Annotated in this window: 51 protein-coding genes and 3 other annotated features (1 of these 54 only partly in view); of the genes, 4 read left to right on the forward strand and 47 right to left on the reverse strand. The window is 35.9% G+C overall.

Annotation, left to right across the window (positions count from 1 at the left end):
- Positions 1-57 precede the first annotated feature (57 nt).
- The 39 genes from HCJ45_RS02125 to HCJ45_RS02315 form a co-directional block, all read right to left on the reverse strand.
- Positions 58-876 (reverse strand): MIP/aquaporin family protein, encoded by an 819-nt coding sequence (locus HCJ45_RS02125; RefSeq protein ID WP_185347442.1) that lies wholly within the window; start codon positions 874-876, stop codon positions 58-60.
- A gap of 364 nt (positions 877-1,240) precedes the next feature.
- On the reverse strand, positions 1,241-1,531 hold the full coding sequence (rpmA, locus tag HCJ45_RS02130) for a 50S ribosomal protein L27 (RefSeq protein WP_003726866.1): 291 nt from the start codon (positions 1,529-1,531) through the stop codon (positions 1,241-1,243).
- Between the two features lie 13 nt (positions 1,532-1,544).
- The gene (locus HCJ45_RS02135; protein WP_185347438.1) at positions 1,545-1,862 is read right to left on the reverse strand and encodes a ribosomal-processing cysteine protease Prp; all 318 of its coding nucleotides are present in this window, start codon (positions 1,860-1,862) and stop codon (positions 1,545-1,547) included.
- 18 nt (positions 1,863-1,880) lie between these two features.
- Positions 1,881-2,189, reverse strand: a complete 309-nt coding sequence (gene rplU, locus HCJ45_RS02140; RefSeq protein ID WP_003726868.1) for a 50S ribosomal protein L21 — start codon at positions 2,187-2,189, stop codon at positions 1,881-1,883.
- Between the two features lie 12 nt (positions 2,190-2,201).
- Positions 2,202-2,280: a sequence feature (ribosomal protein L21 leader region), on the reverse strand.
- Positions 2,281-2,345: 65 nt separating this feature from the next.
- Positions 2,346-3,704: a ribonuclease E/G gene (locus tag HCJ45_RS02145; RefSeq protein WP_187123887.1), complete on the reverse strand. Its 1,359-nt coding sequence runs from the start codon at positions 3,702-3,704 to the stop codon at positions 2,346-2,348.
- A 53-nt stretch (positions 3,705-3,757) separates the two neighbouring features.
- Positions 3,758-4,558, reverse strand: coding sequence for a septum site-determining protein MinD (gene minD / locus HCJ45_RS02150; RefSeq protein ID WP_187123888.1), 801 nt, complete (start codon positions 4,556-4,558; stop codon positions 3,758-3,760).
- Between the two features lie 2 nt (positions 4,559-4,560).
- Positions 4,561-5,238 (reverse strand): septum site-determining protein MinC, encoded by a 678-nt coding sequence (gene minC, locus HCJ45_RS02155; RefSeq protein WP_185347430.1) that lies wholly within the window; start codon positions 5,236-5,238, stop codon positions 4,561-4,563.
- 177 nt (positions 5,239-5,415) lie between these two features.
- On the reverse strand, positions 5,416-5,937 hold the full coding sequence (mreD, locus tag HCJ45_RS02160) for a rod shape-determining protein MreD (protein ID WP_185347428.1): 522 nt from the start codon (positions 5,935-5,937) through the stop codon (positions 5,416-5,418).
- Positions 5,938-5,940: 3 nt separating this feature from the next.
- Positions 5,941-6,828 carry a rod shape-determining protein MreC gene (mreC, locus tag HCJ45_RS02165; protein ID WP_185347426.1) on the reverse strand — a complete coding sequence of 296 codons (888 nt, stop codon included), beginning with the start codon at positions 6,826-6,828 and terminating at the stop codon, positions 5,941-5,943.
- A gap of 85 nt (positions 6,829-6,913) precedes the next feature.
- Positions 6,914-7,927, reverse strand: a complete 1,014-nt coding sequence (locus tag HCJ45_RS02170; protein ID WP_185347424.1) for a rod shape-determining protein — start codon at positions 7,925-7,927, stop codon at positions 6,914-6,916.
- Positions 7,928-8,348: 421 nt separating this feature from the next.
- Positions 8,349-9,023: a RadC family protein gene (radC, locus tag HCJ45_RS02175; protein ID WP_187123889.1), complete on the reverse strand. Its 675-nt coding sequence runs from the start codon at positions 9,021-9,023 to the stop codon at positions 8,349-8,351.
- 12 nt (positions 9,024-9,035) lie between these two features.
- Complete coding sequence (locus HCJ45_RS02180; RefSeq protein ID WP_187123890.1) at positions 9,036-9,746, reverse strand: prepilin peptidase; 711 nt, start codon at positions 9,744-9,746, stop codon at positions 9,036-9,038.
- A 216-nt stretch (positions 9,747-9,962) separates the two neighbouring features.
- Positions 9,963-11,249, reverse strand: a complete 1,287-nt coding sequence (locus tag HCJ45_RS02185) for a bifunctional folylpolyglutamate synthase/dihydrofolate synthase (protein ID WP_187123891.1) — start codon at positions 11,247-11,249, stop codon at positions 9,963-9,965.
- Between the two features lie 63 nt (positions 11,250-11,312).
- A complete protein-coding gene (locus HCJ45_RS02190; protein ID WP_187123892.1) occupies positions 11,313-13,961 on the reverse strand; it encodes a valine--tRNA ligase in 2,649 nt (882 codons plus the stop codon).
- A gap of 48 nt (positions 13,962-14,009) precedes the next feature.
- Positions 14,010-14,234: a binding site (T-box leader), on the reverse strand.
- A gap of 43 nt (positions 14,235-14,277) precedes the next feature.
- A complete protein-coding gene (hemL, locus tag HCJ45_RS02195) occupies positions 14,278-15,570 on the reverse strand; it encodes a glutamate-1-semialdehyde 2,1-aminomutase (RefSeq protein WP_187123893.1) in 1,293 nt (430 codons plus the stop codon).
- Between the two features lie 12 nt (positions 15,571-15,582).
- The gene (gene hemB, locus HCJ45_RS02200; RefSeq protein ID WP_187123894.1) at positions 15,583-16,557 is read right to left on the reverse strand and encodes a porphobilinogen synthase; all 975 of its coding nucleotides are present in this window, start codon (positions 16,555-16,557) and stop codon (positions 15,583-15,585) included.
- Positions 16,554-17,276, reverse strand: a complete 723-nt coding sequence (locus HCJ45_RS02205; protein ID WP_187123895.1) for a uroporphyrinogen-III synthase — start codon at positions 17,274-17,276, stop codon at positions 16,554-16,556. The genes hemB and HCJ45_RS02205 overlap by 4 nt, the downstream gene beginning before the upstream one ends.
- The gene (gene hemC / locus HCJ45_RS02210; RefSeq protein WP_187123896.1) at positions 17,273-18,202 is read right to left on the reverse strand and encodes a hydroxymethylbilane synthase; all 930 of its coding nucleotides are present in this window, start codon (positions 18,200-18,202) and stop codon (positions 17,273-17,275) included. Before hemC ends, HCJ45_RS02205 begins: the two co-directional genes overlap by 4 nt.
- Positions 18,199-19,509, reverse strand: coding sequence for a glutamyl-tRNA reductase (gene hemA / locus HCJ45_RS02215; RefSeq protein WP_187123897.1), 1,311 nt, complete (start codon positions 19,507-19,509; stop codon positions 18,199-18,201). The genes hemC and hemA overlap by 4 nt, the downstream gene beginning before the upstream one ends.
- A gap of 127 nt (positions 19,510-19,636) precedes the next feature.
- A complete protein-coding gene (yihA, locus tag HCJ45_RS02220) occupies positions 19,637-20,221 on the reverse strand; it encodes a ribosome biogenesis GTP-binding protein YihA/YsxC (RefSeq protein WP_003719852.1) in 585 nt (194 codons plus the stop codon).
- Positions 20,222-20,326: 105 nt separating this feature from the next.
- Positions 20,327-22,249 carry a threonine--tRNA ligase gene (gene thrS, locus HCJ45_RS02225; protein ID WP_187123898.1) on the reverse strand — a complete coding sequence of 641 codons (1,923 nt, stop codon included), beginning with the start codon at positions 22,247-22,249 and terminating at the stop codon, positions 20,327-20,329.
- A gap of 68 nt (positions 22,250-22,317) precedes the next feature.
- Positions 22,318-22,548, reverse strand: a binding site (T-box leader).
- Positions 22,549-22,599: 51 nt separating this feature from the next.
- Positions 22,600-23,523 (reverse strand): primosomal protein DnaI, encoded by a 924-nt coding sequence (dnaI, locus tag HCJ45_RS02230; protein ID WP_185347393.1) that lies wholly within the window; start codon positions 23,521-23,523, stop codon positions 22,600-22,602.
- 9 nt (positions 23,524-23,532) lie between these two features.
- Positions 23,533-24,909 carry a replication initiation and membrane attachment family protein gene (locus HCJ45_RS02235; RefSeq protein ID WP_187123899.1) on the reverse strand — a complete coding sequence of 459 codons (1,377 nt, stop codon included), beginning with the start codon at positions 24,907-24,909 and terminating at the stop codon, positions 23,533-23,535.
- A gap of 7 nt (positions 24,910-24,916) precedes the next feature.
- Positions 24,917-25,381 carry a transcriptional regulator NrdR gene (gene nrdR, locus HCJ45_RS02240; RefSeq protein WP_003719855.1) on the reverse strand — a complete coding sequence of 155 codons (465 nt, stop codon included), beginning with the start codon at positions 25,379-25,381 and terminating at the stop codon, positions 24,917-24,919.
- Positions 25,382-25,459: 78 nt separating this feature from the next.
- A complete protein-coding gene (gene coaE, locus HCJ45_RS02245; protein WP_185347389.1) occupies positions 25,460-26,062 on the reverse strand; it encodes a dephospho-CoA kinase in 603 nt (200 codons plus the stop codon).
- 15 nt (positions 26,063-26,077) lie between these two features.
- Positions 26,078-26,899 carry a DNA-formamidopyrimidine glycosylase gene (gene mutM, locus HCJ45_RS02250; protein WP_187123900.1) on the reverse strand — a complete coding sequence of 274 codons (822 nt, stop codon included), beginning with the start codon at positions 26,897-26,899 and terminating at the stop codon, positions 26,078-26,080.
- Positions 26,900-26,922: 23 nt separating this feature from the next.
- A complete protein-coding gene (polA, locus tag HCJ45_RS02255; RefSeq protein ID WP_187123901.1) occupies positions 26,923-29,550 on the reverse strand; it encodes a DNA polymerase I in 2,628 nt (875 codons plus the stop codon).
- Between the two features lie 165 nt (positions 29,551-29,715).
- A complete protein-coding gene (gene icd, locus HCJ45_RS02260) occupies positions 29,716-30,978 on the reverse strand; it encodes an NADP-dependent isocitrate dehydrogenase (RefSeq protein ID WP_187123902.1) in 1,263 nt (420 codons plus the stop codon).
- Between the two features lie 19 nt (positions 30,979-30,997).
- Complete coding sequence (citZ, locus tag HCJ45_RS02265) at positions 30,998-32,119, reverse strand: citrate synthase (RefSeq protein ID WP_185347381.1); 1,122 nt, start codon at positions 32,117-32,119, stop codon at positions 30,998-31,000.
- 36 nt (positions 32,120-32,155) lie between these two features.
- A complete protein-coding gene (locus HCJ45_RS02270; protein ID WP_185347379.1) occupies positions 32,156-32,617 on the reverse strand; it encodes a DUF441 domain-containing protein in 462 nt (153 codons plus the stop codon).
- A 156-nt stretch (positions 32,618-32,773) separates the two neighbouring features.
- Positions 32,774-33,151 carry an FxsA family protein gene (locus tag HCJ45_RS02275; protein WP_185347377.1) on the reverse strand — a complete coding sequence of 126 codons (378 nt, stop codon included), beginning with the start codon at positions 33,149-33,151 and terminating at the stop codon, positions 32,774-32,776.
- A gap of 119 nt (positions 33,152-33,270) precedes the next feature.
- Positions 33,271-35,028 carry a pyruvate kinase gene (pyk, locus tag HCJ45_RS02280; RefSeq protein ID WP_185398005.1) on the reverse strand — a complete coding sequence of 586 codons (1,758 nt, stop codon included), beginning with the start codon at positions 35,026-35,028 and terminating at the stop codon, positions 33,271-33,273.
- 272 nt (positions 35,029-35,300) lie between these two features.
- Entirely contained in the window at positions 35,301-36,260 is a 960-nt protein-coding gene (pfkA, locus tag HCJ45_RS02285; protein ID WP_185347373.1) for a 6-phosphofructokinase, read from the reverse strand.
- A 285-nt stretch (positions 36,261-36,545) separates the two neighbouring features.
- Positions 36,546-37,502 carry an acetyl-CoA carboxylase carboxyltransferase subunit alpha gene (locus HCJ45_RS02290; RefSeq protein WP_187123903.1) on the reverse strand — a complete coding sequence of 319 codons (957 nt, stop codon included), beginning with the start codon at positions 37,500-37,502 and terminating at the stop codon, positions 36,546-36,548.
- Complete coding sequence (accD, locus tag HCJ45_RS02295) at positions 37,492-38,376, reverse strand: acetyl-CoA carboxylase, carboxyltransferase subunit beta (protein ID WP_187123904.1); 885 nt, start codon at positions 38,374-38,376, stop codon at positions 37,492-37,494. The genes HCJ45_RS02290 and accD overlap by 11 nt, the downstream gene beginning before the upstream one ends.
- Positions 38,377-38,592: 216 nt before the next feature.
- Positions 38,593-41,919, reverse strand: coding sequence for a DNA polymerase III subunit alpha (dnaE, locus tag HCJ45_RS02300; RefSeq protein ID WP_187123905.1), 3,327 nt, complete (start codon positions 41,917-41,919; stop codon positions 38,593-38,595).
- Positions 41,920-42,039: 120 nt separating this feature from the next.
- A complete protein-coding gene (locus HCJ45_RS02305; RefSeq protein WP_187123906.1) occupies positions 42,040-42,975 on the reverse strand; it encodes a DHH family phosphoesterase in 936 nt (311 codons plus the stop codon).
- 20 nt (positions 42,976-42,995) lie between these two features.
- The gene (ytoI, locus tag HCJ45_RS02310; protein WP_187123907.1) at positions 42,996-44,309 is read right to left on the reverse strand and encodes a CBS-HotDog domain-containing transcription factor YtoI; all 1,314 of its coding nucleotides are present in this window, start codon (positions 44,307-44,309) and stop codon (positions 42,996-42,998) included.
- A 24-nt stretch (positions 44,310-44,333) separates the two neighbouring features.
- On the reverse strand, positions 44,334-45,020 hold the full coding sequence (locus HCJ45_RS02315) for a metal-dependent hydrolase (RefSeq protein ID WP_185347356.1): 687 nt from the start codon (positions 45,018-45,020) through the stop codon (positions 44,334-44,336).
- Positions 45,021-45,183: 163 nt separating this feature from the next.
- On the opposite strand from HCJ45_RS02315, the gene HCJ45_RS02320 reads away from it, so the two are divergent.
- On the forward strand, positions 45,184-46,281 hold the full coding sequence (locus tag HCJ45_RS02320) for a M24 family metallopeptidase (RefSeq protein ID WP_187123908.1): 1,098 nt from the start codon (positions 45,184-45,186) through the stop codon (positions 46,279-46,281).
- Positions 46,282-46,454: 173 nt separating this feature from the next.
- Here HCJ45_RS02320 and ald read toward each other — a convergent pair whose 3' ends face one another.
- A complete protein-coding gene (ald, locus tag HCJ45_RS02325) occupies positions 46,455-47,567 on the reverse strand; it encodes an alanine dehydrogenase (RefSeq protein ID WP_187123909.1) in 1,113 nt (370 codons plus the stop codon).
- A gap of 233 nt (positions 47,568-47,800) precedes the next feature.
- Here ald and HCJ45_RS02330 point away from each other — a divergent pair, with 233 nt between their 5' ends.
- The gene (locus HCJ45_RS02330; RefSeq protein ID WP_185347350.1) at positions 47,801-48,265 is read left to right on the forward strand and encodes a universal stress protein; all 465 of its coding nucleotides are present in this window, start codon (positions 47,801-47,803) and stop codon (positions 48,263-48,265) included.
- Between the two features lie 273 nt (positions 48,266-48,538).
- On the forward strand, positions 48,539-50,251 hold the full coding sequence (locus tag HCJ45_RS02335; protein WP_187123910.1) for a carboxylesterase family protein: 1,713 nt from the start codon (positions 48,539-48,541) through the stop codon (positions 50,249-50,251).
- 74 nt (positions 50,252-50,325) lie between these two features.
- Here the strand turns inward: HCJ45_RS02335 and HCJ45_RS02340 are convergent, their stop codons facing one another.
- The 5 genes from HCJ45_RS02340 to sppA all read right to left on the reverse strand — a co-directional run bounded on the left by HCJ45_RS02340 (position 50,326) and on the right by sppA (position 54,857).
- Entirely contained in the window at positions 50,326-51,519 is a 1,194-nt protein-coding gene (locus HCJ45_RS02340) for an acetate kinase (protein ID WP_187123911.1), read from the reverse strand.
- Between the two features lies 1 nt (position 51,520).
- A complete protein-coding gene (locus HCJ45_RS02345) occupies positions 51,521-52,540 on the reverse strand; it encodes a class I SAM-dependent methyltransferase (RefSeq protein ID WP_187123912.1) in 1,020 nt (339 codons plus the stop codon).
- Positions 52,541-52,729: 189 nt separating this feature from the next.
- A complete protein-coding gene (gene tpx / locus HCJ45_RS02350) occupies positions 52,730-53,227 on the reverse strand; it encodes a thiol peroxidase (RefSeq protein ID WP_185347343.1) in 498 nt (165 codons plus the stop codon).
- A 60-nt stretch (positions 53,228-53,287) separates the two neighbouring features.
- Complete coding sequence (locus tag HCJ45_RS02355) at positions 53,288-53,824, reverse strand: RDD family protein (RefSeq protein WP_185380645.1); 537 nt, start codon at positions 53,822-53,824, stop codon at positions 53,288-53,290.
- Positions 53,825-53,843: 19 nt separating this feature from the next.
- Positions 53,844-54,857 (reverse strand): signal peptide peptidase SppA, encoded by a 1,014-nt coding sequence (sppA, locus tag HCJ45_RS02360; RefSeq protein ID WP_187123913.1) that lies wholly within the window; start codon positions 54,855-54,857, stop codon positions 53,844-53,846.
- A 180-nt stretch (positions 54,858-55,037) separates the two neighbouring features.
- Between sppA and HCJ45_RS02365 the strand changes: the two genes are divergently transcribed.
- On the forward strand, positions 55,038-55,841 hold the full coding sequence (locus HCJ45_RS02365; RefSeq protein ID WP_008947953.1) for an NAD kinase: 804 nt from the start codon (positions 55,038-55,040) through the stop codon (positions 55,839-55,841).
- A gap of 36 nt (positions 55,842-55,877) precedes the next feature.
- On the opposite strand, the gene argF is transcribed toward HCJ45_RS02365, so the two are convergent.
- Positions 55,878-56,828, reverse strand: coding sequence for an ornithine carbamoyltransferase (gene argF / locus HCJ45_RS02370; protein ID WP_187123914.1), 951 nt, complete (start codon positions 56,826-56,828; stop codon positions 55,878-55,880).
- A protein-coding gene (gene argD, locus HCJ45_RS02375) for an acetylornithine transaminase (RefSeq protein WP_187123915.1) crosses the window boundary here: on the reverse strand, positions 56,825-57,671 show its 3' portion. 314 nt of this gene lie beyond the right edge of the window; only the last 847 of its 1,161 coding nucleotides appear in the window; the start codon falls outside the window, past its right edge; it ends in the stop codon at positions 56,825-56,827. The genes argF and argD overlap by 4 nt, the downstream gene beginning before the upstream one ends.

Genomic DNA, 57,671 nt, shown 5'->3' on the forward strand with positions numbered 1-57,671 from the left:
TAGTTTTAAGTACACGAAAGCCATGAGACTCTCGTTTTTAGCTAGTAAAATGCTAGCTTATGCTAAATCTTTTTTCTTGTCGAGTTGTGCGGTTAGAATAAGGATTAAAATAAATAATACAGCGAACACCCAAAGCCACATGCCATATTCACCATTAACAATTGCATTATAACCTAAAGCACCTAACGCGCCTCCCATGATTGGTCCTAGAACTGGAACCCATGAGTATTCCCAATCAGATCCACCTTTACCTGAAATCGGCCAAACGAAATGCGCAATTCTTGGTCCAAGGTCACGTGCAGGATTGATGGCATAACCTGTTGTTCCACCTAAAGACATACCAATGGCAATAATTAAAGCACCAACAACAAGTGGATTTAAACCATCTGAGAAAGTATTTGCTCCAAGGGAAAGTAAACCAAAAACTAATACAAAAGTACCTAATGCTTCACCAAAAAAATTAGAAGTAAAATGGCGAATTGCTGGTGCTGTTGCAAATACTCCTAGTTTAGTAGGTTTGTCTTCTGTTTGTTTCCAGTGAGGATAGTAATGTAACCAAACCAGTGTTGCACCAATAAATGCCCCAATAAACTGAGCAATAATGTAAGGCAAGACATAATCCCAAGGGAATTCACCTGCTAATGCCATCCCAACTGTAACAGCTGGGTTAAGATGCCCCATACTCATATATCCTGAAACATAAACACCCATTGTAACACCTAGCCCCCAAGCAAAAGTAACAACGACCCAGCCAGCGTTCTCTGCTTTGGATTTTCTCAGCGATACGCCTGCTACAACACCTGCACCTAAGATAATTAGGATTGCTGTACCAATTAATTCCCCTAAAAATTGTGTTGCCAAACTTGTGTCAATCATCTTTTCCAACTCCTTCTTCTTGCTTATTTGTAGCACCGGAATTTCCTTTTACTAGTCCCCTTACATTCCGATTATCAATTAACTTCAACAAAAAATGACAATCAAAACTTAGGCAAACTAGTGCCTTGCATCGTTTCGATTGTCATCTCTTCTCCTGACATGTTAATTAACTTGAGTCTATTTAACCATATCAAGAAAACGCTGTCAATCAAACGACTTGTCCCATTTTTCACAATGTATGTATCTTTATCTGCCTCTTTACATTTACCCCAATTCAACAGGTTTATAACCCAATTATTAGAAAAAATTTCACAAAGAAAAGCCTACAAAAAAACCGCCACAAAGTGACGGTTTTTAATTCATATTATGCTTCTTGTACTTCAGGATAAACGCTCACTTTTTTCTTGTCGCGTCCCATACGTTCAAAACGTACAACGCCATCAGTTTTAGCGAATAAAGTATCATCGCCTCCACGTCCTACGTTAGTTCCTGGATAGATTTTAGTACCACGTTGACGGTAAAGGATAGATCCACCAGTAACAAATTGTCCGTCCGCACGTTTTGCACCTAATCGTTTTGATTCAGAGTCACGTCCGTTAGAAGTCGAACCGCCACCCTTTTTGTGCGCAAAATGTTGAATATCAAATTTTAACATGAAATTCCACCTCCTATTTGGAGTTAATTTTTATATGATCAGGATAGCTGTACGCTAATGACCTTAGTTGATTTTCCATCCCTGTAAGCAAGATTTGGACCACTTCATCGCTCACATAATCAGCAGGTACAGAATAGTAAAGGTAACCCTCTGACTCTTCTAACACAGGTTCAAAGTCCCGTACTTCCGAAATAGCATTCACCATTCCAAAAGCAATTGACGAAGCTCCTGCACAAACCAAATCACTACCATGTTCGGCAAAATCGGCATGTCCACTCATTGTAAAAGAAATTATTTGGTTTTTTTCTCGCAAAACATCGACTTGAATCATTTGTTTCGTCCTTTCAAATTAAGCATTGATAGCATCAATAGTTAATTTTGTGTAAGGTTGACGATGACCTTGTTTTTTGTGGTAGTTCTTTTTCGGTTTATATTTATAAACTGTCAATTTCTTCGCACGGCCTTGTTTTTCAACTTTAGCTGTTACAGTTGCTCCTTCCACGAATGGAACGCCAACTTTAGCGGAATCTCCGCCTACGAATAGAACTTTATCAAAAGTAACAACATCACCAACTTCACCTGCTAATTTCTCAACATAGATTTCTTGGCCTGCTTCTACTTTGATTTGTTTCCCACCTGTTTCAATAATTGCGTACATACTTGCACCTCCTCATATACTAAGACTCGCCATCACAGGGGATTTACACATGGTAAATACTTAACCCAGCTCTGTGCGGTTGTAGCTTGGTGCGCTACAAACATAACAGTAAAATGATAGCATAAAGAAGTCACTACTGTCAATTAAATATTCATTTTACTTCTCTACTCTTAGAATTTGATAAAATGGTATCCGCTCATCTGCTATTTCCCAGTTAACTGGCGCCTCATTTAAAGTATTTAAATCAAGGAAAGTATCTAACACATCTTCCGTTGTAATGACTTGTACAGTTTCCGGGTCACTTTGCATAATTCCTGTGAGTTCCCGCTCTAATTGATAAGCAAGGGTTTCTTTGGAAGCGACATGTCCTGTTCCATAACAAACTGGGCAAGGAACTGTTGTCGCCTCTAAAAAGGACTGTTGTTTCTTTCGTCTCGTAAGCTGAAGAAGCCCTGACTGCGAAAGTGCTGCCATTTGAGTTGTAGTATACTCTTCTCGTGATTGTTGTTCTATTACTTCATATAGCTCTGTATAGCCCATTTCAGACATGCCACCGATAAAGTCAACTAGAATCATTCCACTCATATTACGAAGACGAATCTGCCTAAATATTTCTGGAACAGCTTTTTGGTTAATAAGCTCCACCGTCTTTTCTTTTTCAGTAGTCCCTTTATAGCGACCAGAATTCACATCAATAACCCACATTGCTTCTGTTTTTTCAATAAATAAAGAAGAGCCATTGGAAAGATGAACAACCGGGCGGCTTAGACGATCCATTTGTTTTTTGATACCTAGGTCAGCAAATAAATCAGTACTTTTCGTTAGGTTCACTTGGTCTGGCCAGTTCGACTCAAGCACTTTTGAAAAAGCAAAATCATCTGTAGTAATTTCTTCCGGTTGATAGCGTTGAATAAATTGTTTGGCACTCGCAAAAATCCCATATGCCGCAGATAAAAGCATACCGGGTTTTTTTCGTTTTTTACTATTTTGTAGCAGTTGATTATATTGTTCCCTCGCTTCATTTAAAGCGTTCTCTAACTGTTGTTTAGTAGCTTTTTCAGCGTTTGAGCGAATAATAACAGCTTCATTTTCTTCTAACAGTGATTCCATTGTTTCTTTCAAAATCTCTTTTTCTACAATCCTTTTGGAAATGGAAACATATTCTTTTCCGTATAAATAAACTAGTAAATCTCCTGGAAAAGTTAGCTCAGCTGTTAAAAGTGGTAGCTTAGTTGCACTGCCTTCGCGAATAATTTGAACTGGTAATTTGGCACCTTGCGTTTTTTCATAAATTTCTGGAATATCTTTTAAGTGGATAAAACCTTTATTTTTATTTCCTAAATCAACAAAGGCGGCATTTATTTTTCGGTCAATTTTTTGAATAAAACCATAAAAAATATCACCTACTTGAATCTTTTCAGAAGGTCTAACAATTTCCATATCTATCAATTTTTCGTTTTCAAGAACCGCAACACGCTTTTCTGCATATGCTGCACTAACTACTACTTGTTTCATCCAATCACCTTTTTATAAAAACCCTTCATCTCAAAAGATAAAGGGTTTAATTTTTATTTACCGCCAAATAATTGCTTTAAACGAGCAAAAAATCCAGGTTTTTTCGCTTCAATGGACATTAATGGAATAGATTCACCAAGAATACGACGAGCAATATTTCGGTAACCTTGTGAAGCTCGATTATTAGGTAACATAGCAACTGGATCACCACTATTAGATGAACGAATAACCTCATCATCATCAATTATAATGCCTAACAATTCAATAGATAAATGAGTGGTAATTTCATCAATATCCATGACATCCCCATTCATCATCATTTGTGTACGAATACGATTAATAATGAGTTTTGGTGATTCAATATCCTCTTTTTCCAGCAAGCCAATAATTCTATCTGCATCACGTACAGCAGAAATTTCTGGGGTCGTAACAACAATAGCTTTATCAGCTCCAGCAACCGCATTTTTATATCCAGTTTCAATTCCTGCTGGGCAATCAATTAGAATAAAATCATATTCTGGACGTAACTGGTTAATTAAATCTACCATCTGTTCTGCCGAAACCGCATTTTTATCTGTAGTTTGTGCTGCAGGAAGTAAGAATAATAAATCATCAAACCGCTTATCTTTTATCATTGCTTGATGAATTTTACAACGCCCTTCAACTACATCTACTAAATCATATATAATTCGATTTTCAAGACCTAAAACAACATCTAAATTGCGCAGGCCGATATCCATATCAATCAAACACACTTTCTTCCCTTGAAGAGCAAGTGCCGTTCCTAAGTTAGCAGTTGAAGTCGTTTTTCCTACTCCACCTTTCCCAGAAGTAATGACTATAGCTTCTCCCATGTTTAACGCCCTCCTTGAAAATTAGAAATTTCAGGTCTAATTTTTCTTATCTTATGTATCTCATCAATGACAATTTCTCCAGAATTATCTACAAATGCTGAAAATAAATCTGTATCTTGAACTTCTTTATATTCTTCATTATCAAATCCATATACTTTATCAGCAATTCTAACTTGTGATGGATAAAGAAATTTTCCAGCTACAATCGCATTTTTATCTCCTTCAAAGCCAGCATGAATAATTCCTTTAATATTACCCAAAACAAAAACATTACCATTTGAACGAACTTGTCCACCAGGATTAATATCACCAATTAGCAGGAAATCACCAGGTACTTGAATAACTTGACCAGAGCGAATAATAGTTGCCATCGAGAAGATTTGGTCGCGCTCTTTCCATTTTTTGGCATCATCCTTAGACATTACATTACTATAAAATGCACTAATTTTCATTTGACTATTATTATGAATGATAGTTGATATTTCCATTTCTTCATCCTCTGTGAACAGACGGTTACCAATTTGTACTTGTACCTCTAACTTTTCACCAGAGTATGGGTTTTGCTTTTTATCAGCTAGTAATTGCGATAATTCTTGTTGTAACTCAAGAAAACTCGCTTTATCACTAAGGAAAATACTAATGCCATCTTTTGTGCCTTTAATTTGTACGTTCTTCTTCATATACTACTTCACCCCGCAACATTTATACTCTAGTCTTTAGTATACACTAACTCAAATTAAATGATAATAAAAAAAGACTTTTTCTGAAAAAAACAGCTTGAATCGCAAACCATGAAAAGAGCTTTCACAGTGATACTTTTTCAAGTAATAGCGGATTCAAACTGCTAATATAGTAAATCATTGCTCCGATTTAACCAGTCGACTTAAGAAAAGACGGAATGGATAAAAAACGATTAAAAAGAAGGCCAAATTAAATAAAATCGTTGTCCATAAACGCTGATCAATAAAAATCGGAATACTCATTGTTGTTGAACCAATTAAATAATAAAACGCATAAACCAGACTTTCGGTAAGAATAACATTAAAAATAGCTATTAAACCAACGAGGAAAACATTATTTTGCAATACTTTCATAAATTTATCCGTGATATACACGGTAAAAGGAAAAATAGCAAAATAAATCCCCATAATGCCAGTGTAATATATATCAAATAATATCCCCAAAATAAATGCATATACTAAAGTAGTATTACGTTTATAAAAGCAAGTCATTATCGTTAACATAACAAGTAAGAAATGCGGGATAAAAAGATGTTTATCTGTAAAAAGGCTGTTAGCAAATTGAAGACTTAAGACGCCCTCTAGTATAAAGGCGCCAACCAGAATTGCAGGGAGAGCAATATATTTCTTTAAATTCATATATTACTCTCCTCCAGTCGTGTCGGAGCTAGTTGAGTCGTCCACTGAAGTCCCTGTCTCTGCTGAGCGTTTCAAAACAGTAACATGATTTAAATCATAAATATCGGCACCTGGATTAATGTAAGCCGTTTGCGATAATCCCATTTTATCGGTTTCCACTTTGTCGATTGTACCAATAAAAATACCAGCTGGGAATTTCCCACCAAGTCCAGAAGTAACTACCTTCTGTCCTTTTTTAAATTTCATATCATATGGTAATTGTTTTAATTCAAGCAACTTAGAATCACTATCATAACCATTGATAATTCCATAAGCGTTTTCCGACCCCTGTACTTTAGCAGAAACACGATTTTTCACATCTGATGAAGTTAATAACTCAACGGTAGCTGATTTAGCACCAGTAGTCGTAACTTTACCAATAAGTCCTTTTGGTGTTATTACTGCCATATCTGGTTTCACTCCATCACTAGAACCTTTATCAATTTCTACTTGATCATTCCAATTGGTTGGGTTTCTAGAAATAACCGAAGCGCTAACTGGATCATAATCACGAATGCTTTCAGTAATATCAAGATTTTCTTTTAAGTCTTTATTCTCTTCTTTTAAGTCTGCAACTTCACTTTCAAGTTGTGCCAATTCTTCTAAACGTTCTTTCAGATGTTGATTTTCAGTGTAAGTATTTTTCAAGTCTGCAACTCCACCAAATACACCTGAGACAAATGAAGTAGGCTTAGCTACCATATTTTCACCAAATCCAACAACATCTTTCACAAATTGTTCCGGCCACGAAGCATTCTCACGATCACGTAAAGAAAAACCAACTAGCGCAACGAGAACAATAATAGATATTAACAAGATAATCAAACGTTTATTCAGAAAAAATTGTGGCATAACGACACCTCATCTCGTTAGTACTCTTTTTTCATTTTTTGGAAACTAATTCATCTTGTTAAATGACTTAAATGAGTGTGTCCATTTAGTTCATTTTTTTTCGTTTATACATATCCATATTTTCCAAAGCTTTACCAGTACCAATTGCAACACAATCCAGTGGTTCTTCTGCAATAATAACAGGCATTTTTGTTTCTTCAGAAATAACAGTATCTAAGTTACGTAACAATGCACCACCACCAGTAAGGACAATTCCTTTATCCATAATATCTGCAGAAAGCTCAGGTGGTGTATTTTCAAGTGTCCCTTTAACAGCATCAATAATTGCTGCAACAGTATCTGCTAAAGCTTCACTGATTTCTTCCGGAGTAACTTCAATTGTTTTTGGTAATCCTGTTACTAAATCACGACCACGAATGCTAAATGGCGATAAATCTAACCCTTTTGGACTAGCAGAACCGATTTCCATTTTAATAGCTTCCGCAGTACGATCACCAATTAAAAGATTATATTTTTTACGAATATAGTTAATAATAACTTCATCTAAATCGTCTCCAGCAGTTCGTACAGAGCGACTAGTTACAATTCCACCTAATGAAATTACTGCAACTTCTGTAGTTCCACCACCGATATCAACGACCATACTTCCTGTTGGCTCTCCTACTGGAAGACCAGCACCAATAGCTGCGGCAAAAGGCTCTTCAATTGTAAATGCATCTTTAGCTCCTGCTTGACGAGTGGCATCAATTACTGCACGCTTTTCAACACCAGTAATTCCAGATGGTACACATATCATAACACGTGGTTTACTAGCATTAACGCTTTTACCAGCTTTTTGTATGTAATACTTCATCATTGCCGCCGTTGTATCATAATCAGCAATAACTCCATCTTTCATAGGTCGAATTGCAACAATATTCCCCGGAGTTCTCCCAATCATATTCTTTGCATCACTACCAACTGCAACAATTTCTTGTGTATCTTTTTTCATAGCAACAACAGAAGGCTCACGAAGGACAATACCCTTTCCCTTCATATAGACAAGTGTGTTCGCAGTTCCTAAGTCAATTCCAATATCTTTATTACCAAATCCAAACATCTGTATTCTCCTTTTCCTTCGTAATATTCTACAGGATACATTAAGTTTCCTTATTCATCCATTAAATTAATGTTACCTTATCCCTTTGTGTCAATGTTTCTATCTAACACATAAACAACCATCTTATTATAACATAACTAAGACTATCAGACATTAATTTTTCATTAGAAGGAAAAAATTTTAACTTTTCTTTAAAAATCATGTAATAGTTCTGTATTTTATTGCTATAACGTGTGAAATGAAACAATATTTGTCAATACAAAGATATATTGAAACATAAACTTACTCGCTATAACTTAAAAGACATAACTATTATATAGGACAGCTTTCCGACAAATAAGCTATTCCAATAACTTCTAACTAATAACTTAATCATAGACTAAAAAAATATCTGTGAATATTTTGTGACTAGTTGTATTTTTTAGAAATAGCCTTTCTCCTTTAAACTTATATATTTATTTTTCCCAATAATAATATGGTCTAGTAGTGTGATTCCGATAATATTACCAGCTTCTACCAGTCTTTTAGTTACAAGTAAATCTTCACTTGACGGAGTTGGATCACCTGAAGGATGGTTATGAAAACACATAATAGATGCAGCAGATTTTCTTAGTGCCAATCTAAACACTTCTCTAGGGTGAACAATAGAAGCATTCAGTCCACCAACGAAAATTGTTTGTCTAAATAGCACCTGATTTTTAGTATTTAGAAACATACAGTGAAAATGTTCTTGGAAAAGAAATGCTAACTCAGGCATAACTAATTTTGCGGCATCATCTGGACATCTTATTATAATTTCTTCACGCTCGGTTACAAGACTAATCCGCTTGCCTAATTCCACTGCGGCCATAATTTTAGAAGCTTTCGCAATCCCAATTCCATTGGTTAGTTGAAATTCTTCCAACGAAGCATATTGCATTTCAGCTACATGTTTGAATTTCATTAAAATCCGATTAGCTATTGTTAACACCGACTCCGTTTTCGTACCTGTTTCAATGATAATAGCAACTAATTCTGAAGTAGATAACGCCTCTATTCCATAATTTTGCAACTTTTCTCGTGGTCTCTCGTTTCCTAAAAGTTCGCTGGTTAACATTAAATCCCCTCCTTATTTCATCAATATACTAACTATGATAAAAGATATAAATATATATGGAACGAACGGAACTTGTTTATTTTTCTTGATTTTCTTAAGAGCAACTGCAATTAATAAAATAATTGTTCCAGCTAAAATAGCCAAAAAGAATATATAGTAACCCATTTTAAAACCTAAAAATGAACTTAAAATAATAAATAATTTAATATCCCCTAATCCAATCCCTTTTCGAAAAACGAAGAAGAATAGTAAATAAAAAATAGTACTCATTAAAATAGAACGAGTTAAGACAAATAGTGGCTGCTGAAATAAAAAATATATAAACAATATAATTACACTAAACAAAATGATTATAGCGTTAGGAACATACATGTACAAAATATCTGTTATAAAGAAAAAGGCTAAAAAGTAGTAGCAAATTCCACAAATAAAAAAATAATAAGAAAAGGAGAATTCATGATATAGAACCAGTATATAAATTGGTGTAAGTACTTCCAACAAAAAATAGCTGAAAGGAATTGCGGTTTTACAGCAACTGGATACCCCTTTCAAAAACAAAAATGAATAAATTGGTATTATTTGATGAAATGGTAAGTTTTTTTTGCAATTATTACATTCAGAAAAGCGAAATAAAAAAGGTCTATTAATTGGTATACATTCCGCTGCAACTTGGATAAAAGAAATAAAAATAGCGCTATAAACAATAAGCAAGAAATAAATCATCTGCCACCTCCTAGTTGATAAGAAAAGAGTAACAGGAATGAAATATTTTTGCACATATGGAAAATGATATTTTTAAGCATTTAAAAAAAAGAAAACACCCATTTTCAATTAAAGAAAATGGATGTTTTCACCGGTTTTGAATCTATGAAAATACTTTTTTAGCTATTTGCACATTTTATTTTTCCAAAGTATACTCGTTTTATTCTAAAGCACATCTTATAGATTATTTAGTAAATATTTTCGTACTTCCGCTATAAAATAAAGCGACCCAGTAATAAAAAATTTAGTATCAGTGTTGGAATTAATTATTGATGTTAACTCCTGTTGCCAGTTGCTATTCACAGAAACATTCTCTTCTTTTCCAATCTGCGTAACTTGTTCTTTTGTCATTGCTCTAGGATAAGAAAAAGTTGTTAACAATATCTCGCAATCAGGTATGTTTTTTAAAGAATGGATCATTTCTTGATAATTTTTGTCTGCCAATATACTAACAATTACTTTCTTATGCCCAGAAAAATTTTTTATGGACCGAATAAGTGTCATCATACCTTCTGGATTGTGCGCTCCATCAAGCATAACGAATGGTTCGAATGAAATTTGCTCCATCCTCCCTGGCCAAAAAGCATTTCTTAAACCACGTTTCACTGCTTTTTCATCAATAGAAAACTCTGCAAATGTATTTAAATATTGAATTACTTTGACTGCTAATGCAGCATTATCAAATTGATGAAGTCCTTGAAGACCTATAGTAAGATTCTCCATTTTATCACCATGCAATGTTTTATATACAGCTGTTCCTTCTTTTTGTTTCATAAAGAAATCTTTATTTAATTGTGCTACGCTAGCTTTATTTTTCAAAGCAATTTCTTCTATTGTTTTTTGAGCTTCAAACTGACTAGCTCCAGATACAACTGGAATACCTGGTTTTATTATACCTGCTTTTTCACTAGCAATTTGACCTATACTATCACCAAGAAATTCCATATGATCCATTCCAATAGTTGTAATTACAGAAACTAATGGATTCAGAATGTTAGTTGAGTCTAATCTACCACCAAGGCCAACTTCAATGATTCCAATATCAATCTTTTCATACTCTGCAAAACATAAAAACATCATGGATGTAATTATCTCAAATTCTGAAGGGGGACCATAAGTTGTTTTTTCTAATTCTTCAGCGATTGGTTTAATTCTATTTGCTAAATCTACAATCATGTCATCACTAATTGGAACACCATTTATACTAATTCTTTCATTAAAAACTTCTATATAAGGTGATGTAAATGTTCCTGTTTTATATCCCGCTTCTTCTAAACAATTTCTAATGAAAGTCAGTGTTGAACCTTTTCCATTTGTACCTGCTATATGTATCCATTTGTTGGCTTTTTCAGGATGGTTTAATTTTTCCATTATATAATCCATTCGTGAAAGACCCGGTTTAATGCCTAAACGAAGCGTACCATGAATCCATTCTAATGCTTCTTCATATGTCTTTAATATCATTTTAGTTAACCACCTTAAAAAAAGACCTTACCATACGGTTTTATGATAAGGTCCCTTCAATTATTATACTTCTTTTAGAGTTTCAATTCGTTCAAGTACAGATGCTTTTTTCTCAAGATAGTCTTTTTCCTTCATACGTTCTTCAGCAACTACGCTTTCAGGAGCTTTACTAATAAATCGCTCATTATTAAGTTTTCCTTGTACTCGTTTCACTTCTTTGTCCCATTTTTCCAGTTCTTTTTGAAGTCGAGCAATTTCTACTTCTAGATCAATTAATGCCTCAAGCGGAATAAATATTTCTGCTCCTGAAACGACTGCTGTCATCGCAGTTTTCGAAGGTGTAATATCAAACGAAATCGTCACTTGTTCTGGATTACAAAAACGTTCAATATATGAAATATTTTGTTCAAGAATTTCTTTATACATGTCGTTTTTAGGTTTCATTTCTAACACAATTTTCTTACTAAGTGGTGTATTCACTTCTGCACGAATATTTCGCACTGCACGAATCACTTCAACAAGCATTTGCATAGATGTAGACGCTTTTGAATCTATCTGACTCTCATTTACTTTTGGCCATGCAGAAATAGTGATGGACTCCCCTTCATGTGGTAAGTTTTGCCAGATTTCTTCCGTTACAAATGGCATGAATGGGTGTAATAGTTGCATTGTTACATTTAAAGAATAGGCTAGCACAGAACGAGTGGTTTGTTTAGCAACTTCATCTTCACCGTATAAAGAAATTTTAGCAATTTCGATATACCAATCACAAAAGTCATCCCAAATGAAGTTATACAATGTTCTACCTACTTCACCAAATTCATATTTTTCACCTAAAGCAGTAACAGACTGGATAGTTTCATTAAGTCTTGTCAAAATCCATTTGTCACTAACCTCTGTAACGTTAGTTAAATCAATCTCGCTATATTTCATATCATTTAGGTTCATTAATACAAAACGAGATGCATTCCAAATTTTGTTAATGAAGTTCCAAGTGGATTCTACCTTTTCAAAACTGAATTTCAAATCTTGCCCTGGAGAAGAACCTGTTGCAAGTGTATATCTTAGTGAATCTGCACCATATTTATCAATAACTTCAATTGGATCTACTCCGTTGCCAAGTGATTTAGACATTTTCCGTCCTTCTGAATCACGTACTAGCCCATGGATTAATGTATCTTGGAATGGTCTCTCTCCGGTGAATTCAACTGATTGGAAAATCATTCTAGAAACCCAGAAAAAGATGATATCATAACCTGTTACTAATGTATTTGTTGGGAAAAAGTGTTTATAATCTGGATTTTCTGTATCAGGCCAGCCCATAGTAGAAAATGGCCATAACGCTGAGCTAAACCAAGTATCTAACACATCTTCATCTTGTTCCCATTCTGAAATATTTTCTGGTGCTTTTTCACCAACATATATTTCACCTGTTTCTTTATGATACCACGCTGGAATTCTATGTCCCCACCACAATTGACGTGAAATGCACCAATCATGAATGTTATCCATCCAAGTTTCATAGGTTTTTTCAAATCTTGCAGGCACAAAATTCACCTTATCTTCTGTTTTTTGGAGTGCAAGAGCTTCAGAAGCAAGTGGCTCCATTTTAACAAACCATTGTAAGGATAAATAAGGTTCTACAACTGCACCTGTTCTTTCAGAATGACCAACAGAATGAAGATGAGGCTCTTGCTTAATGAACAATCCTAAATCTTTAAAATCTTGGATAATTGCTTTTCGAGCTACAAATCTGTCTAATCCATCATATTTCCCAGCATTTTCGTTCATTGTTCCATCTTCATGCATTACTATGATACGTGGCAAATCGTGTCGGTTTCCAACTTCAAAATCATTTGGATCATGAGCGGGTGTAATTTTAACAGCACCAGAACCAAATTCTCTTTCAACATATTCATCAGCTACTATTGGAATTTCTCTATTCATAACAGGTAGCATGATTGTTTTACCAATTAAATGTTGGTATCTCTCATCTCTTGGATGTACAGCAACTGCAGTATCACCAGGAATAGTTTCTGGTCGTGTTGTAGCAACTTCTAAATAACCTGAACCATCTGTAAGTGGATATTTCAAATGATAAAAACTTCCTTCAATATCTTTATGAATAACTTCGATGTCAGAAAGTGCAGTTTTTGCTTCTGGATCCCAATTTATAATATATTGTCCACGGTAAATAAGACCTTTATTATATAATTTCACAAATACTTTTTTTACTGCTTCGGATAAACCGTCATCTAATGTAAATCGTTCTCTTGAATAATCTAAGCCAAGGCCAAGTTTTTCCCATTGTTCTCGGATGAAAGCAGCATATTCTTCTTTCCACTCCCAAGTTTTATCGATAAAATTTTCGCGGCCTAAATCATAGCGAGAAATATTTTCTTCCTTTAATTTTGCTTCAACTTTTGCTTGAGTAGCGATACCTGCATGGTCCATTCCGGGTAGATATAAAGTATCGAAGCCTTGCATTCGTTTCATTCGTGTAATAATATCTTGAAGTGTTGTGTCCCAAGCATGCCCTAAGTGGAGTTTTCCTGTTACATTGGGTGGTGGAATAACAACACTATATGGTTTCTTTTCAGTATTTCCTTCTGCTTTAAAAAATTCTTTTTCAATCCACCATTTATATTTACCAGCTTCTACATTACTTGGCTCATATTTAGTTGGCATATTTATTTCATTTTGTTCTGTCATAACGATTCCTCCCTATTTAAGCAAAATAAAAAACTCCCTTCATCCTAATAAAAGGACGAAAAGAGTATTATTCGCGGTACCACCTTTTTACCTACAGAAAAATGTAGGCACTTCATTGTGTTAACGATAGAGATTATCTACCGGTTGTTCCCTACTACTCTTTCAGGAAAACTGCTCCAAGGCTACCTTCAGATACTATTTTTGAAAGCTCACACCAACCGCTTTCTCTCTTTGAAAAATAAATACCTTACTCTTCCTCTTCATCGCATTTAGTTTTATTTACTAAAAATAATTTTAACAAATCTTCCTAGTTTCGTCAATTAGCGCGGAGTTTCTTACAAGTATAATCAAAAGCTTCTAATGTTAAATCAATTTCTTTTTTAGTATGCATTGTAGAAATAAATACACCTTCGAATTGAGACGGAGGCAAAAAGATTCCTTGTCCAAGCATTTCGCGATAATAATTTCTGAAAAATTCTAAATCGCTTGTTTTAGCTGTATCAAAATTAGTAACTTTTTGGTCTGTAAAGAAAAATCCAAACATCGAACCTGCTTTATTAATTGCTAATGGAATCTCTCTTCTTGAAGAAATTTCTTTTAAACCATCTTCCATCCGTTTAATTAATTCACGGAAGTAATCATAATGTTGCGGTGTCAATTGTCTCACCGTTTCGAATCCCGCGTTCATTGCTAATGGATTTCCGGATAATGTCCCCGCTTGGTAAATAGAACCGGCTGGAGCAATTTGTTCCATAATTTCTTTTTTACCACCGTATGCTCCAACAGGAAGACCTCCACCAATTACTTTTCCTAAACAAGTAATATCCGGTGTGACAACATAATATCCTTGTGCAGAATAGTAGTCTACTCGAAATCCTGTCATTACTTCATCAAAAATAAGTAGTGAACCATATTTTGTAGTTAGTTCTCGTAATCCTTCTAAAAAACCTTCCACAGGAGGAACGACTCCCATATTACCAGCAACAGGTTCTACAATGACAGCTGCAATTTCTTCGCCAAATTTTTCAAAGGCTAATCTTGCACCTTCTATATCATTATATGGAACAGTAATAGTGTCTGAAGCAAGTCCTTTGGTTACGCCTGGAGAATCTGGTAATCCAAGAGTTGCAACACCTGAACCGGCTTTAATTAATAAAGAATCTCCATGTCCATGATAACTACCTTCAAATTTTAAAATTTTGTCTCTTTTAGTATAACCACGAGCTAATCGAATAGCGCTCATGGTTGCTTCTGTACCAGATGAGACCATTCGAACAATTTCAATTGACGGCACACGTTCAATAACTAGTTTAGCAAGCTCTGTTTCTATTTCAGTTGGTGTCCCAAAGCTAGTTCCTTTCATCGCAGCTGATGTAATTGCACTAACAACAGCAGGGTTTGCATGGCCTAGAATTAGTGGACCCCAAGATAAAACATAATCAATATAATCATTTCCATCAATATCTGAAATATAAGCACCTTTTCCATGATCCATAAAAATTGGTGAAGCATCAACTGAATGGAATGCACGAACTGGGCTATTTACTCCTCCTGGTAAAACTTTTTTTGCTTCCTTAAAAGCTTTTTCGGATTTTGAATAATTTCGCAAATTAGTGGCCTCCTATTTATTTAAGTATTTGGATACATCTTTAGCAAAATAAGTAATGATAAGCGATGCCCCAGCACGTTTCATACTTGTTAACATTTCTAAAACAATTCTTTCTTCATCTATCCAACCATTTTGCGCAGCAGCTTTTACCATAGCATACTCGCCACTTACATTATAGGCAACAATGGGTAAATGGGTATTGTTTTTAACATCTCGCATAATATCCAAATAAGATAAAGATGGTTTTACAATTAAAAAGTCAGCACCTTCCTGTTCATCAGAAACTGCTTCACGAATTGCCTCTTCTCTGTTAGCTGGATCCATTTGATAAGATTTTCTATCACCAAATTGTGGTGCGCTCCCAGCTGCATCACGAAACGGCCCATAAAAGGCAGAGGCATATTTAACAGCATAGGACATGATTGGAATATCTTGAAAACCTGCTTCATCAAGTCCTTCCCGAATAACTTGTACAAAACCATCCATCATATTAGAAGGAGCAATAATATCTGCTCCTGCGGCAGCCTGACTTATGGCCGTTTTTTGTAACAATACAAGTGATTCATCGTTTAAAATTTCCCCTTCTTGAATTACTCCACAATGTCCATGATCTGTGAATTCACATAAACAAGTATCCGCAATTACAAGCATCTCTGGAAAGTTCGTTTTGATTAAGCGTGTCGCTTCTTGGATGATGCCATGATCATGATAAGCTTGCGAACCAACTGCATCTTTTTCAGCTGGAATACCAAATAAAATAACGGCTTTAATTCCCATATCTTGAACAGCCTGAATTTCTGCTTCTAGTTCGTGTAATGGAAATTGAAAAACTCCGGGCATTGATACAACTTCTGTTTTTGGCTCTTTCCCATCTTTTACGAAAATAGGATAAATCAAATCATCAGTATGTAAGATTGTTTCTCTAACTAGGTCTCGCATCGCACTTGTTTTTCTTAAACGGCGATGTCTATCAAATTGATTGTTCATTTGTACTCCTCCTGTATTATCAAATCAACTAAGTGTTTCATAGTGAAATTTTCGGCTTGATAAGTCACTTTCCATCCATCCGCAACAATTGCTTTTGTGGTTATATTTCCGATGGAAGCAATTCGCCAGTTTTCTTTTTGGTTTGGAAACTTTTTCGCAACAGCATAAAAATTCTTCCAGGCAGACGGGCTAGCGAAAATGATAATTTGTTTTTCATTTCCCCTCAAAAGAGTTATTAGAGCTGATTCAGATTTAGCTGGTGCAGTAGTTTCATAAAGTTCGACTGGAAATACACTGTGCCCTTTTGTAATGAGCGTATCTTCCATTATAGTTCTACTTAAATTACTTTTAGGAAGCAAAATACTCGTTTTTTCTGGATATTGATTTAACCATTCAGAAAGAAAAACCTCTGTTTGATATTGTGTAGGAATAAAATTTGGTGAAATACCGTATTCTGCTAACTTCTCTTTTGTTTTTTCCCCTATCACTGCATATTTATAAGTATAATTTAGAGGTTGCTGCTCAAAAAAATATTCAACCGCATTTACGCTTGTAAAAAATAACCATTCTGCATCTAGTTGTTTAGATGTGAATACTACTTTTTTCGGTCTTGTTTCAATCAAAGGAATTTGATATACTTCAAAGCCATTTTGAATAAAATATTCCTGCCATTGTTTATTTTTAGTTTCTTCTCTTGTTAAAACAATTTTTTTAATCATGAATTTCTCAACTCTTTGATAATCGTTGCCGCACCTTCACTTAGTAGCACTTTCGCCACCTGATTACCAACTGTTACTGGATTTTCGCCTGATTGTTCAGATGAAAGAATCCTAGAACCATCAACGTTACCAACCAAACCTTTAAAATGGACTACATCACCTTTATTTGTTGCAAAACCAGCAATCGGAATCTCACAACCACCATTTAATTCTTTTAAGAAAACACGTTCAGCCTCCACACAAATACCTGTTTCTTCATGGTGAATTGATGCTAGCATGTCACAAATTTGTTGGTCATTTCTTCGGCATTCAATTGCAAGTGCTCCTTGACCAACTGCCGGTAAACAAATGTCTGGAGAGATATCTTCTAATTTTAATGTAGTATTTTCTAGCCAGCCCATCCGTGCTAATCCAGCTTTTGCTAAAATAATTGCATCAAAATTTTCATCGTGTAATTTTTGGAGTCGTGTATCAATGTTGCCACGAATTGGTTTTATAACAAAATCCGGACGATGCCTAAGTATTTGTGCTGCACGTCTTAAGCTACTTGTACCAATAACGGCGCCAGTTGGTAAGTCTTTCCATGTTTCTACGCGATTAAAAACAAAACAATCAAGTGGAGATTCACGTTTTGGTATTGCACCTATAGTAAGACCTTCTTTTAAGCTAGAGGGCACATCTTTCATACTATGGACAGCAAAATCAATTGCTCCATCACTCAATGCTTGTTCAACTTCGGATACAAATAATCCTTTTCCACCGACTTTGCTAAGCGTCACATCTAAAATGCGGTCTCCTTTTGTTACGATTTCTTTTATTTCAAAATCAAACTCTGGATAGTTTTCTTTTAGTTTCGTTATGACCCAACCTGATTGCGTCAATGCTAATTTGCTACGTCTGGAACCAACAATTATTTTACGTTTCATGCCTTACTCCTCGTTTCAGCTTGTTCTTTTTCTAGTGTTTTTGTTTCACCTGTTAAGCCAAAGATACGCTTGAAGTGATCAATGCTTGCGTCGGCGTCGGCTTCTACAGACATTTCTTTTAACTCTGAGATTGGTTGTTTTAACATTTGATTAATAATACTTTTCATATGTTTACCAATTTGTACGTATTCTCTTTCTGTTAAACCTGGTAGCTTATTTTCGAGACTGGCCATTGTCACTTCTTGCATATCTAACGCCTTTTCTCTTAGTTCGCGGATTACAGGAACTACTCCAAGTTGTTTTTCCCATTCAAAAAAGGTTTGTACCTCTGCATGAATGGTTTCTTCTAGTTCTGATACAATTCTTTGACGTTTGGTGGAATTGGCAGTAACCACCCCTGCTAAGTCATCAATATCATACAAATGAAAATTGGGAATAGCTGAACAATCATGTTCAACATTTCTAGGTAGACCAATATCAATAACGAGCATTGAACCAGTTTTTCGTTCCATTAGCAATTGCATGTCCATACGTTTAATGATTGGTTCTTGAGCACTTGTTGATACAAGGACGATATCTGCTAAAAGTAAATGTTTGTTCAGCTCTTCGTATCTTCCTACTTTTGCTTGAAATTGATTAGCGAGAGTTTCTCCTTTTGTTTTTGTTCGATTAATTACTGTAATGTCTTGAATACCACTTCCTGCAAGGTTTTGAAGTGCTAATTCGCTCATTTCTCCGGCACCTATAAGGACGATTTTTTTATTTTCTAAAGTACCATATAGTTTTTTTGCAACTTCCACAGCCGCATAGCTGACAGAAACTGCATTTTCATTAATTTTAGTAAAATGATGTACTTTTTTAGCAAAAGTTACGACTTCACGGAAAAGTTTATTTAAAAGGGTTCCTGTTGTTTGCGTATTTTTTGCAACTTCAAAGGCATGTTTTACTTGACCGAGAATTTGTGTTTCTCCTAAAACAAGTGAATCAAGTCCTGCTGTTACGTTATATAAGTGATTTACAGCAACGTTTTCTTCATAAAAAAATAAATATGGCTCGAGTTTTTCCATATCCATTTGAAACCAGTTTGCCATAAAGCGTTTTAAATAATATCTACCTGTATGTAATTGATCCACAACCGCCACAATTTCTGTTCGATTGCACGTCGAAATAATAACATTTTCAAGAATGCTTTTTTCCTGTAGCAATGTTACTAGCGCCATTTCTTCTTCAGTTTCTTTAAAAACTAATTTTTCGCGGATGTCGATTGGTGCTGTATGATGATTCAGCCCCATGGTGAGAATAAACATTCGATAATCCTCCTAAAATTAAATTGAACTCTTAACTATTCTACCACTTTTCTATTTGTACACCAAATAGTCCGTTTGTGCATTTGAATGGAAAAAAGAGCTGGATTTTTTATTCCAACTCTTCCTATTATTCCATTCCTTCTTTGATATACTGCCATGCTTCGTCCTTTCCCATTTTTGTTTCTGAGGAAAATAGCACAAATTTGTCATCCGGATCAAAATCAAGTGTTTCACGAACAATTTTGGCATTTTTGTGCCATTTGCTACGTGGAATTTTGTCAGCTTTGGTAGCTACGACAATTACTGGAATTTCATAATACTTTAGAAATTCATACATCATTCGATCATCTTCTGTTGGCTTGTGTCGTAAATCAACAATTTGAATAACGCCACGCAACTGCTCCCGAGATGTAATATACGTTTCAATCATGACGCCCCATTTTTCACGCTCGGTTTTTGAAACTTTTGCAAAACCGTAGCCAGGTACATCTACAAAGAAAAGCGCTTCTTCAATTTTATAAAAATTTAGCGTTTGTGTTTTGCCGGGTTTTTGTGAAATTCTTGCCATACTTTTACGGCGAATCATCGTATTAATAAATGATGATTTTCCGACATTAGATCTACCTGCAAGGGCATATTCCGGGATGTCTGTTTCTGGGTATTGCTCTGGTCGAACGGCACTTATAATTAATTCTACATTATTTACATCCATTATTTTCCATCCTGTTCTATTCATTATCTTTTACTAGTATAACGGAAAAAGAGGAAAAAAGCACCAAGTAAAAATACTGCCCCATTTCGGAACAGTATTTTAACATTAATATTTACTTACTTCTGCTATTACTTGGGCAATGAAAGTATCTAATTCTATTGTTTCTGATTCTTTTGAACCGTACCTACGAACATTTACAGTACCAGATTCTGCTTCTTGATCACCAAGTACTAATGCATAAGGGATTTTCTTTGTCTGTGCTTCGCGGATTTTGTAGCCTAATTTTTCATTACGGTCATCTATTTCCGCACGAAGTCCTGCACGTTGTAATTTATCTTGTACTCCTTTTGCATATTCTAAATGAGCATCAGCATTAACTGGGATAAGTTCCATTTGAACAGGAGCGAGCCATGTTGGGAAAGCGCCTTTATATTCTTCAATTAAATAAGCAACAAACCGTTCCATAGTAGATACGACACCACGATGAATGACAACTGGACGATGTTTTTCGCCATCTTCACCAATGTAAGTTAAGTCAAAACGCTCTGGAAGTAAGAAGTCTAGTTGAACTGTCGAAAGTGTTTCTTCTTTTCCAATGGCAGTTTTTACTTGAACATCTAGTTTAGGACCATAAAAAGCTGCTTCTCCATCTGCTTCAAAGTAATCCATTTCCATTTCGTCCATAGCTGATTTAAGCATTGTTTGCGCCTTTTCCCACATAGCGTCATCATCAAAATATTTTTCTGTATTTTTAGGATCACGATAGCTTAAACGGAAGGAATAATCTGTAATGTCAAAGTCTTTATACACTTCAAGAATTAACTCAACAACTCGTTTAAATTCATCTTTAATTTGATCTGGACGAACAAACACATGTGCATCATTGAGTGTCATACCACGAACACGCTGAAGTCCTGATAAAGCGCCACTCATTTCGTAGCGGTGCATCATCCCAAGTTCAGCAATACGGATAGGCAACTCACGATAACTATGAATATCATTTTTATAAATCATCATGTGATGCGGGCAATTCATTGGACGTAAAACAAGTTCTTCATTATCCATTTTCATAGTTGGGAACATATCTTCATGATAATGATCCCAGTGTCCGCTAGTTTTGTATAGTTCGACATTGGCCATAATTGGAGTATAAACATGATTGTAACCAAGACGTTCTTCTTTATCCACAATATATCGTTCAATAACACGACGAATAGTTGCACCTTTTGGTAACCAAAGTGGTAAACCTTGACCAACTTCAATGCTATTAGTAAATAATTCTAGCTCCTTACCCAGTTTACGATGATCACGTTCTTTGGCTTCTTTTTGCATCTGGATAAATTCTTTTAAGCCATTTTTATCAAAGAATGCTGTTCCGTAAATACGTTGTAACATTTTATTATTACTATCTCCACGCCAGTATGCCCCAGCCACGCTTAATAGTTTAAATACTTGGATTTTACCAGTGGAAGGAACATGAACCCCACGACAAAGGTCAAAAAACTCTCCTTGTGTATAAATAGTCACTGTTTCATCTTCCGGTATTGCTTCAATAAGTTCTAATTTATATTCATCACCAATTGCTTTAAAACGTTTGATTGCTTCTTCACGAGAAACCACTTCACGTTCAATTGGCACATTTTCTCGAACAATTTTTTGCATTTCTTTTTCAATTTCTGCTAAAGATTCATCGCTTATCACTGCTTCTGTATCAATATCATAGTAAAAACCAGTATCAATTGCTGGGCCTACACCAAATTTCACATCTGGATAAAGTCGTTTAAGCGCCTGTGCCATTAAATGAGCTGTACTATGGCGCAATATACCAAGCGCATCCTCGTGATCTGGTGTTACGATTTCAATTGCTCCATCTTCGTGAATTGGAGTTACTAAATCAAGTAATTCTCCGTTTAATTTACCTGCGAGTGCTTTCTTTTTTAACCCTGGACTAATGGAAGCGGCAATATCGGCTGTAGATACGCCAGGCTCAAATTCTTTTACTGCACCATCTGGAAATGTGATTTTCATAATAATCTCTCCTTTTCTTTTTAAAATATGGTTAGGAGGGCAAAATAAAAAACCCATCCCTCCTGTTGTCAAGGGACGAGTTTATGCTCGTGGTTCCACCCAAGATTCAGAAATAACCAGCAATAGCTATTTCACTCTTGTCGCTTATAACGGAGCGATCCGTCTATTATTACTAGTAAAAAACGTTCCTAATAGAAGTTCCAAGGTGGTCCAAATTTAAGTTCGAATAGAAGGTTTCCAGCTAGCCCTTCCTCTCTAGAATTTTCCGTTAAATTGGTTGTCCTTTTCATCACTTTGTTTTATATTACTACAAATTATAATCCTGATTACGCTAATTTGCAAGTGCTTTTTTAGAAACGGCGATTTTTTCCTTCTAGCTGTACTTCTTTGGATAAATAGCGCACACGTTCCATAATTCGACGTGCTTTAAGTTTTTCTTCGTTTCCATTTTGGGCGAACATTAAATGATTTTCTAATTGATCCATATTGTAATTGGATGAGAAAAAAGTTGGTAATTCTTCTTGCATTCGGAACTGTAAAATTGCCCCAAGAACTTCATCACGAGTCCATGCAGTCATTGATTCTGCACCAATATCATCCAGCATTAGCACTTCTGTTTCTTTAGCGAATTGAATTTTTTCACCCACTGTATTATCAGAAATTGACTGCTTCACTTCTCGCATAAATTCAGGAAGATATACTAAAGTTGTTGAAACTCCTTTAAGCGCAAGTTCTTTAGCAATTGCCCCCAATAAGTAAGATTTTCCAGTTCCAAAGCTCCCGTGAATATAAAGCGCTTTGACACGTTCTCCGTCTTTAGCAAGATAATCCTTTAAAAATTGATACGCCTCAACAAGTGCAAGTTGTCTAGATTCTTCATCCGTATAAAACTCACTTAAACTAGCATCTACTACTTGTTTTGGCATATAAAGAGAGCGAATACGTTTCTCCACAGCACGACGTTTATCTTCTTCTATTTTTTCCTTTGTTGGATAATAGCTGACAGTAATAAATTCTCCATTTAAAACCAATTTCGGCGCATAACCAGGCATTAAAGTGGCTTCTTGTTCCATAAATTTTTTGTGTTGAGTCATAAACTCATATAAATTAGATAAATTTTGATTAATCAATTGTTCGTCTATTTCTGCTTTATGGGCCTTGAAAAATTCTTGGATTGGCTGATAATGTAGTACTTGTTGCTTTAGCCCTTGATATTCTTTTTCAAAATCTCGTCCTTCAAAAAGCTGCCCTAATGTGCGTTCGATGTTATCCATGTCCTTCACCTACCTTTTATTTAGTCGTTCTTTAATTTCGCGAACTTGTTCTTCCAATGTTTGTTTTTCTTTATCTGTCATTTTGTTATCAGCTGGTGGGACGGATTCTTTATCAAACCAATCCGGTAAAATTTCTTTTCTAGTTGTTTTTTGGTAATTTCGATTGTAATTTGATTTTTTAGCTGTGGCTGGTTCTTCTTGTAGTCGTTTATATTTTTCATGCTCTTGCCAAGCTAAATCCATAGCTTCTTTAGCGGTTTTAACATTTTTTCGTTTCCAGTGTGCAGCGATTGTCATCATGTAGTTTTTGGCCAATTTCCGGTCAAGTCGAAGCATGACATATTCGATTAAGACATTCATAACTGGAACAGGTAAATTTTGTTGGTTCATTACTTCTTCAACTACACGTAAATCTGTTTCGGCTGGCACTGCCCCATCGGAAATATCGACAAGCAATTGAAATGGTGTGATACTTTCTAAATACACTTGAAGTGCTTCTTCGTCGTTTAGCACTTCCTTTTGTTCTTCTACATCCGGCATTTCTTGTTTCATTTGTAACTTTGGTGGGGTGCCATTTTCAATGGAATAACCTTCGCGAACAATTTTGCGTAAAAATACAATATCTATGTCCCCGTTAGCATCCAGCGCTCGGTACAAATAACTTGGCATGTCTTTCTCAGAAACTTGATAAATTCCGTGCAATTTCAAAATTGTTTGACGCACTTCTTTAGTTATTTTATCACGTGAAATCATACTTGGAGATAGCAAACTTATAAACAAATTGAAGTCAAAACTAGCATCATCAAATTCAATTTCTTTCGGTTCAGTTTTATCCATTAAGGTTTGGTTAGTTTTGTCGATAGTTGCTATAGTTCCACCTTTAAATGGCTCAAAAACATCTTGAAAAGATCTAGTGATTTCGCTATATGTAGTTGTTTCAATAGCTTCATCAGAGAAAAAACGACGCAACCGTTGAAACTGAGCATTACCTATTTTGCTATATAAATAAATATTTAGTAATCCGTCTGAAAAGAATTTTTCTGGAGATAAGGGCGGTAAGATTTCATAAATGTAAAAACGCGTGTCATTTTCCGTTTTTACATAACTTTTTAAAAGACCTAAGCCTTCGAGTTTTAGTCTTGCCTCAAATAGTGCCTTTAAACTAATATCGAGCATATTTAAAAGTTGGACGTGGGAATGCGCTTTCGACCAAAGTCTGTTTTCTTCTACTTCAGTAAACAGTGTTTGATATAAAGCTAAACATTCCGCCCCCATTAGCGGTTGATATAACATGGTGATTATTTTTCGGTCGGCACCGGTTAAAATACCACTTGCCTTCACTTGATAACTATCTACCGCTTGAAGTTCCATCCAAAATTCCGTCAATTTACACTCACCTATCTTTATTTTTTTCCATCAAATCTTTTAATTCTTCTACAAAAACACTAATATCTTTGAACTGACGATAAACCGAAGCAAATCGGACATAAGCAACCTCGTCCAAATTAGCCAATTTATTCATTACTTTTTCACCGATTAAATCAGAGGCAATTTCACTATCACCAATGTTTCTAAGTTCGCGCTCCACCTCATTAACAATTTCCTCGATTTGTTCTGCACTAACTGGCCGTTTTTCACATGCTCTAATTAAACCACGGCGAACTTTTTCACGAGCAAATTCTTCTCGTGCGCCATCTTTTTTTACAACTATTAAAGGACTTTCCTCTACCTTTTCAAATGTAGTAAAGCGAAATCCACATTTTTCACATTCACGTCGACGTCTGATAGAATTGCCATCATCTGCCGGTCTTGAGTCTACAACACGTGTTCCATTATATTTACAAGTAGGACATCTCACAAAAATTCACTCCTATCCCTAAAACATCTCTGTCTGTTTATTTGTATGCCTCATTATACCATGTGAAAGTAAGGGTGGCTATTTGTTCTTAATAATTTGATCAATAAAATCCGCAACTTGTTTCTCTGTTTTTTCGAGCGTTTCATCGTTATTAATTACTAGGTCCGCTTTTTTGGCTTTTTCATCAATCCCGATTTGGCTATTTATTCGTTCTAAAGCCGCCTCCTCGGTCAAATGATTTCGCCTCATTAAGCGTTTTAATTCAGTTTCAGGTGTAACCCAAACGACAACAATTTGATCAACAAGTGATTCTAAATGACTTTCAAATAAAAGTGGAATATCAAAAAATACTACTTGTTCACCGGCTGCAAAATAGCGTTTTCGCTCCGCTAACATATATTCTTTCACGCGAGGATGGGTGATTGCATTTAATTTTTCTCGTTTTTCTTTGTTTTTGAAAATAATATTTGCTAGCTTGGGCCGATTTAATGTGCCATCTTCCAGCAATATATCCGCACCAAAGTAATTAATAATTTCCTTAAGCCCTGCTGTTCCTGGCTCAACTACTTTCCTTGCCGCAATATCTGCATCTATGACAGGAATTCCAGCCTTCTGAATCATTTTGCTTACAGTAGATTTTCCTGTTGCCACGCTTCCTGTTAAACCAATCGTTTTTCCCATGATTCGTCCCACTCTCTACTTTTGACAATTTGGACAAAAATGTGTTCCTCGCCCATTTAGCTTTATTTTTTCAATTGGAGTTCCGCAAATCACACATGGCTCCTCCGTTTTCCCGTATACTTTCAGCTTATCTTGATACTGTCCTAATTTCCCCTCCGAATTCACATACGTTCTCACAGTCGAACCGCCAAGTGCTACAGCTTCTTTCATTATACTTTTGGTTGCTTCAAAGATACGCTTGATTTCTTTATTAGAAAGTGAGTTAGCTGGTCTTTCAGGGCGAATTTTTGCTTCAAAACAAATCTCATCCGCATATATATTACCAATTCCTGCGACTAATTTTTGGTCTAATAAAGCTGTTTTGATTGCACGACTAGTTTTTTTCACCCCAGCTGCAAAATCGGTTAACGTAAACGCTGGTGTAAGAGGTTCAGGTCCCAACTTTTTAATGGAATTTGTTTCACTTTCACCGTATTTATTCGTAACTTCCATCGTCCCAAATTTTCGCACATCTAAAAAGCGCAGTTCTGTATGATCCTCAAAATGGAAAATAATATGCGTATGCTTACTTACCTCTTCATTTTCATCCATTAATCTAAACTTGCCTTCCATCCGCAAATGGGACAAAATGGTGCAATTCGTTAAATCAAAAAGTAAAAATTTTCCGCGACGACGTACTCCTTCGATTTCTTGCCCAACAAGCATATGCACAAACTCATCTGGTGGCATATTTTTTATCATTTTGGGAACATGAACAATCACTTGATCAATTTTTTTACCAGGAACGAGCGCTTGTAAAGTGGTGCGGACATTTTCTACTTCCGGCATTTCTGGCATATTTAAACTCCCCGTTTCTCTATTTATTTTGCATCATACCAAGTATCTCCAAAAGCGCTATCGACCTTAAGTGGTACAGATAGTTCTACAGCATTTTCCATAACATCTGGTACAATTTCTTCTAATTTAGCAATTTCTGCTTCTGGTGCTTCAAAAATAAGTTCATCGTGTACTTGAAGTAATAACTTAGCTTCTAATTTTTCGGATTTTAGGCGGTCGCTCATTAGAATCATCGCTTTTTTGATAATATCCGCAGCACTTCCTTGGATAGGTGTATTCATCGCAGTTCTTTCTGCAAATCCGCGAACATTAAAATTACGACTGACAATCTCTGGAATATAACGACGTCTATGCAAAATAGTTTCTACATAACCTTTTTCTTTTGCAAAACGTACAATATCTTGCATATATTCTTTTACTGCTGGATAGCTGACAAAGTAACGATCAATAAAATCTTTCGCTTCTTTTCTTGTAATGCCAAGGTTTTGCGAAAGTCCGTAATCACTTATACCATAAACGATACCAAAATTAACCGCTTTTGCTTGACGGCGCATGAGTGAATCCACTGCTTCTTTTTCAACATGGAAAACATCCATTGCAGTTTTTGTATGAATATCATAATCATGTTTAAATGCATAAATCAGATTTTCATCTTCAGAAATATGAGCTAAAACACGCAATTCCACTTGTGAATAATCTGCTGAAAATATTTTCCAGCCAGGTTTGCTTGGAACAAAAACTTGTCTAATTTTGCGCCCTTCTTCTAATCGAATAGGAATATTTTGCAAATTCGGATCAACGGAGCTAAGTCGCCCTGTTTGAGTTAATGTTTGATTAAAACGTGTATGCACTTTATGTGATGTTTTATCTGTTACTTTTAGAAGGCCTTCAATATAAGTGGATTGGATTTTCCCAAGTTGGCGATATAACAAGATTTCATCAATAATGGCATGTTTACCTGATAAACTTTCCAAAACATCTGCGGCCGTAGAATAACCCGTTTTTGTTTTCTTTACAGCCGGAAGTCCTAACTTTTCAAATAAAATCACTCCTAATTGTTTAGGCGAATTAATATTAAAATCTTCTCCCGCATGCGAATGAATGGACTCTTCCAGTGTTTTTAGTCGACCAGCTAATTCTACTTTCATATCTTCCAGTCGTTTAGTATCAACACTTACACCTTGCATTTCCATTTGAGCAAGGACAAAAGTTAACGGTAATTCTAAATCTGCCATTAAAGCTAATTGTTCGTTTTTTTCTAATTCGTCCATAAGACCATTTTCCAAAACAGCGATTGCGATAGCTTTTCTTGCAAGATGTGGTGCGACAATACTTTCTTCTGGGATGCTTCGTTTCGCTCCTTTTCCATATACCGTTTCATCCGTTTCCACTTCTGTATAATTATGACGAGCAGCAACACTCATAAAATCATCTATCGAGTCGGATGGATTCAATAGATAGGAGGCTAACATAATGTCGAATGTGATACCAGACACTACATATCCTAATCGCCGCATTGCAACCATTGTTTTTTTCGCATCGTAGACTACTTTTGTATCATTGCTTTCAATCCATTCTTTAAATGCTGGGCTATTTTCTGCTGTTTCTTTTGTGAAAAAATAGGTTCCTTTGTTTGAATGAATTGTAATCCCGATAAAGTTTGCTGTATGATAATTCTCATTTTCTAATTCAATATATAATGCTGTTTTCCCACCAAAATGTTTTTGCGTTAACGCTGAAACTACTTCAAACTTGAGTTCTTTTAATGGTTTTGCTTCTTCTTTCGTTTCGCCCTCCAAGTTTTTTAATAATGTTGTAAACTGCATTTCTTTCAAAAGCGGAATTACTTTTTCTGTTTGATATCCATCATATTTAGTACTTTCAACGGTACATTCTATTGGTGAATCCACATTGATAGTTGCAAGCTCTTTACTCAAAATTGCAAGTTCTTTATTTTCTTGGACTTTTTCTTTTAATTTTTTTCCAGAAATTTCATCGGCATGTTCTAAAACACTTTCTACGCTTCCGCCAAATTCATGTAATAGTTTTAATGCCGTTTTTTCACCAACACCTGGGATTCCGGGAATATTATCTGATGAATCACCCATTAACCCCTTCATATCAATAATTTGTGCAGGAGAAAGATTATATTTTTCTTTTAGTGTTTCTGGAGTATTTGTTTCCATATCAGCTATACCTTTTTTAGTTATATAGACGGTTGTTTTTTCAGAAGCTAATTGTGTTAAATCACGATCTCCGGTAATAATCGCTACTTCCATACCGTCTGCTTCTGCTTTTTTTGTTAATGTGCCGATAATATCGTCTGCCTCATAGTTAGCAAGCTCATATTGCGGGATATCGTAAGCAGTTAAAAGCTCTCGAATAAATGGAAATTGTTCGGATAACTCACTAGGCGTTTTTTGGCGCCCTCCTTTGTAACCTTTAAATGTAGTATGGCGAAAAGTTGTTTTTCCGGCATCAAAAGCAACGAGTACATGACTAGGCTTTTCTTTTTCCAACACATTCATCAACATCATTGCAAATCCATACACCGCATTTGTATATACACCTTTATCGTTATTTAAAAGCGGTAACGCATAAAACGCGCGATTCGCAATACTATTTCCATCAATTAATACTAATTTATTCACAGGGATATCCTCCTCTATATTATCATTCACTTGTGTCTATTTTACCATAGGAACATAAAAACAAACCACTTATCCGAATGGGGTTAAATGGTTTGCCTTAAATACGAACAATTATTATCAACAATAAAATTACGAACTAGTTTTACGAGTTACAAGCGGACGTAATCAGAATTTTTTTATTAATTCATCCGCAAATTCCGAACATTTAACCTCTGTTGCGCCATCCATTAATCTGGCAAAATCATATGTTACTGTTTTTGCAGCAATAGTTTTTTCCATCGAACGATTAATTAATGTAGCTGCTTCTCCCCAACCAATATGTTCCAGTAAGAGTGTTCCAGATAAAATAACGGATGAAGGATTAACTTTATCAAGACCAGCATATTTTGGTGCAGTACCATGTGTCGCTTCAAAAATCGCATGACCAGTTAAATAATTAATATTCGCTCCTGGAGCAATACCAATTCCACCTACTTGAGCAGCAAGCGCATCAGAAATGTAATCCCCATTTAAATTCATCGTAGCCACTACATCAAATTCAGCAGGACGTGTCAGGATTTGTTGTAAGAAAATATCTGCAATAGAATCTTTCACTAAAATTTTTCCTGCCGCAAGTGCTTCGTTTTGTTTTTTATTAGCAGCTTCTGTACCTTCTGCTTCTTTTATACGATCGTATTCGTTCCAAGTAAATACTTTATCACCATATTCTCGTTCACATAAGTCATAGCCCCAATTTTTAAAAGCTCCTTCTGTGAATTTCATGATATTACCTTTGTGTACGAGCGTTAATGATTTACGCCCTTCTTTTATTGCATATTCGATAGCTGAGCGAACCAAACGCTCTGTACCTTCTTTGGAAATCGGCTTAATACCAATACCAGAAGTTTCCGGAAAGCGAATCTTATTGACACCAAATTCATCTTTTAAGAATGCTATTAATTTTTTTGATTCTTCGCTGCCTTCTTTAAATTCAATCCCTGCATAAATATCTTCTGTGTTTTCACGGAAAATAACCATATCTGTGTCTTCAGGACGTTTTACTGGTGACGGAACACCTTTGAAGTAACGAACTGGACGTAGACACACATATAAATCCAATTCCTGACGTAAAGCAACATTTAGCGAACGAATACCGCCACCAATCGGCGTTGTAAGTGGACCTTTAATCGCAATTAAATATTCATCAATTGTATCTAAAGTCGCTTGTGGGAGCCATTCACCTGTTTGTTTAAATGCTTTTTCACCTGCAAGCACTTCTTTCCAAGCAATTTCTTTTTCATCATTATATGCTTTTTTTACCGCTGCATCTAAAACGCGTTTTGCAGCAGCCCAAATATCTGGACCAGTTCCGTCACCTTCAATAAAAGGGATAACTGGATTATTTGGTGTTTTTAGCACACCATTTTCTACTTGAATTTTTTGACTCATAAAGTTTCTTCCTCCTCTATTAAATTCGTTCTTCTACAGGTAAATAACTTCTATTTTCAGGTCCAACATAAATAGCACGTGGACGAATAAGACGATTATCACGATATTGTTCAAAAATATGCGCCAACCAACCTGACACACGGCTTACAGAGAATACTAATGTAAATAGATCTCGGTCAATACCAAGCGCATGATAAACAGAAGCTGAATAAAAATCGACATTTGGTTTTAAATGTTTTAATTCCCAAACAGCTTCTTCTACTTGCATGGAAATTTCATACCATTTTTCTTCGCCTTTTTCGGTAGTTAACTTTCTAGACATTTCACGTAGATGTTGCGCACGCGGGTCTCCACCACGATAAACTCGGTGACCAAATCCCATAATTTTTTGTTTCGTATCGATTTTTGTTTGGATGTAATTGCGCACATCACCAGCTTCATCGATTTCTTCTAACATATCAAATACACGTTCATTGGCCCCACCATGAAGCGGTCCTTTTAATGCCCCAATTGCAGCCGTAACACCAGAATAAACATCAGAAAGTGTTGCTACACAAACTCGCGCTGTAAAAGTAGATGCGTTAAATTCGTGGTCTGCATGAAGTACAAGTGCTTTATTCATCGCTTCTACAGATAATTCATCTGCTTCTTCTCCAGTAATCATATAAAGAAAATTCGCAGCCATATTTAAATCTTCTCTTGGTGGAATCGGATCCAGACCACGACGAATTCTGGAAAATGCAGCGACAATTGTTGGCATTTTTGCTTGTAGACGCAATCCTTTGCGATAAACTGCTTCCCCGTCATCCAATTCTGCTTCTGTGTCAAATACACCAAGCATGGAAACGGTTGTTCTTAAAACGCTCATTGGATGTAATTTTTGATGATTTTGCATTCTTAAACTTGTAATAATTGTTTCAGATACAGCCATATTTTCTTGGATTTCTAATTTAAATTTTTTAAATTCATCTTTATTAGGCAAACGTAAATGCCATAATAAATAAATCACTTCTTCAAAAGATGCATTGTTTTCCATCAAATCATCAATACCATAACCAACATAAGTTAACATATCATCAATGATAGAGCTAATCGAAGTCTCAGCAACATATACATTTTCTAATCCTTTAGATAATGTCATTTCTTTTCCTCCTTTTATCCTTTTTTACGTATGTACTTATTTTATGAATGCAACTAACTGCATTGCCATGTACGCAATACCAGCAGCAATTACTGGTCCAGCAGCTATCCCTCTAAAAAGTACCACTGCTAAAATAGTTCCAAACACTAGAGAAACTGTCACTTGTGGATCAACAGCCATATAGCCAACACCTTTTTTAGCTAATATAGAAACGGCAATTCCTGCTCCAAGACCAATCCACCCAGCGGCCGATTTAAAAGAGTCAATTAAATCTTTAAAACCGATTTGCCCAGTTGCAATTGGAATTAAGATGGCAACAGTAATAATCGTTACACCCCAATTTATTCCTTTTGCTTGAATCATTTCCATTATCTTGCCATCAGCGTGAAATAACTTCAACAAAATGACAACCGCTACCGCAATAATAAGCGAATTATTTTTTGCTATAAGTCCGAGAAGTAAAAAAAGAAGTAAAAACAACATACTTTCCGTAAACATACTAAGTCACCTTTCAGTATCGCGCATCTATGAAGCGAGATAACAATTATTATATCATAAATATACCTTATAGTAATACTAAAATGCCATAAGGAAAATGAATTGCCCTTTTTTTAACTAAACCTCTATAGAAAGATTTTCCCATAGAGGTTTTTATTACATATCAAAATAATAATATTGTGTATGTTTCTTTTGATTTCCAAGCCATTTCGTTAATTTAGGTTTTAATAGTTTGCGAGAAAATGGAATAAAAATAAGTAACCCTAGTATTGTTGTAATAATTCCAGGAATAATTAATAAAAAGCCGGCGATAAAAAAACATAAACTATCTAATAAATACGGCGCTACCGTGCGTCCGTCTCGCAAATTTCGGAAAAGATTGCCACCAAGACGCTTGAAAATAAAAATACCAAAAGCGCTGGAGGCTATTTGAATAAAAAGAAGTGGTAAAAAGCCGATTACTTGGAATAACCAAACATACATAATCAACTCTATTAAACCATATAAAGCCCAGTAAAGCATAAATTTTCTCATACAATCAACTCCAATACTTAATAACCATTATAACCTATTTTTTTGTAATCGAAAAACAATACAGGCGCGCAAATAAAAAAAGCGCCCCGCTAACGAGACGCTTTTTTGAAAGTTAAATTTTAGTGAGTAGCTGTTTTGCCGTTATAAACAACACCTTGACGAGAATCAACAGTGATAATTTCACCGTCTTTTACAAGAGAAGTTGCATCTTTAGCACCAACGATAACAGGAATACCAAGATTAATTCCAACGACTGCTGCGTGACTAGTTAAGCCACCTTCTTCAACAACGACTGCTGCACTTTTCTCAAATGCAGGAAGGATTTCTTTATCTGTTGTTTTAACGATTAAGATTCCGCCTTCTTCTGCTTTTTGAAGCGCTTCTGCATTAGATTTTGCAACAATTGCTTTACCAATTACAGATTTACTACCAATTCCTTGGCCTTTAACTACTTTTTCACCAATTAATTGGATTTTCATTACGTTTGTTGTTCCGCTTTCTGCAACTGGAACACCTGCAGTAATAATGATAAGATCACCTTGTTTTGCAACACCTGAAGCAAGTGATTCTTTCACTGCAAGGTCAAACATTTCATCCGTGTTGCTAACTGGAGTAGCTAAGCGAGGATAAACACCCCATGAAAGAGCTAAACCACGGTATACATGCTCATTAAATGTTACTGCTACGATATGAGATTTCGGACGATATTTAGAAATCATACGCGCTGTGTGACCACTTTGAGTTGCAGCAACGATTGTTTGTACATTTAGGTTTTTCGCAGTATGACCAACTGCTTGTCCAATAGCTTCTGTCATATCTGTATTTTCGTGAAGTTTAAGCGCAAATTTATCTTGAGCAACTAGCACTTCTTCTGTACGAACAGCGATTTTCGCCATCATTTTAACTGCTTCAATTGGATAGTCCCCAGCAGCTGTTTCACCAGATAACATAATTGCATCTGTTCCATCAAAAATCGCATTCGCTACGTCACTTGCTTCAGCGCGAGTTGGACGTGGATTACGTTGCATGGAATCAAGCATTTGTGTTGCAGTGATAACAGGTTTTCCAAGTTTATTACATTTTCTAATAAGTTCTTTTTGTACAATCGGAACTTCTTCAGCAGGAATTTCAACACCTAGGTCTCCACGAGCAACCATTAAGCCTTGAGATACTTGTAAGATTTCGTCGATATTATCAACGCCCTCTTGGTTTTCGATTTTCGGAATAATTTGAACGTGAGTTGCGTTATATTCTTCTAAAATCTTAGTAATTTCAAGAACATCTGTAGCTCGACGTACAAAAGATGCCGCGATAAAATCGATACCTTGTTCTAAACCAAAACGGATATCTGCAGCGTCTTTTTCTGTGATTCCTGGTAGGTTGATAGAAACGTTTGGTACGTTAACGCCTTTTTTATTTTTAAGCACACCTGGGTTAAGTACTTTTGTTACTAGTTCACGATTAGCTTCGTCTTTTTCAATTACTTCCAGACCGATTAAACCATCATCAAGTAAAATGGAAGATCCAATTTCTACATCGTCAAAAAGTTCTCCATAAGTTACAGAGAATTTTTCTTTTGTTCCTTCAACAGGTGTCATAGAAACACGTACAACGTCGCCTGTTTGGAATTCTAATTTTCCGCCAACCATGTCATTTGTACGGATTTCTGGACCTTTTGTATCAAGTAAAATAGCAACTTGTTTGCCAGTAATTTTTGATGCTTCACGGATGTTCACAATTCGTGCACCGTGCTCTTCAAAATCTCCGTGTGAGAAATTAAGACGTGCTACGTTCATTCCTGCTTCAATTAGTTGAACTAATGTGTCAACTGACTCGCTTGCAGGACCAATTGTACAAACAATTTTCGTTTTTTTCATGTTATTACTCCTCCTAGAACTTAGCTATTCATTCGTATTTATTATAAACATATCTTTCACATTTTACCAGTAACAACCATGTATTACAAGTAAGTTTGTGAATAAAAATGCATTTACCCAGTATAGTGCTGTTATTAAGAAAACGCTTTATAGGATTTTACGGCATCCCTATTCAGACATTTACTTCTTTTGTTTCAAAGAATTTTATAACTACATTTTTTCACAAAGAAAGGCTACCATGCGTTGTTATGGCAGCCAGCTCTTCAGCCGTTTTAAATCGACAAAATAGAAGCAAGATCAAACAGTTGTTTATCACATACATGTTTTTCTTTCAAAATTTCGCCAATATTATTTTCGACAATACGGTTTTCGCGGATTCCTACAGCTAATCCACCACGATTTTCTAATAATAATTCTACCGCATGCGCGCCAAGACGGCTTGCAAGCACACGATCAAATGCAGTTGGGCTTCCACCACGTTGAACATGTCCTAAAACAGTTACACGTGCATGATAGTCGCCATATTCAGCTAATTGTTTAGCAAATTCATTTCCTGACATAACACCTTCTGCAACGACAATAATGCTATGTTTTTTACCACGTTCACGACCTTTGTTTAAACGATCCACGATATCATCCATATTGAATTCTTGTTCAGGTACGATGATAGCTTCAGCGCCGCCACCAAGACCAGACCAAAGTGCGATATCCCCAGCATCACGACCCATTACTTCAATAATAAAAGTACGTTCATGACTTGTTGCTGTATCACGGATTTTATCTAATGCATCTAAAACAGTATTTAGCGCAGTATCAAAACCAATGGTGAAATCAGTACCAGAAATATCATTATCAATCGTTCCTGGAATACCAATAGTTGGAAAGCCACGATTTGTAAGTGCTTCCGCTCCGTGGTAAGAGCCATCTCCACCGATAACAACTAAGCCGTCGATTTGATGTTTTTTCAGTTGTTCGATTCCTTTAAGTTGTCCTTCTTCTGTAGCAAATTCAGGATATCTTGCAGAATAAAGGAATGTTCCTCCACGATGAAGTATATCACCAACAGAACCTAACTCTAATTTATGGATATCACCATTAACCAAACCTAAAAAACCATAGTTAATACCATAAACTTCAAGTCCTTCATAGATTGCTTTACGTACAACAGCACGAGTGGCTGCATTCATTCCTGGAGCGTCTCCTCCACTTGTCAAAATTGCAATTCGTTTCATTTTACTTACCACCTCAGACAATGATATTGTTTTTCATCACATGTGTTTATTCTACATGAAAAACCGCTAAATGAAAAGCACGAATAGAACACTTTTTTCGCCAGCAATAGCACTATTTCAGCTTTATTTATATCGGTCTATTCCAATTAGCTGTTAAAACGGCATTATATCAACAAAAAGATATAATCGGTCTATACTTGTTAAGTGTTTAACTTTCTTTATCTATTTTGGTACATACCAAAAAGATGATTTCCAAAAAAACAGGAAATCATCTTTCATTATCGCTTATAAAGTTTCATATGCACCAATTTTCTTGAATTTTTCATAACGTTGCTCTTTTAATTGTTCTTCAGAAAATGCCATTAAAGCATGTAGTGACTTGGTAATTGTTTTATTTATTTCTTCTGCTTGAGCAACTAAATCGCGATGTGCTCCGCCTTTTACTTCTGGAATAATTCCATCCGTAATATTAAGTTCATACAAATCGCCTGCAGTGATACGCATTGATTCCGCTGCTTTTTTTGCTTGCCCAGCATCTTTCCATAAAATGGCTGCCGCTCCTTCTGGTGAAATAACCGAGAAAACCGCATTTTCAAGCATGAATATCTGATTTCCAACACCTAAAGCAAGCGCTCCTCCACTACCACCTTCACCAATAACAATAGAAATGATAGGTACTTTCATATCGCTCATTTCATAAAGATTCCGAGCAATTGCCTCACTTTGTCCGCGTTCTTCGGCAGCACGACCAGGATATGCTCCTTTTGTATCAATGAAACAAATAATTGGTCTACCAAATTTATCTGCTTGTTTCATTAACCGAAGCGCTTTTCGGAAACCTTCTGGATGTGGCATTCCAAAATTACGATGCAAATTATCCTTTGTATCCTTACCTCGCTGATGTCCAACAACAGTCACAGGAATACCTTTAAACGTAGCAATCCCACCAACAATAGCTGCATCATCGCCAAAAGAACGATCACCATGAAGCTCCATAAAATCTTCAAATAAAAGTGGAATATAGTCAAGTGTTGTAGGGCGTTCTGGATGACGAGCGACTTGAAATTTATCCCAAGCAGTCATATTACTATAGATACTTGCTTCCAATTTAGCTAGACGTTTTTCTAACTTTTCGATTTCACTAGATAAGTCTACATCTGATGTTTCGTTGTATTCTTTTAAGTCAGCAATTTTACTTTTTAGTTCTAATATAGGCTTTTCAAATTCCATTTCATTCGCCATCAGATTCACCTCCTGATTCAGGTGTTTTTACATGGATTTTTAAAATAAAACTTAATTTATTTTGCAAATCAAGCCGTGAAATGCAATCGTCCAATTGCCCATGCTTAAGTAAAAATTCTGCTGTTTGGAAGTCCTCTGGCAGCTCTTCTCGGACGGTTTGTTCAATCACTCGACGCCCAGCAAAGCCAATAAGTGCTCCTGGCTCAGCAAAATTATAATCGCCTAAAGAAGCAAAACTTGCAGAAACTCCACCTGTTGTTGGGTGTGTCATCACAGTGATTGCTAAACCACCATGATTGCTAAACCGCTTGAATGCAGCGGATGTTTTCGCCATTTGCATAAGGGAAATCATTCCTTCTTGCATACGAGCGCCACCTGAAGCAGTAAATATCACAAAAGGTTTCTTTGTTTTATCTGCCTCTTCTACTGCACGAAGAATTTTTTCGCCTACAACAGATCCCATACTTGCCATTCTAAAACGAGAATCCATTACTGCGATAACTAAAGGATTTCCATCTATCGTTGCATGACCAGTAACAATAGCTTCGTTCAATCCAGTTTTTTGTTTATCTTTTTCGATTCTATCCATATAATCTTCAAAACCAAGTGGATTTGCTGTAGTTAAGCTAGCATCAAGTTCTTCAAAAGAATCCGGATCAACAAGCATATCAATTCTTACTTTTGCTCCAATTGGATGATGAAATCCACAATAACTGCATACCATCAAGTTCTTTTGCAATTCTTTAGTATACATTATTTTTTTACACTCTGGACATTTTGTCATAATACCTTCTGGAACATCTGCTTTCGTCCCATCAGAAGGAATTGTGGCATATTTTCTCTTTTTTGGTTTTGTAAACAAGTCTCCTAACAAGGATAACCCTCCCCATTTACGCTTTCTATTGTGGTAATAACGGTTTTTAAATACTATAAAATGAAAAATTATAAAGACATGAAACATATTTTTAACCGCATTTTCCCATAAGAAGACAAAATGCCAGTCCGTCCGAATAATCATTGGACAGACTGCGCAATATCGTTTCCCACGTTAAACTATAACATACTTTTGCTAAATATAGAAAGTTTAAGATTACTTAAAAACAACATTCTCTTTACCAAGAAGTGTTACTAAGGCCTCGTGTAATCCCTCTGAAGGCTCCACTTGAATATTTTTTAACTCTGTTGTTTGCTTAGTTAATGCTTGATGGATAATAACCTTAGAGCTCCCTTTATATTTTAATAAAATGGGTCTTATGCGTTCCATTTGAGACGACTCAGTTAGTTGAATAAACAGTCTCATTGGAGCTTTCACTTCTTTTAAATCTTCTGCTTGATTTACAATTAACTGAAGTTCGCCATTTCGCTTATCTGCTTTCACTTGTAAAAACAGAATCTCTCCTTTTTGAGCGAAAGAAGCATATTTACGATAACTTTCAGGGAACATCACTGCACTTAATTCTTTCGTGTCATCACTAACAGTCAAAAAGCACATTGTCTCCCCTTTTTTCGTTCTAATGGATTTAACTTCATGAACATAAACTGCAACTTGATAATTTTTTCCAGAACTAATTTCCGCAAGTCTAGTAATTGCGATATTTTGTAGTTTAGTTTGATAGTAAGCTACTGGATGCGCAGAGACATATTGACCAGTATAGAGCTTTTCTTTTTCTAATTTTTCATCAATGGAAATAGGTGCTGTTTTTCGGTAACGCGGCTTCATTTTCTTTAAAAAATCATCATCTTCTGCAAAAAGGTTCATCCCTTTAGAATCTTCACCAAGTAAAGAAATATACTGCAATACGGCATCAATCGTCGCAAGTATCGTTGCTCTATCTTCACCAAATTCATCAAAACAACCTGATAATACTAAAGCTTCTAAGACAGTTTCTGATAACATTTTATGTGGCATACGTTCACAAAAATCAAAGAAATCTTGGAAAGGTGCTTTTTTTCGTTCGTTAATAATTTCGAGAACAAACTTGGTTGGCACTTTTCGAATGACTCGAAAACTATAACGAATGGCCGTTTCGCCTTCCATTTGAAAATAATAATGACTATGATTAATACTAGGCGCTAACATTTGGATACCATAGTTTTTTGCTTCGGTAATATATTGCGCAATCTTATCATCATTTCCAAAAACAGAGCTAAGCAAAGAAGACATAAATGCGGCTGGATAATTCGCCTTTAGGTAGGCTAATTGAAAAGCAATTTTAGAATATGCCGCTGCATGACTACGGTTAAATCCATAATTCGCAAACTGTACAATCATGTCATACACTTGATTGGCGCTACTATCAGAATAGCCCTTACTTCTCGCCCCATCTACAAAATGTATCCGTTCTTCATTTAGCACATCTGCTTTTTTCTTACTTACTGCACGACGTAGTAAATCCGCTTCGCCAAGTGAAAAACCTGCCATTAAGTTAGCGACTTGGATAATTTGTTCTTGATAAACAATCACCCCATAAGTCACTTCTAAAATTGGTGCTAAATCTGGATGTGGATATTGAATCGCTTCTTTTCCATGTTTTCTGGCAATAAATGTATCAATTTGTTCCATTGGACCCGGGCGATAAAGGGCGTCTACTGCGACGATATCTTCAAAAGAAGTTGGTTTTAACTTCCTGAGCACCCGACGAATTCCGTCCGATTCAAATTGAAAAACACCGGTTGTATCCCCTGTTTGGAATAACTTCAATGTTTTTTCATCATCTAGTGAAATATCAGCCAAAGTTAATGGTTTTTCACGAGTGTAATTAACTGATTTTAGCACACGATCAAGTAAACTTAGATTTCTAAGGCCAAGAAAATCCATTTTAAGTAAACCGATTTTTTCTAGTTCTCCCATGGCAAACTGTGTTAAACGTGCATCACCACTGCCTAATTGTAGAGCAACTTGTTCAACAAGCGGTTTATCACTTATAACAATTCCAGCGGCATGCGTTGAAATATGTCGAGGGAGGCCCTCTAGCTGACATGCAACTTCCCAAATCATTTCATTTACTTTGGAGCTTTTTATATGATTTTCTAGCCGTGGATTTTCTTGAATCGCCTTCTGTAAAGTAATACCTAACTGGCTTGGAATTAATTTAGACCACTCAGATAAAAGAACCGAATTTAAACCAAAACTTCTTGCAGTATCACGGATAGCTGCTTTTGCTGCAAGTGTACCAAATGTACCAATTTGTGCCACATGTGCTTCACCGTATTTTGATACAACATATGAAATTACTTCATCACGACGATTATCCGGAAAATCCAAGTCAATATCGGGCATGGTAATTCGTTCTGGATTTAAAAAACGTTCAAATAACAAATGGTATTTAATTGGGTCCACATCTGTAATTCTTAATGCAAAAGAAACTAACGAACCTGCTGCGGAACCACGACCAGGACCCGTTAAAATTCCTGCTTCTTTAGAATAGCGAATAACATCCCATACAATAAGAAAATAATCCGCAAATCCCATTTCGGTAATTACTTTTAACTCATAATCTAAACGTTCTTGATATTCAGCCCGCATTAGTCCACGTTCTTTTAATCCGGCATATGCTGTTTGTTGTAAAACATCAGAGGCCTTTTGATTATCAGCTATTGGAAACCTTGGCAGTAGATGTTGATCTAATGCTATTTCAACTTGACATCGATCTGCTAATTTACCAGTTTCCTCGCATGTCTTTTTTTCAAAATCAGTTTGCCAAACTCGCACCATCTCATCCTGCGAAGTAAAATAATTAGAGCCCGCAAGTGGAAGTGTCGTCCAGTCCACCGTCCGATTATCACGAATAGCTGTTAATACTTCTCTTGCCTGTGCATCTTTTGGTTCAATATATTGCACATCTTTAGTCGCTACTGCGCGTACTTTTTCTTCTGCGCAAAATGTTTCAATTTTTGCGAAAAGACGTGGGTTTTCTTTTTGCACTGATAGATAAACAGAATCTTTACCAAAAATAGTCACTAAGTTTTCGTAAGCTTCTAATGCTCCATCCTGATTATCTTCCATAAGAAGCCGCTCTACTTCTCCTTTTGCTCCTGGTGAAATTGCAATAAGGTCAGTACTATAAGCACGTAGCCAGCTTTGCGGAAGCTCTAATCCTTCTTCGCGTGTTTGAATGGCACTAGCGATTTTCAGTAACTCATGATATCCAGCAGTTGTTTTTGCAATTAGTATTAACTCGTAGGAATTAATTGGATTTACATAACCTTGTATCGTTACCGTCATCCCAATAATTGGTTTTATATCCACCGCTAAACATTTTTGGTAAAATTCAATTGCTCCATAAAGCACGTTTTTATCCGTAATTGCTAAGGCTGGATAATGGTATTCTTTTGCTTTAGCGACAAGCGAATCAACTGATGCAGTACTTGAAAGTAAATCATATGCGCTTGCAACTTGTAAATGAACAAATCCCACTATCCTCTCTCCTTTCAAAACTCTCTTTTTCCATTATATCGGTTAAATTCTAAAAAAGAAAGTGTGTTCGTGTTTTTATGTAAAAATAAAGCCAGATAGATATCTGACCTTATCGTCCTTCTATTTAGTCGCACAAATCAGTTGTAATTTTTCTGTCATTTCTTTAATTTCTTCTTCACTATGCAAGGTCGCGCCAGAAGCAAGCGGATGACCACCGCCACCATATTCTTTCGCTAGTTCGTTAATGACAGGTCCTTTTGAACGTAATCGTGCTCTAATAACAGGTCCCTCTTGAATATACATAATCCAGGCTTTAATACCCGCTACATTCTCAATAGAGGAAACAAGTGCTGAAGCGTCTCTAGGATTAACATCAAATTCAGCTAATAGTGTATCACTTAGATAAACTGTTGCTGCACCATTTTCGTCCATCACAAAGTTTTGTAAAATATAACCAGAAAGCTTTATTGTATTTTTGGGCAGTTCATATAGTTGCCGGTAAAGCGCTGGACGATCAAATGGAAAAGTAACAAGTCTCGCTGATAATCTTAATGTCTCCTCAGTCGTACTCGGATATAAAAATCTGCCTGTATCTCCAACAATTCCAGCATATAGTAGTCGAGCTGCTTTTTCATTTAGTACGAGTTCTTCGGAAAAAGTTTCCCAAAAATCAACTATCATTTCACTACAAGAAGAAGCATTTGTGTTTACCCAAAGTATGTCCCCGTAAGCATCATCATTTGGGTGATGATCTATTTTTATTAATTTTTTTCCTAATTGAAAACGTTGATCTGAAACACGTTCTTGATTGGCAGTATCACATACAATAACAAGCGCCTCTTTGTAAGTATCATCGGAAATCTCTTCTACTTTGCCAAGAAATTGTAAAGAAGTTTCATCATTTCCTACTGAATAGACTTTTTTTTCAGGAAAACTTGCATGAATAATTTCTGCAAGTCCCATTTGCGAACCATAAGCATCTGGATCTGGTCTTACATGCCGATGCAAAATAATCGTTTCATATTGTTTTACTTCATGTAAAATCTCATTTTTCATTTTTTCGCCTCAATTTCTGTTTAACGTTCCATCATTTGACAAGCAACAATTGCTTTTCCGGTTAATATTCCTTCTAAATATAGTTCCACATCTAATTTTCCTGCTTTACGTCCCATTTCCAAAATACGTGGTTTAATCACCATTGTCGCATCCATTTGGACAGGTTTTAAGAAATACATGGTCACATTTTCGATTGCCACATTGCGTTTTTTCATTGAAAATAATTTCTGCTGAACAACTTCACATACAATCTGCGTGAAAACACCATATGATAATGTACCAAGAGAATTAGTCATTTGCGGGCTCACTTTAAATTCATAATCTGCCTCCACATTTGTGTCAGCTTTTTCGGAAAGTTGATTAGTAATCGTGTCGTCAATGGTCTCACCAACTTGTGGTTGTTTTTGAATCATTTGCATTGATTTTAGAATATCTTGTCTGCTCACAATCCCAATTAATGTTAAATCATCTTTTACTACTGGGATTACTTCAATACTTTCCCAAATCATCATGTGCGCAACGGAAGCAACACTCATTTTTGGTCCTACTGTTAGAGGATTTTTTGTCATTACACGTTCTATTGAAATACTTGGATTTTTATCTAAAATATCTTTGCTTGTAACCATTCCGGTCAGTCTCATAGCTCGGTTTACAACTGGAAAACGGCTATGTCCGGTAGTATCTTCCATTTTATGCCAGTCTTCTACTTTATCTGCTGTGGATAAAAATGCAGTTGTTTCTAATGGTGTTAAAATATCCTCCACAAAAACAACTTCTTTTTTGATTAACTGGTCATAAATTGCTCGATTAATCATGGTTGCGACAGTGAATGTATCATAAGAAGTAGACAAAATCGGTAGTTCTTTTTCATCTGCTAGTCGTTTTACTTCATCATCCGTGTCAAATCCACCTGTAATCAGTACTGCTGCCCCGCGTTTTAGAGCAAGTTCATGGGCGCTCACTCGATTTCCAACAATTAGTAAATTGCCAGCATCTGTGTAACGCTCCATTGCTTCTACAGTCATCGCGCCAATAACAAACTTGTTTAGTGATTTATAAAGTCCAGCACGTCCGCCAAGAACTTGTCCATCAATCATATTGACAATTTCTGCAAAAGTTAATTTTTCAATGCTGTCTTTTTGTTTTCGTTCTATTCGAAGGGTCCCCACTCGCTTAATAGTAGAAACAAAGCCGATTATTTCCGCGTCTTTGATTGCTCGATAAGCAGTTCCTTCACTAACAGATAAGTTTTTAGCAATTTTTCTTACAGATATTTTTTCTCCAACTGCAAGGTTTTCAATATATTTCAAAATCTGTTCATGTTTTGTGGCCACGACTCATTTCACCCATTTCTTTTGTTAGATTTCGATTTCTTCGCCAATTTCTAGTACTTTTCCAGTAATTTCTTTATCTAGCGATGCAACAAATTTATATGGATCTTGTTCAATTAGCGGAAATGTATTGTAGTGCATGGGAATAACCATTTTTGTTTGTAAGAATCGAGCCGCAATCGCAGCATCTTCAGGTCCCATTGTAAAATTATCACCAATTGGTAAAAAGGCTAGATCTAGCGGATTTAATTCCCCGATTAATTTCATATCAGAAAATAGACCTGTATCTCCTGCAAAATAAATATTCTTTCCCTCAATTGTAAATACGATACCTGTTGGAAAACCTACATTAATAATACGGCCGTCACGAACGGTTTGCGAGCCGTGAAAAGCTTGTGTTAACTTCACTTGACCAAAATCAAATTGTCTTTTTCCACCAATATGCATTGGAGAAATTTTTTCAAGTCCATCTTCCACTGCTAAAAATGCAGCCAAATCTGCGTTACAAATAACTTCTGATCCAGCGTTTTTCGCAATTTGAACTGTATCACCAACATGGTCATCATGTCCGTGTGACAGCACAATATAGTCTGGCATCTGCTCTTCTGCTTTTAAATCGCATTTTTCATTTCCAGAAATAAATGGATCGACTAAAATAGTTGTATTTCCAGTAATAATTTTAATACAAGACTGCCCGTGAAATGAAATCTTCATGAAAAAAACATCCTTTCCAATTAATATTAAGTGCGTATTGTTGTACCATTCTTATTATAAACTAATATATAACACCTCGTAAACTAGGAGGTGTTTATTAGCAAAATATTTCCTTTGCATGTTATTATTATATAAAAATCAATTGGAAAGAAGGTACACAAAAATGGAAAAAAATATCGATGTCCTACAAAATTGGTTAAAAGAGCAAGGTGCCGAAGTAGCATTTTTAACAGATCCTGAAAATATTGCTTACTTTTCTGGTTATCACAGCGAACCACATGAAAGAGTACTAGGACTAGCTGTATTTTCAGAAAGCGAACCATTTCTTTTCACTCCTGCTTTAGAAGTAGAAGATGTACGTGGAGGCGACTGGACTCATCCAGCATATGGTTATACTGATACAGAAAACCCGTTCAAAATCATCGCTAGTGAAATTAAAAAGCGAGTAGCAACTCCAAGTAAATTTGCAATAGAAAAAAACCATCTAAATGTTGATCGTTTTGAGCAATTAGCTGGTCTTTTCTCTACTAGTTCTTTTATTCCAATTGAACATAAGATAGCACAAATCCGCTTAATAAAAACAGAAACAGAATTACAAATATTAAAAGAAGCAGCTTTACTTGCTGACTTTGCTGTTCAAGTGGGCGTAGATGAAATTGCAGAAGGAAAAACAGAGGCAGAAATTGTTGCCAAGATTGAATACGAAATGAAGAAAAAAGGCGTAACAGCAATGTCTTTTGATACAATGGTTTTAACAGGTAAAAACGGTGCCCTTCCGCATGGTACACCAGGAGAAACAAAAATTAAAAAAGGAGATCTAGTCCTATTTGATTTAGGCGTGGTTCATAAAGGATATTGTTCAGATATTACTCGGACAGTTGCTTTTGGTGAAATTTCTGAAGAACAGCAAAAGATTTATAATACTGTTCTAGAGGCGCAAACAGCAGCAGTTGCTAAAGTAAAGGCAGGGATAAAAGCGAGTGAAATTGATTTAACTGCAAGAAACATTATCCGAGAAGCTGGTTATGGAGATTATTTCCCGCATCGTCTCGGTCATGGTCTTGGAGCAAGTGTCCATGAGTTCCCTTCTATTACAGAAACGAATGACATGCCGCTTCAAGAAAATATGGTGTTTACAATTGAACCAGGAATTTATGTACCAGGAGTTGCTGGTGTTCGTATTGAAGATGATTTAGTCGTAACAAAAGACGGTGTGAAAGTTCTAACGGAATTCCCAAAAACATTACAAATCATCCAATAAGATAAGCAATTAAAATCAATTAGTATAAAATAAAAAGCAGAAATCATTATATAACCATTTTTAAGGATTCTCTACCTCTAGCGTTTGATTTATACTCTAGAAGGAGGCTTAAAATGGCATATACTAGGTTTCTGCTTTTTTGGTGTAAAAATACTTCTGTTTTAATCTTGTTGTTAAATTAATTGTTTACTATCTGTATAAACTAGTCCAAGTGAGTCTGCCACAGCTTGATACGTAATATGCCCTTGATACGTATTTAATCCACGTAGTAAATATGGGTCTTTTTTCACAGCTACTTCTAATCCATGATTTGCAAGTTTTAATCCAAAAGGTAATGTTGCGTTGGTAAGTGCTATAGTGGATGTTCTTGGTACTGCACCTGGCATATTAGCTACAGCGTAATGAAGAACGCCAAATTTTTCGTAGGTTGGATTATCATGTGTGGAAACATGGTCTGTTGTATCAAAAATCCCTCCCTGATCAATGGCAATATCTACTAGAACAGCTCCCGGATTCATTTGTTTAATCACATGCTCTTTTACTAATTTTGGCGCTTTAGCCCCTGGAATAAGCACTGCCCCGATAACTAAATCTGCTTTTTTTACAGCTATTTCAATATTAAAATCATTCGACATTAAGGTTTGTACTTGAGTGCCAAAAATATCATCCAACTCACGTAATCGTTTTAAATTCAAATCTAAAATAGTTACATTTGCACCAAGTCCTATCGCAATTTTTGCGGCATTAGTACCTGCAATGCCACCACCAATAATAACGACCTCACTTTTTTCTACACCTGGAACCCCGCCGAGCAATACGCCCATTCCCCCATTTGTTTTTTGCAAAAATTGTGCACCTATTTGAGCTGCCATCCTCCCAGCCACTTCACTCATCGGCGAAAGTAACGGCAGTGAGTGATCTGCTAATTCCACTGTTTCATAAGCAATACTGTTAACTTTACTTTCGATTAAAGCTTTTGCCAAAGTTGGCTCGTTTGCTAAATGTAAGTATGTAAAAAGTACAAGTCCTTCTTTAAAATAGCCATACTCTGATGCAATTGGTTCTTTTACTTTTACGACCATATCCACATTCCAAGCTTCTTTAGCTGTATCAACCATTTTTGCTCCCGCCTGTACAAAATCGGCATCTTGATAACTAGAACCTACACCCGCCCCTTTTTCTACGAGTACTGTGTGCCCTGCATTAACATAGGATAAAACACTCGCCGGAGTCATAGCCACTCTATTTTCATTATTTTTTATCTCTTTCGGTACGCCGACTAACATCTAAATCACGCTCCCTGAATAGGTATAATGAACCACATATTTTTTTCTACACCATCATGCTAACACAATATACCTAAGTTGTAAAAAATTAACCAACTGAAATTCACACAAAATCAGCCTAATAAATGCAAAATAATTTTGAAGCCAATTTTTTTAGTAATTAATGGTTCTTTTACGAAAAAAGGGGTAAAGTATAGTTATAGAAGATACATATTTTGATTGGAGGAATTATTATGTTACAACAATACGAAAGAGTTTTAGTGGCAGTCGACGGTTCAAAAGAAGCAGAAAGTGCATTCCAAAAGGCAATTCAGGTAGCTAATCGTAATGATGCTGCACTGGGTCTTGTGCATGTTATTGATACTCGTGCTTTCTCGTCTGTGGCTAACTATGATACAAGCATGGCAGATAAAGCGACTGAATATGCAGATGAACTACTTAGCGGTTATAAAGAAGATGCCTTAAAAGCTGGTGTGACAAAAGTAGAAAGCTATATTGAATATGGTTCTCCAAAAACAGCTATTACAAAAGAAGCTGCAAAAGCATTCCAAGCAGATTTAATTATGTGTGGTGCTACAGGGCTAAATGCAGTAGAACGCTTATTGATTGGTAGTGTATCTGAATATATTATTCGCCACTCCCCTTGTGATGTTCTCGTTGTTCGGAATGACGAACCAGATTACAAAGATGAAAAATAAACATACATGCTTAAAACAGATACTTTCCTTTGAGAGTATCTGTTTTTACGCCGGAAAACGTATAAAATAAACGCGAAAAAACAAGAATGTGTCAGTTGTGTGGATTTTATTTAAATAATATTGTTTTTACAAAATTTCATGCTATATTTAAAACATCTTATATTTTGTTAAAGGAATGTAACCTTTTGGGCATAACCTGAAACAAATGCGCACTTTTTAAGTACGCGTTTGTTTCAGGTTTTTTTAGCTAAATTAATAATAAGGAGTGGGAAAATGAAAAAATGGATGTTGTTAGTATTTGTTAGCTGCTTACTTATAGTTCTTGCTGGATGTGGCTCCAATCAAAACGAAGAAGTAGAAAAAGACCATTTAAATTACAAAAAAGGAGTTACGGTAACTACTAAGTATGGAAAAGTAAAAGGTTATAAGGATAAAAATGAAAGCGTTTTAGTTTGGAAAGGTGTTCCCTATGCCAAAGCCCCTGTGAAAGAATTACGCTGGAAGAAACCAGAAAGTCCAGAAAAATATGATGGCACTTTAGATGCAACAAAAGATAAAGAAGTATTTATTCAAACTGCACAAGATGGTGTAACAGGAAGCGAAGAAAGCCTTCATATGAATATTTATCGCCCAGACACTTCAGAGAAAAAGCTGCCTGTTATGGTTTATATTCATGGTGGAAATAATCAAGGCGGAAGTGCTACAGAAATTGGCGGAGAAGCATTTGTAAAAGATTTAAATACGATTTTTATTTCTGTTGATTATCGTCTTGGCGCACTTGGTTTTAACCCTTTAAAAGCCTTAAATACTGGTGATAAACTAGAAGATTCAGGTAACTATGCTTTGCTTGATATGGCAAAGTCGCTTGATTGGGTAAAAGAAAACATTGAAGCTTTTGGTGGTGATCCAGATAATATTACTTTCTCTGGTTTTTCTGCGGGTGGTAGAGATGTAATGGCCTCACTCACCTCTCCTATTTTTAAAGATAAATACCAAAAAGCAATTGCCTTTAGTGGAGGTATGACTGTTGCCGATCCTGATGATAGCATCAAGGTTTTTGCCAAAGCAATTGCCCCACTCGTTGTAGAAGATGGTGTAAAAGCAACGGAAGAGGAAGCTTATACTTGGTTACAAGAAAATAATAAGGAAGTTGCAGATTACTTATATGGAGTTTCTGCTGAACGATTAAGTAAACTCATGGGAAATGCTTCCATTCGAATGAGCGCTTTTCCCCACTTATACACCGATGGAGCAGTGATTCCAAAAAATGGCTTTGATACAAAAAATTATAATAATGTGCCTTTAATTATGCTCTCAGGTACAAGCGAGTTTTCCTTTTTTGCTATGGGAGATCCTTATTTTGCAGAAAGTTTTGCAAGTGGAGCCATTCCTAAAAACAAGGAAAAACTAGCTGAATTCCAGTTCGCTAAGCAATATGGCAGTGATTTTTATACCCTATTTAATACTGAATTATCTGCTAAAAAAATGGAACAACATTACGATGCGCCGATTTACAATACAAAAATGCCATTTGGAACCAATTTAAAAACGACTACAGATATGAGTCTAGTTGGTGCATATCATGGTGTATTTATCCCCTTCTTAGATAGTAACAACCAGACATATCTCTCTACAATTACAGACTCTTATCAATTGCCAGGAGCAGAAGAGTTACAAGAAAAATTCCGTGCTTATCTTAAAAATTTCTTGCATGATGGGGATCCAAATGGAGATAATTTAACAAAATGGACAACGTGGAGCGCTGACAATCCAAGTAATCTAATTTTAGATGCTGATGATAACCAAGCTCAAATTAAAATGGAGAAAGAAACCGATACAAATCAAGCTATTATTGATCGTATCGAAGCAGATACAAGCATTTCTGAAACAGCAAAAAACCAAATCGTTCATCAAGTATTAAACGGCCGATGGTTTAGCGGTGATTTAGATGCTTACTACTCAAACCCTAGTTTATGGCCTAACTAAGTTTTCAAAAAAACAGAACGCCCCTTCTTTTGAAGAAAGGCGTTCTGTTTTTTTATAAAGCTAAAAATTACTATTTAGCGATTATTTTTAATTGTTTCTACATCACGAGCAATCATTAATTCTTCGTTTGTTGGAATAATGATAACTTTTACTGGGGAGTGCGGATAGTTAAGAAATCTTTCTTCACCGCGGACTTGGTTAAGTGCTGGATCCCAGTATACGCCCATAAATTCTAAACCACGTAATACTTTTTCACGGATGAAAGAACTATTTTCACCTATACCAGCTGTGAAAATAATTGCATCTACACCGTTCATGCGAGCTGCATAAGATCCAATATATTTATGAATACGATCAACGAATACTTGTAGTGCAAGCTCTGCACGATCATTTCCTTTAGCTGCTTCATCTTCTAAATCACGAAGATCACTAGAAATTCCTGATACACCAAGCATACCAGATTCTTTATTCAAGACATCTAATACTTGTTCTGCTGATTTACCTGTTTTTTCCATGATAAACGGAATAAGCGCTGGGTCAATGTTACCAGAACGAGTTCCCATTGAAACACCGGCAAGTGGTGTGAATCCCATGGAAGTATCCATTGATTTTCCACCTTCAACTGCGGCAATACTTGCTCCATTACCAAGGTGACAAGTTAATAGACGTAATTCTTCTACAGGGCGTCCTAGAAGTTCTGCAGCACGTTCGGATACATATTTATGGCTTGTTCCGTGGAAACCATATTTACGGATGCCATAATCTTCATAGTAGCTAAATGGTAAACTATATAAATAACTTGCTGGTGGCATAGTTTGGTGGAAAGCAGTATCGAAAACAGCAACTGATACAACATCCGGCAAAATTTTACGGAAAGCTTTAATTCCTGTAACGTTAGCTGGGTTGTGAAGTGGTGCAAGTTCAGACAACGCTTCAATATCTTTAATTACTTCATCGTCAATATAAACGGACTCAGGGAATCTTTCCCCACCGTGAACAACACGATGACCAATACCTGTAATTTCGTCATAAGAACCGATTACTTTATGGTTAATTAATTTTTCAAGTAACATTTGTACTGCGACTTCGTGGTCAGGAATATCCACCACTTCTTTAATTTTTTCTCCATCTACAGTAATTGTAAAAATAGAATCCTTTAAGCCAATTCTTTCTACAATACCTGCTGTAATAACTCGTTCAGATGGCATATCGTATAATTGGAATTTCAAAGATGAACTTCCGGCGTTAATTGCAATTGTTTTTTCCATTTTATTTTTGTCCATTCCTTCCATTATTGTTTCCTTTGAACCAATTCTCGATTTCCGCTAAAATCGGCGCAGTAACGCTTGGATCTGTAAGCGATGAGAGATTAGCCAGTAAAACTTCTTTTGGCGGCTTTACATTTTCTGCCGCTTTTCGTAAAATCAAGATGCTTTTTCGTGCTTGTTCAGACTTAAACAGTGTTTCGGGTAATTTAATAATCCCCTCGATATGACCGTTTTTCTTGATAAACTTGTCCACCTTAGCAAAGTCACTAGTCCCAAACATTGCGTCAGGTACCAAAAAGAATAAATATCCTCCTGGTTTTGTGTAGCGCATTCCTTGTTCAATGAAAAGGAAATGTGCAAATGAATGTCCTTCTTCACGGCTAAGTTCAAATGATTTCGCATTTTCATCATCCGGATAATAGCCAACAGGTAAATCACTTAATACAACATCAACTGGGTCCACTAATAAATTAGCTAATCCATCTTGATGCAGCAACGTCATTTTTTGTCGCTGTAAATCCGCCCCAACAAGTGCAAGCGAAATAAGCAAATCGTCTACATCTACACCAGTTGCATGAATCTCCATTGCTTCTTTTAGTTCCAGCTGATTTATTACTGTCGTTAAAAGATTAGCTGTCCCACATGCAGGATCCAAAATCGAAATATTTTTCTTTTTTTGAATCACTTTTTCAAGTAAATATGCCACAATAAAACCAATGGAGTCTGGTGTCATTTGGTGATTCACTTGAATACCATGTTTCATGCCTTTAAGTAGTGCCAGTTGGAGACCTTTGCGAATCTCTTCATTGGAAAAATTATCGAGCTCCAAGCTTTCATAGGACTCTTCTAATTTCGCTTGTTTTTCAGAAGACAGCTCTTCTTTTTGTAAAACTTCTTTTTGAAACAGATTTTCGCCTGTTTCATAGACCGCTTCCAAATAGCTTATTTCAAGCTCATTTTGCAAGATAATAGCTGTATTATCAAGCACTTGAAATAATTCTTGCGTTGCTTCATTTGCCAAAAGTAACACCTCGAATTTTTATCATTACTAACACCACCAAATATTATACAGTATTTAGAGAGAATGTGAAAGGATTTTCTAGTGTAAAATAAGAATTGTTTATTCTAAATATATAAAATTGATTAGTACAGTTTATTTCTAACAATAATACAGAAAAAGCCTTCCTATGAAAGGAAGACTTTATCTATATTATGCTTTTTTAGCAGCTTCAATTGCCGCTTCATAATTTGGGTGTTCACTACCTTCTGGAACTACTTCTGTATAAACTATTTCACCTGTTGCATTTACAACAAACACAGAACGAGCAAGTAAGCGAAGTTCTTTCATAATCACACCATATGCTTCCCCGAAAGAAAGATCTCGGTGATCTGATAATGTAATTGCGTTTGGTAACCCTTCTGCTGCACACCATTTTTTTTGTGCAAATGGTAAATCAACCGAAATTGTCAAAACAACGGTATTATCTAAGTTGCTTGCTTCTTCATTAAATTTGCGTGTTTGTGTTGAACAAACACTTGTATCTATCGAAGGAACAACACTGATAAGTCTAACTTTCCCGTCATAATCGTGCAAAGTTACTTCTTCTAAATCTCTATTTACTACTGTGAAGTTTGGCGCTTTATCGCCAACTTTTCGTTCTGTACCTATTAAGGTAACTGGATTATGTTTAAATGTTACTTGAGTCATTTTTCTTCCTCCTTTAATTTGAAGCTTCTATTTCATTTTAAAGAAGATAATCATTATAAGCTATTTTTTTGCTCCATTTGACCATTTATCATCTAATTCTAAGTAGCCAGTGTGTACAACTGAAGTAGACTCAAGAAAGTCAGCAATCCCTTGTTTATTTGGCGTAAAGGCACAAACTAAATATAGCGGCCAAATAGTTTTTAATACAAATCGCATTGCTCCTTCACGAAATAAAACGGTTAACCAAGATAATTTTTCCCCATCGAGTTTAATCACTCGAAGACCAAATAGCATCTTGCCAAGTGTCTGTCCAAAAAACTTAGTTAATAGAACAAAATATGCTAAAAATAAAAGTGTGATGCCAATCCAGTAAATAGAAAAAAAGCTTTTATCCATGGTGATACCTGCGACACGGAAAATCGGATTAACTAGAATGCCAGTAATCGCCAGGATTGCAACTAAATCTACTAGGTAAGCTAAAAATCGAATCCAAAAACCGGCAAAATATTGCTTTGGTATAGAGTTTTCTGGAAGTATTTTAGGCTGATAATGATAGACTTGACGTTTATTTTGAAAAGGGATATTTTCTTCCGTCATTGATACTTCTCCTCCCCTGTTATTCTCCATATAAATACATCATCCTTGGTGCTTGTAGCGTACCAGTTAGTTTAATTAGTTGTGTAATATCCGCATTTTGGCCTGCTATTTTTTGCGTGGCAACAGAGAAGAATGAATCAAAACCGGTTGGAGCATCATATTGAATAACAGATGCATTCGATAATTTTTGCTCTTTTTTAAGTGCGGCTAAGGCATCTTCTTGGTAGCCAAATTCATCAATTAAACCATTTTCTTTCGCTTGACGACCATCATAAATCCGTCCATCCGCAATTTTACGAACTTGTTCTTCGCTCATACCACGACCACTTGCAACCACATGGACAAATTCATTATACGAATCATCAATCATGGACTGCATAATTTTTTTCTCTTCGTCCGTCATTGGTCTTGTCGGGCTCATAATGTCTTTATGGGTACCACTTTTAATTGTATTGTCGGAAATCCCTAGTTTTTTCATTAATTCACTATAGTCATATCCTTGCATAATAACACCCAGAGAGCCAGTAAGCGTTTCTTTACTAGCAAAAATTTTGTCAGCTGGTGCGGAGATATAATACCCGCCTGATGCTGCCATACTCCCCATTGAAACATAAACTGGAATGGAACGTTCTTTTTTAATTTGTAAAATTTTATCGCGAATTTGTGCAGATTCCATTACACCTCCACCTGGTGAATTCACATAAAGCAGTACACCTCTAATCGAATCATCGAAACGAACTTGTTCTAATTGATCCATAAAGAAGGAATGATTATATCCTGTTTCTCCAAATAAAGAGCTGCTCTCTCCTGTATCTTGAATTGTTCCATCTACAGATAAGACTGCTATTCTGCTTGGCCCTGCGTCTTCTATAACGGTTTCAGTTAATTCATTTGTCCCTGCAAATAAAGTATCCATTACCGCCATTTCTTCCTCTTCTTCGTTTGCTAGTTGAGTTGATGTAACTTTCGCTAAAGCACTTACGATTAAAAGTGCCAAAACGATTCCTAATGCAATCCATCTTTTAGCATTCATTAATTTCTCCCCTTTTTTCATTTAAGATACTGTAATAATACCAGTATCGGTAATTTTGTACAAATATCTTTCGTAATTGTGTCCCATTTCACTTTTTTCAAGAAGAAGAAAGAAATTGCCTCTAAGTCATGTTATAATAAGTTTGTTGATTTAAAATTGTATTCTGGAGGGACAACTAACATGGCAAAAACTATTTTTTATTTTTCCTATCGAAAAACAGAAGAACTACATGCAAAAGCAAAAGAATTAAAGAAAATTACAACGGACTACGGTTATGAACTAACTGATGACTATCAAAAAGCAAATGTAATTATTAGTATTGGTGGCGACGGTGCATTTCTTAAATCAGTCAGAGAAACTGGCTTCCGTCAAGACTGTCTATATGCTGGAATTGCATTAACTGAGCAATTAGGACAATACTGTGATTTCCATATTAATCAATTAGATGAGATTATTAAAGCAGCCATTGAAGATCGCTGGTTGGTTCGTCGTTACCCAACAATTTACGGTACGGTTAATAATACCAAAGCATTTTATGTATTAAATGAATTTAACATTCGTTCTTCCATCATCCGAACACTTACGATGGACCTATATATTAATGACTCACACTTTGAAACTTTCCGCGGTGATGGTATGGTTATTTCCACACCAACAGGAAGTACAGCTTACAATAAATCAGTAAACGGTTCGATTGTGGATCCATTACTTCCATCTATGCAAGTGAGTGAGCTTGCTTCTATTAATAACAACAAATTCCGGACGCTAGGGTCTTCGTTCATACTTAGCCCAAAACGCAAACTGCGAATTGAAATCTCTTCAGAAGAAGGAAACAATGAATTTCCGATGATTGGCATGGATAGTGAAGCACTTAGTATCCAACATGTCCATGAAGTAAATTTAGAAGTTGGCGATCGTTTCATTAACATAATTAAATTGCCTAAAAACTCTTTCTGGGACAAAGTAAAACGTAATTTCCTATAAAAAATAACAGTCTGGCCAAGCTCGGCCGGACTGTTTTTATTTTGTTTCTAAAATGGCGGCAAGTAATGCTTTTTGTGCATGCAATCGATTCCCTGCTTGCTGATAAATAACCGAATGCTCACCGTCGATAATTTCCGTTGTCACTTCTTCTTCCCTATGTGCTGGTAAACAATGTAAAAAATGATAATCTGATTTCGCATATTTTGTTAACGCTGCATTCACTTGATATTTTTCTCCAAAGTCTGCAAATCTTTTCGCATTCTCCTCTTCTTGCCCCATACTCGTCCAAACATCAGTATAAATGAAATCAGCATCCATTACTGCAAGTTTTGGGTCTTCAGTAATAAAGAGTTTACTTCCTGTTTCTGCTGCTAATTTTTGTGCAGTTAACAGAATTGCTTCATCTATTTCATATCCTTTTGGCATCGCGAGGCTAATATCTAAGCCCACCATCGCACCAGCTAAAAGTAAAGAATGGCAAACATTATTTCCATCTCCAATATAAGCTAACTTCACTCCATTAAATTGATCTTTCCATTCATAAATCGTCATTAAATCTGCGAGCGCTTGGCAAGGATGATGTAAATCTGTTAACCCATTGATAATTGGAATTTCTGCATGCAGTGCGAGTTCTTCTACTTTCTGATGGCTAAAAGTTCGAATCATAATAGCATCAATATATTCTGACATTACGTGAGCTGTATCTTTGATTGGTTCCCCGCGACCAATTTGTAATTCTTTTGAGCTCATAACAATTGCCTGTCCTCCAAGCTGTAAAATTCCTGCTTCAAAAGAAACCCTCGTTCTAGTGGATGGCTTATCAAAAATCATTCCTAAAATTTTTCCACTTAAAATATGACTGTAATGAGCTGGATTCGTTTTCATTGAAACGGCAAGCTCCATCAAATCCATTAATTCAGCTTTGTTCCATTCTAGCAAACTCAACATATCTTTCCCAAAAGAGTTCGTTTTTGTATCTGTTGTCATCCCATTTCACTCCCAATCAATTGATTTTCTAATACTGTTTTAAGTATGTCTGCTGCCTCATTCATTTCCGCGTAACTTACTGTTAAAGGTGGTAAAATACGAAGAACATTAGGCCCAGCTGTTAGTATGAGCAAGCCCTGTTTCATTAAATCACTTACTACCAAATCTGCGCGACAACCCACTTCTATTCCAATAAGAAAACCTTCTCCACGGATGCTCGTTACGTTTGGCAAATGAGCGCACTTTGTTTCTAATATATCTCTGAAATAATCCGCTTTTGCTTGTACTTCTTCTAAAAAAGCTGGTTGCTTGATCGTTTCTAAAACTTCTTTTGCAGCGGCAAGTGCAATTTTATTTCCCCCAAAAGTTGAACCATGACTTCCAGGTCCAAAAGCGCTACTAAGTTCTGATTTTCCAACCATCGCTCCAATTGGCAAACCATTACCTAATCCCTTTGCTAAAGTAAAAATATCTGGATCTAAACCAATATGTTGATAACTATAAAGGGAGCCGGTTCGACCAAGTCCAGTTTGTACTTCATCAATAATTAATAATGCACCAGCTTTTCTACATAGTTGTTGAACCTCAAGCAACCATGCTGCATTCGCAGGAATAACACCTCCTTCGCCTTGAATTATTTCCAGCATCACTGCCGCTGTATTTTCATCAATAGCTGTCCGAAAAGCTGCAATGTCATTAAAAGGAACATAGGTAAAACCAGGCACAAGACCGCCGAATCCTTGGTGAATTTTTGCTTGAGCTGTAGCGGACATCGAGCCAAATGTTCGACCATGAAAAGATTTTTCGAAGGTGATAATTTTCTCTTTCCCAGTGTGTTTTCTT

Origin of the sequence: Listeria immobilis (genome assembly GCF_014322845.1) — a bacterium.
Classification (GTDB): Bacteria; Bacillota; Bacilli; order Lactobacillales; family Listeriaceae; genus Listeria; species Listeria immobilis.

Coding starts and splice junctions, on each gene's coding strand:
- HCJ45_RS02125 (WP_185347442.1), bottom strand. CDS start 876: ATGATTGACACAAGTTTGGCAACACAATTTTTAGGGGAATTAATTGGT.
- rpmA (WP_003726866.1), bottom strand. CDS start 1,531: ATGTTAAAATTTGATATTCAACATTTTGCGCACAAAAAGGGTGGCGGT.
- HCJ45_RS02135 (WP_185347438.1), bottom strand. CDS start 1,862: ATGATTCAAGTCGATGTTTTGCGAGAAAAAAACCAAATAATTTCTTTT.
- rplU (WP_003726868.1), bottom strand. CDS start 2,189: ATGTACGCAATTATTGAAACAGGTGGGAAACAAATCAAAGTAGAAGCA.
- HCJ45_RS02145 (WP_187123887.1), bottom strand. CDS start 3,704: ATGAAACAAGTAGTAGTTAGTGCAGCATATGCAGAAAAGCGTGTTGCG.
- minD (WP_187123888.1), bottom strand. CDS start 4,558: ATGGGAGAAGCTATAGTCATTACTTCTGGGAAAGGTGGAGTAGGAAAA.
- minC (WP_185347430.1), bottom strand. CDS start 5,238: ATGAAGAAGAACGTACAAATTAAAGGCACAAAAGATGGCATTAGTATT.
- mreD (WP_185347428.1), bottom strand. CDS start 5,937: ATGAATTTAAAGAAATATATTGCTCTCCCTGCAATTCTGGTTGGCGCC.
- mreC (WP_185347426.1), bottom strand. CDS start 6,828: ATGCCACAATTTTTTCTGAATAAACGTTTGATTATCTTGTTAATATCT.
- HCJ45_RS02170 (WP_185347424.1), bottom strand. CDS start 7,927: ATGTTTGGATTTGGTAATAAAGATATTGGAATTGACTTAGGAACTGCG.
- radC (WP_187123889.1), bottom strand. CDS start 9,023: ATGTTAACCAGCGAACTTTTAGGAAACGAGAGACCACGAGAAAAGTTG.
- HCJ45_RS02180 (WP_187123890.1), bottom strand. CDS start 9,746: ATGATTTATTTCTTGCTTATTGTTTATAGCGCTATTTTTATTTCTTTT.
- HCJ45_RS02185 (WP_187123891.1), bottom strand. CDS start 11,249: ATGATATTAAAGACATATGAAGAAGCATTAGAATGGATTCATGGTACG.
- HCJ45_RS02190 (WP_187123892.1), bottom strand. CDS start 13,961: ATGACAGAACAAAATGAAATAAATATGCCAACTAAATATGAGCCAAGT.
- hemB (WP_187123894.1), bottom strand. CDS start 16,557: ATGAACAATCAATTTGATAGACATCGCCGTTTAAGAAAAACAAGTGCG.
- HCJ45_RS02205 (WP_187123895.1), bottom strand. CDS start 17,276: ATGATTAAAAAAATTGTTTTAACAAGAGAAGAAACTAAAAATAAACAA.
- hemC (WP_187123896.1), bottom strand. CDS start 18,202: ATGAAACGTAAAATAATTGTTGGTTCCAGACGTAGCAAATTAGCATTG.
- hemA (WP_187123897.1), bottom strand. CDS start 19,509: ATGTTTATTCTCACCATGGGGCTGAATCATCATACAGCACCAATCGAC.
- yihA (WP_003719852.1), bottom strand. CDS start 20,221: ATGGATGTAAATAATGTAGAATTAATTATAAGTGCCGTTCGACCAGAG.
- thrS (WP_187123898.1), bottom strand. CDS start 22,249: ATGAAAATCACATTTCCAGATGGTGCAGTAAAAGAATTTGAGCCTGGC.
- dnaI (WP_185347393.1), bottom strand. CDS start 23,523: ATGGATAACATCGAACGCACATTAGGGCAGCTTTTTGAAGGACGAGAT.
- coaE (WP_185347389.1), bottom strand. CDS start 26,062: ATGGGAAAAACGATTGGTTTAACAGGAAGCGTGGCAACAGGAAAATCT.
- mutM (WP_187123900.1), bottom strand. CDS start 26,899: ATGCCAGAAATGCCGGAAGTAGAAAATGTCCGCACCACTTTACAAGCG.
- icd (WP_187123902.1), bottom strand. CDS start 30,978: ATGAGTCAAAAAATTCAAGTAGAAAATGGTGTGCTAAAAACACCAAAT.
- citZ (WP_185347381.1), bottom strand. CDS start 32,119: ATGACATTATCTAAAGGATTAGAAAATGTATATGTTGCTGAGACTTCG.
- HCJ45_RS02270 (WP_185347379.1), bottom strand. CDS start 32,617: ATGTTTACGGAAAGTATGTTGTTTTTACTTCTTTTTTTACTTCTCGGA.
- HCJ45_RS02275 (WP_185347377.1), bottom strand. CDS start 33,151: ATGAGAAAATTTATGCTTTACTGGGCTTTATATGGTTTAATAGAGTTG.
- pyk (WP_185398005.1), bottom strand. CDS start 35,028: ATGAAAAAAACGAAAATTGTTTGTACAATTGGTCCTGCAAGCGAGTCA.
- pfkA (WP_185347373.1), bottom strand. CDS start 36,260: ATGAAACGAATTGCAATTTTGACAAGTGGAGGAGACGCTCCAGGAATG.
- HCJ45_RS02290 (WP_187123903.1), bottom strand. CDS start 37,502: ATGGCGAATGAAATGGAATTTGAAAAGCCTATATTAGAACTAAAAAGT.
- HCJ45_RS02305 (WP_187123906.1), bottom strand. CDS start 42,975: ATGAAAAATGAGATTTTACATGAAGTAAAACAATATGAAACGATTATT.
- HCJ45_RS02315 (WP_185347356.1), bottom strand. CDS start 45,020: ATGAAGATTTCATTTCACGGGCAGTCTTGTATTAAAATTATTACTGGA.
- HCJ45_RS02320 (WP_187123908.1), top strand. CDS start 45,184: ATGGAAAAAAATATCGATGTCCTACAAAATTGGTTAAAAGAGCAAGGT.
- ald (WP_187123909.1), bottom strand. CDS start 47,567: ATGTTAGTCGGCGTACCGAAAGAGATAAAAAATAATGAAAATAGAGTG.
- HCJ45_RS02330 (WP_185347350.1), top strand. CDS start 47,801: ATGTTACAACAATACGAAAGAGTTTTAGTGGCAGTCGACGGTTCAAAA.
- HCJ45_RS02335 (WP_187123910.1), top strand. CDS start 48,539: ATGAAAAAATGGATGTTGTTAGTATTTGTTAGCTGCTTACTTATAGTT.
- HCJ45_RS02340 (WP_187123911.1), bottom strand. CDS start 51,519: ATGGAAAAAACAATTGCAATTAACGCCGGAAGTTCATCTTTGAAATTC.
- tpx (WP_185347343.1), bottom strand. CDS start 53,227: ATGACTCAAGTAACATTTAAACATAATCCAGTTACCTTAATAGGTACA.
- HCJ45_RS02355 (WP_185380645.1), bottom strand. CDS start 53,824: ATGACGGAAGAAAATATCCCTTTTCAAAATAAACGTCAAGTCTATCAT.
- sppA (WP_187123913.1), bottom strand. CDS start 54,857: ATGAATGCTAAAAGATGGATTGCATTAGGAATCGTTTTGGCACTTTTA.
- HCJ45_RS02365 (WP_008947953.1), top strand. CDS start 55,038: ATGGCAAAAACTATTTTTTATTTTTCCTATCGAAAAACAGAAGAACTA.
- argF (WP_187123914.1), bottom strand. CDS start 56,828: ATGACAACAGATACAAAAACGAACTCTTTTGGGAAAGATATGTTGAGT.